Source organism: Streptomyces harbinensis (assembly GCF_900116145.1).
GTDB lineage: Bacteria > Actinomycetota > Actinomycetes > Streptomycetales > Streptomycetaceae > Streptomyces > Streptomyces carpaticus.
Genome location: NZ_FPAB01000004.1, coordinates 395,904 through 445,624 on the forward strand (window position 1 = coordinate 395,904; position 49,721 = coordinate 445,624).

A 49,721-nucleotide genomic window follows, 5' to 3' on the forward strand; every position below is an offset into this window, starting at 1 on the left:
CCACAGCGCGGCGTCGCCGCGGCGCAGCAGGGCGCCGGTGGCGAGGGCGGCCAGCAGGTGGCCGGCGAGCATCAGGGGGCCGCTGGGCGCGCTGTGGGCGGCCTGGGCCGCGGCCTCGGCGGCGGGTGCGGCGGGGGTGAGGCCGGCGTTGTGGGCGATCTCGGCGGCTTCGGCCTCGGTGAGGGTGGCGGCGTAGTCGTTGCACAGCAGCCGGGCGGCGAGGGCGAGCGCGCCGCCGGGGCCGTCGCCGTGCCCGCCGTGCGGCGGGAGGCCGAACTGGCCGAGGGAGAAGAGGTGGTGCAGGGCGAGCTGTCCGGCGGCCAGGGCGGCGGTCAGCGCGGGCAGGGAGCGGCGTTCGCGGCCGGCGAGCGGGACGCACACGGCGCAGACGGCGGCCCAGGCGGCGAGGAGGGTCCAGGCGGGGAGCGGGGGGCCGCCGGCGCCGAGGTGCCCGGCGGCGGCCAGGGCGGTGCAGGCCGCGGCGAAGACAGCGGCCCGCAGCAGACGCAGATCGGCTCCCGCACACATGGCGGGCCCATCATCTCACCGGGTGTCCGCGCGGAGACGGGCGGGATCGGGGATCGTACGCATGTGCCTGCATTCACCCTCATCGGGCTGTCGTTATATCGACGTAAGCGTCCGGGTACATCCGCTGAATGGGGGGTGTTGGTTCCTTCGCACGCTTACGGGTGGCGCTGACCGGCAATGCCTAGGGGTGTCCACGGCGTACCGCGGCCAGGAGGCTGGAGCATGAGCATCTGGTGGTCACTCCAACTGCGGCGGGAGGCGTCCAGCGTCCCGCTCGCCCGCCGGCTGCTGCTGGGCGCCATGGAGACGGCGGGGGTGGATGCCGACATCGCGCACGAACTGTGCGTGGCGCTCACCGAGGCGTGTGCCAACGCCGTCCAGCACGGCGGCGGGGAGGCGGCCGTGTACCGGGTGACGGCGTCGATCGACGGGGACGTGTGCCGGATCGAGGTCGTCGACTCCGGGCCCGGTTTCCCGGCCGATCCTCCCGGTCCGCGCCGGGAGAGCCACGCGCTGGAGCCGGGCGGGCGGGGGCTCCAGCTGATCGAGGCGCTGTCGGACGCGGCCAGGTTCGGCAACCACCCGGGTGGCGGTGGTGCCGTGGTGAGTTTCGACAAGATCCTGAAGTGGCGGGAGGACGCGGCGCTGCTGAAGGCGTCGTGAGGCCGGCGCCGGGGGCGTCCCGGTGACCCGGAATGTTTTCCCGACCGGCGTGCAACATCCCGGCCGGCCCACCGCATCGAAATGAGTGAAGGGCGAGAGGCGGGAAGGACCGCGGCTCGCCGAGTCACTCGCACCGGCCGGGGGCCGGTTCTGATGGGGGTTGAGGGATATGAGCACGACGGTGAAGCGCGGCTGGCGGCGCCGGGCGGCCCTGACGGCGGCGATCGCCACCGTGGCCGCGGCGACGACCATGGGGGCGGCATCCGCGAGCGCGGCGTCCGGGCAGGGCGGCGCTCCGGGCACCGAGCAGGAGATCGTGGCGGCGCTGACCGGCCTGCTGCCGGAGGGCACCGAGATCACCGACGCGTACGGCCAGGGGTATCTCGACAGCGAATACCCGTTCGCCGCCGTGGAGGCCGGGGACAGCACCGGCGGCACCACCACCATCGATGTGAGCGTCAGCCGCTCCGCCGGCGACTGGACGGAGTGGGCCGGCTGCCCGGACAACGGTGACGGCACGGGCGAGGACGGCTTCGTCGCGGACTGCACCGAGACCGAGCTGTCCGACGGGCGGCTGCTGTCGGTCAACACCTGGGAGTACGAGACCGACGGCTCGGGCGAGGGCGAGGACGGCGAGCCGTTCCACGCCATCGGCTGGGACGTGTGGCTGGAGGGCCCGGGCAGCGCCGAGTTCGAGAGCGAGACCGGCCGCAGCGTGTACCTGTCGCAGTACAAGGAGCTGACCGGGAGCGCGGGGGCGGACGCCTATGTGCCGGTCCTCGACGAGCAGCAGCTGACGGAAGCCGTGCAGGCGCCGGTGTGGCAGGAGTTGCTGGCCGCGCTGGACGCCGAGTACGGGGAGCCGGCCGAGGAGGAGTGGGAGGAGGACTCCGCGCAGATCCCGGCCGCCGAGCTGCGGGACGCGTTCCGCGCGCTGGCACCCGAGGGCATCGAGGTCACCGATGTCGACCACGGGGCCGACGAGGTCAACTCCGCCGAGCTGCTGACGGACGACGGCAAGGGCGCGGCGCTGCTCTCCATCTCGGCCTGGGGCCCGTGGGACGCCTCCGGTGAGGAGGGCTTCGAGGACGTCGAGGACATCGAGAGCTTCGACGACGGGGAGAGCGGCGTCGAGTGCGCCGACTCCGTCCTGGAGGACGGCGCCGAGCTGAGCGTGTGCTCGGCCGCGCCGACCGACGAGGACCCGGTCGGCCTGTGGTGGGCCACCGTCTACTACCCCGACGGCTCGGGCATCGACATCACCCAGACCAACCTCGCCGACTGGGAGAACGCGCCGGTGCGGGCCGACGCTCCGCTGACCGCCGACCAGCTGGCCGAGATCGCCACCGACGGGGTCTGGGCCGACCTGATCGCCCAGTACACCGTCTGACCCGTCCGTTGCCCGGGGTGGCGGTGACGGCGATCACCGCCACTCCCGGAAAAAGGCTGTAACGTCCGGTGGCTGCTCGCGCGTCGACCTAGTGAGCGCGGGGAGCGGCCCCCGGGGATCGAGGGGGACAGATGAAGCAGCGCGATCTGGACGCGTACCGGGACTTCGCCATGCGGCGCAGCGGTGCCCTGTACCGGTCGGCGTGTCTGCTGACGAGCGGCGACACCCACCTCGCCGAGGATCTCGTCCAGGAGACGCTCGGGCGGATGTACACCGCCTGGAAACGCAAGCGCTGCATCGACAACCCCGCGGCCTACGCGCAGACGGTTCTGGTGCGCTGCTTCCTCACGTACAAGCGCCGCCGCAGCAGCGGGGAGAGCCCGGCGGTCAGCATTCCCGACCAGCCGGCCCCCTCGGCGGACTCCACGCTCCGCATCACTCTCCTCCAGGCGCTCGCCCAGCTGCCGCCGCTGGACCGCACGGTGCTGGTGCTCCGGTTCTGGGAGGACCTGAGCGTGGAGCAGACCGCCGCCATGATGCGCACCAGTTCCAGCGCGGTGCGCACCCGATCGAGCAGGGCCCTGACCAAGCTCCGAGGCGTGCTCGGCGCGTCCGGTCTCGCTGAACTGACCGCTCGGTAAGGCCGAAGGAGATCAGAGCATGAGAAACGACGACCACACCACACCCTTCGAGCAGGAACTCGGCGCCCTGCTGCGGCAGACCGGTGGCGGCTTCGAGCCCGACCCGGCGCGGCTGACCGAGGCCGGGCTGCGCCGCGGCCGGGCCCGGGTCTTCCGGCGGCGGGCCGGCGTCATGGGGGGCGCCGCCGCGGTGGCGCTGCTCTCGGTGGGCGCGGTGCAGCTCACGGGCGGCGGCTCCGGCACGCCGGTGGCCGACGGTGTCCCGCAGAGCCGCGAGGACATGGTGGAGACGCTGTCCGGGATGCTCCCGGGCGGGATCGAGATCCTGGCGGGCGAGGCCACGAGCCCGCTCGGCGCGGAGGAGCCGGGGATCTACCTCCAGCTCGGGGACTCGACCCCCGGGGACGCCACCCTCGGCGTGATGATCCACCGCTGGGCGATGGAGGGCTCGGAGGACAGCCTGGGCTGCATGGTGCCCGACAGCGACGGCTACCACTGCGCGGAGGAGGAGCTGCCGGACGGCGCGGTGCTCACCCGGACCCGGGAGGACTTGCTGGGCGAGGACGAGGAGCTGGAGAGCCGGCACTGGATGGCGATGCTGGAGGTGCCCGACGGGAACGCGGACGCGTCCTGGTCCCGCACGGTCACCGTGGGCTTCGAGAAGGAGATGACGGATCTCGACGATCCGGACGGCTACCAGCCGCTGATCGACCAGGACCAGCTGGCCGAGATCGCCACGGCGCCGGTCTGGCAGGAGGTCTTCGACCTCCTGGACGAGACCTACGGCACGCCCGACATCGACACCGGTCCCGAGCTGATCGATGTGGCACCGGACGTGCTGCGGGACCTGTTCCGTTCGCTGGCGCCCGGGCGGCTGGACATCACCGAGGACGTGCAGCAGTCCAGTGGGCCGGGCGAGATCTATCTGGTGGTCGACGACGGTCAGGGGCCGGGCTATGTCTCGGTGATGCTGTGGGAGCCGTACGACATCTACGGGCCGTACGAGCCGGGTTGGGAGGACCCGGTCGAGGAGTGGGAAGAGGACGAGTACTGCGGCTCCGAACCGCTGGCGGACGGGGCGCGGCTGGACTATTGCGACCTCGGCCCCTCGGCGGACGATCCGCTCGGGGTGTGGACCGTGAGCCTCTATCTGCCCGACGGGGCCTCGATGGACATCACCGTGTCCAACACGGCCGGCATCGACGACCCGGACGCGCCGACCCGGTCCGACAGCCCGCTGACCATGGACGAGTTGCGGGAGCTGGCCTCCGCTCCGGAATGGCGTGACCTTTTCCGGTGAGACGGGGCAGGTGTGGTGCATGATGTTGAGGCCGAAATGACCACGGACGGAAGGCATCGCACGTGAACCGCACATCCCGGCGACTGGCCGCCGCGCTGCTGTGCCTGGGCCTGATCACGGCCTGTGGCTCCGAATCCGGGGACGAGGAATCGACCGGTTCCCAGGACCAGGAGCAGCCCAGCGGCCAGCCGCAGCAGGACCAGGAGGAGACCGACCCGGGCCAGGACAGCCCCTCGGGGCTGGCCGGCCCGGCCGGGGCGGAGGTCTCCGAGGCCACCAGCGCCGTGCTGCACACCAGTGAGGGCGATATCGCGCTCACCCTGTTCCCGGAGGAGGCGCCGCTGACGGTGACCAACTTCGTGGGGCTGGCGGACGGTTCGCTGCCCTGGGAGGGGCAGCAGGACGGTGAGCCGCTGTACCGGGACGTCATCTTCCACCGGGTGATCGACGGCTTCATGATCCAGGGCGGTGACCCGATGGGCACCGGCATGGGCGGCCCCGGCTACCAGTTCGAGGATGAGGTCGATTCCGGCCGCACCTTCGACCAGCCGTATCTGCTCGCGATGGCCAACGCGGGTGCGGGCACCAATGGTTCGCAGTTCTTCATCACGGTGGCCCCGACCGAGCACCTGAACCAGAAGCACACCATCTTCGGTGAGGTCGCGGACGAGGAGTCCAAGGCCGTGGTGGACGCGATCGCGGCCACCGAGACCGATCCCATGGACAACCGGCCGGTGGAGGACATCGTCATCGAGTCGGTCACCATCGGCGACTGACCGGCCCGCACCGCGCACTTTCCCCGGCCGGGGCCACCGGCGGCACGCTCAGCGTGTGCCGCCGGTGACCCCGGCCGTTTTCCTGCCGTCCTTCTCCGCGGGGTGCTGGACGCCGTCAAGGCGCTGACCGACCGGGCCGTGGCCGAGGGCCACGGCGGGGACGGGTTCGCCCGCGTGCTGGAACTGCTCAGGCGGTAGCCCCCGACGCACGGAAGGCCCCGGCCCGCTCTCGCGGACCGGGGCCTTCCCCGTTCTTCCGGGCGCCGTTACGCCACCGGTTCCGGCCGCATCAGCCGGACCAGCAGATCGTCCAGGCTGATCAGCCCGGCGAGCCGGCCGTCGCCGTCCCGGACCACCGCGAGGGAGGCCCGCCGCTGCCGCAGCTGCTCCACCGCGTGGCTGACGGTGTCCTCCGGTGCCAGCTCCGGCACCGGCCGAGCCAGCTCACCGGCGGTCACCCGCCGGCCGTCCGCCCGCGCCACGATGGCGTCCCGGGCGTGCACCGAGCCGAGCACCCGCTCCCCGTCCCGTACCAGCAGCCGGGTGTGGTCGCTGGCCCGGGCGGCGTCCAGGATCGCCTCGACGCCGGCCCCGGCCGGTACCTCGGCGATCTTGTCGGCCGGCACCAGGATGGCGCCCACCGGCGACATCGGCTCGGTGAGCGAACGGGTGATCAGCCCCGAGTCCGCCTCACTGATCAGGCCGAGCCGCTGCGACTCGCCCACCAGGTGGGCCAGCTGATCGCGGTCGTGGATCGAGGTCAGCTCCTCGCGCGGGGTCACCCGGCACAGCCGGACCAGACCGTTGGCGATCTTGTTCATGGCCCAGATGACCGGCCGGACCGCCGCCACCACGGCGCGGAACGGGGGCGCCAGCAGCATCGCCGAGCGCTCCGGGTGGGAGATCGCCCAAGACTTGGGCGCCATCTCACCGACCACCATGTGCAGGAACACCACCACGATCATCGCGAACAGGAACGCGATGCCGTAGGAGAGCCCGCTGGGCAGCCCCAGCTTCTCCAGCAGCGGATCGACCTCGTGGGAGATCGCCGGCTTGGAGATGGAGCCCAGGCCCAGGGTGCACGCGGTGATGCCCAGCTGCGCGCCGGCCAGCATGAGCGAGAGCTCACGCGTTCCGGCCAGCGCCGCCTTGGCGCCGCGCCTTCCTTCGGTGACCGCCTGCTCCAGACGGTGCCGCTTCGCCGCGACCAGCGCGAACTCGGCGGCCACGAAGAAGCCACTGCCGATCAGCAGCAGCACCGTGATCAGGCTGGCCATGCCCATGCTCATGAGCGCTGCTCCACCCGTTCACGCGGCGCGCCCACCGGGACGTCACCGGCCGTACCGGGCGCGGGCGGCTCGACGCGCTCCAGCCGGATCCTGCCGGGCACCCTGCGGTCCAGGGTGAGCACCTCGATCACGGCCGCGGTGCCGTCCGCCAGGCCGACCTCGATCCGGTCGCCGACGGCGGGGAAGCGCCCGCAGCGGTTGATGATCAGACCGGCCACGGTCTCGAAGTCCTCTTCCTCCGGCAGCGGGATCCCGGTGGCCTCGGCCGCCTCGTCGACGCGGCGCCCCGCGTCCACCAGCCAGCTCGTGCCGTCCGCGATCGCCGGCAGCTCGATCTCGTCGGTCTCGTCGGCGATCTCGCCGACCAGTTCCTCGGCGATGTCCTCCAGCGTGACGATGCCGGCCAGACCGCCGTACTCGTCCAGCACCACGGCGAACTCCTCGCCCGCCGCCTGCATCTGCTCCACCGCGCCGGGCAGCGGCAGGGTGTCCGGCAGCAGCAGCGCCGGACGGGCCAGCGGGCCCGACGGGGCGCCGGCCAGCTCCTCGGGGGTGGTCCGCAGCAGTTCGCGGACCCCGAGCACCCCGGTGATGTCGTCGATGCGCTCGCCGACCACCAGGTAGTGGGAGTGTCCCTGCTCGCCGATCAGCGCGACGACGGATGCCACCGGATCGGTCGCGCGTACATAGCTCACGTCCACCCGGGGAACCATCACCTCCGCGAGGGTGCGATCCGAGAACTCCAGAGCGTGATCCAGCAGCTGCGCGGTGTCGTGCGTCAGCTGTCCGTGTTCGTGGGATTCGTCGATCAGGCGGCCCAGCTCCTCCAGGGTCGCTCCGTGGTGCAGCTCCTCCACCGGCTCGATGCCCACCTTGCGCAGCAGCTTGTTGGCCGCCGAGTCGAAGACGTGGATCAGCGGGCCCGCCACCTTCAGATAGAGCAGGGTGGAGGCGCCCAGTGATTTGGCGAGGCGCTCGGGCACGGCGAGGGCGAGATTCTTGGGGCCCAGCTCACCCAGGACCATCTGGATGACCGTGGCCAGCAGGAACGCCGTCACCAGCGCGATACCGGTCGCGGCGGCCTCGGGCACACCGATGCCGCTCAGCAGCGGATCGAGCAGGGTGGCGAAGGCCGGTTCGGCCAGGAAGCCCACGATCAGGCCCGTCACGGTGATGCCCAGCTGGGCGCCGGAGAGCATGAACGACAGCCGTTCCTGGACTTTCAGCGCGCGTGCGGCGCGCTTGTCGCCCGCGGCGGCCTCACTCTGGAGAGCGAGCCGGTCTGCGGCCACATAGGCGAATTCCTGGGCGACGAAATATCCGGTACCCGCGGTCAGCACGATGACTGCCAGCAGGCCCAGCAGTGCGGCACTCAACTGACACCACCTCGCCGTGTGCCGCTGTCCGTTCTATGCGGGCGAGGTGGTCGGGGACTATGCCCAGGAGGGTCCGACGAATTGGCGGACAAGTTATCTCCTTTCGTGGTGGGTGTCACCGTTCAGCATGATTGTGAACGGTCTGGCAGCTTGTTCAACGGGACGCGAGGTGTCCGTGTTCCCAGGGCTGTACCCGGAAACGTCCCCGTGACACCTCGCGTCCCAGGCGGAACGTTCAGGCGTCACAGCCGGTCGTCCGACCATGACGATCAGGTGGTCAGGCGGTCAGCCGCGCCATCCACGCCTCGACCTCGCCCGCCTCGCGCGGCAGGCCGGCCGACAGATTGCGGTTGCCGTCCTCGGTGACGAGCAGATCGTCCTCGATCCGCACCCCGATGCCCCGGTACTCCGCCGGCACCGTGAGGTCGTCGCTCTGGAAGTACAGCCCCGGCTCCACGGTCAGCACCATGCCCGGCTCCAGGGTGCCCTCGACGTACGCCTCCCGGCGCGCGACGGCGCAGTCGTGCACGTCGAGCCCGAGCATGTGGCCGGTGCCGTGCAGCGTCCAGCGGCGCTGGAGGCCCAGCTCCAGGACCCGGTCGACCGGGCCCTCCAGCAGGCCCCAGTTCACCAGGTGCCGGGCCAGGACGCGCTGGGCCGCCTCGTGGAAGTCGCGGTACTTGGCGCCCGGCTTCACGGCGGCGATGCCGGCCTCCTGGGCCTCGTACACCGCGTCGTAAATCCTGCGCTGGAGCTCGGTGAAGCGCCCGTCGATGGGCAGGGTGCGGGTGACGTCCGCGGTGTACAGGGTGCGGGTCTCCACCCCGGCGTCCAGCAGCAGCAGCTCGCCGGGGCGCACCGGGCCGTCGTTGCGCACCCAGTGCAGGGTTGTGGCGTGCGGCCCCGCCGCGCAGATCGACCCGTACCCGACGTCGTTGCCCTCGACGCGGGCGCGCAGGAAGAAGGTGCCCTCGATGTACCGCTCGGAGGTGGCGACCGCCTTGTCCAGCACCCGCACGACGTCCTCGAAGCCGCGCGCGGTGGCCTCGCAGGCGTAGGTCAGCTCGGCGATCTCGAAGTCGTCCTTGATCAGCCGCTGCTCGGACAGGAAGCTCTTCAGCTCGGCGTCGCGCTCGGCGGTGACCTTGTCGGTGAGGGCGGTCTCGATGGTGGCGTCGTGGCCGCGCACCACCCGGACCGGCCCGGTGGCCTCCTTGAGCAGCCCGGCGACGGTGCGGACGTCGGCCACCGGCAGCCCGTACAGCTGCTCGGCCTCGGTGAGGCTGTTGCGGCGGCCGACCCACAGCTCACCCTGCCCGCTGAGCCAGAACTCGCCGTTCTCGCGGTCGGAGCGGGGCAGCAGATAGAGGGTGGCGTCGTGCCCGGGGCCGTCCTCGCCGGCTTCGGTGGGCTCCAGGACCAGCACGCCGTCCTCGGTCTGGTTTCCGGTGAGGTAGACGTACTCGGTGGCGGCGCGGAAGGGGTACTCCGTGTCGTTGGAGCGGGTCTTCAGGCGTCCGGCGGGGATGACCAGCCGCTCGCCGGGGAAGCGGGCGGAGAGCGCGGCGCGCCGGGCGGCGGTGCGGCCGGCCTGGGGGATGGGTTCCAGGTCGCGCTGCTCGGTGTCGGCCCAGCCGGTCTTCATGTTCTCGGCCAGCTCGTCGGAGACCGTCTTGTTCACGTTGTTCTTGCGCTGCTTGATGGTCTCGGCGGGCTTCTTCCCGTCCGTGGGCCTGGCTTCCTCGGCCACCCTGCTGCCTCCTCGCATGCCGGCACCGGCCCCGGTGGGGACCGGGTTCCATCGTATGTGCGAGTGGGGGATGCGGGACAGAGCCGTTCAGGGCCAGACATAGAGGGCGCGGGCCCGGGCGCCACGCTGCGTGGCTCAGTGGAAGCGGGCGGCGAGCAGAACGGTCTCCTCCCGGCCGTCGTACGGGCCGCCGGCCTCGGCGGCGGCCCCGGCGGGCAGGGCGCGCAGGATGTGGTCGATGAGGGCCTGCGGGTCGGCGCGCACCCGGGGGGTGGCGGCGCGGGCGGCGCTCTGGAGCCGGGCGAAGGCGCGGTCCCGGGGTTCGCCGGTGCGGTGCAGCAGCCCGGCGCTGTAGAGCAGGACCGTTTCTCCCTGGGCGAGGTCGATCTCGACGCTGGGCGCCTCCCAGCAGGCGAGCATGCCGAGCGGGGCGGAGAGGGTGGTGTCGGCGAACTCGGTGCGGTGTTCCCCGACGACCAGGGGCGGCGGGTGTCCGGCGGAGGCGAGGACGAGTTTGCCGGCGGCGGGCTCGGCGAAGCCGTAGAGGGCGGTGGCGCTGCGGGCGGGCTCGGTGAGCCGCAGCAGCAGTTCGAGGTCGGAGAGGACGGCGACGGGGTCCTCGCCCTCCATGACGGCGTAGGCGCGCAGTCCGGCCCGCAGCCGTCCCACGGCGGCCACGGTGGCGGCGCCGGTGTCGCCGGCGGCGGCGGTGCTGCCGATGGCGAGGCCGAGGGCGCCGTCGGGCAGGGCGAGGGCGTCGTAGAAGTCGCCGCCGCCGCCGGCGGACTGCGGCCGGTGGTGCGCGGCGAGGGTGACGCCGGGGAGGTACGGCAGCCGGCCGGGCAGCAGGCCCTCGCGCAGGGTGGCCAGCTCGGCGCGGGCGGTGGCGAGGGCGGCGTGGTGGGCGAGGTGCTGGGCGGCGTGCCGCAGATAGCGGGTGAGCAGTTCGCGCTGGCGCTGGTCGGGTTCGGCGGCCTCGTCGTACAGCCAGAGGGCCGCGGCGAGCAGCCGGTGCGCGGAGCCGGTGCCGGTGCTCGTGCCGGGTTCGGCGGTGAGCAGGGCGGCGTGGCCGGCGGCGCAGCCGAGCAGGCGGGCGACGTCGCGGAGCCGGGGGTCGAGTGTGTCGTCGGCGGCGAGGTCGGGGTGGGTCAGTTCCGTGGCGGCGCCGTCACCGGCGCCGTCCAGGAGCCGGGTGTGCGGGGCGGCGGCGGGCGGCACGGTCTCCAGCTGGCCGAGGTCGGCGGGGGTGAGGCCGTACCCGGTGAGCCGGTCCGGGGCGGTGGGTCCTTCCCGGTCCCCGGGCGCCGGGGGGCGCAGCGCGATCAGGCCGCGGCGGGCGCCGATGAGGTGCGCGCCGGCGCGCAGGGTTTCGTGCAGGGCGTCACGGAGTGTGCTGGTGCGGGCGAGTCGCTCGGTGAGGTCGTGGAGGGCGGTGAGGTCGCTGATCCAGGAGGCGAGCCGCTCGGGTGCCGCGCCGGGTGGGGCGGGTGAGTCACCGGGGGGTGGAGTTTGCGGTACGGGGGTGATCGTTGGGTGGATTCCGGCCACATTGGAGGGGACGGATGTGCTCATGGGCGCTCTCTTCCGTCGCGGAGTGATCGCCGTGATCTCATCGCAAACCCCCCAGTGGTGTGTGGCGACCGGGAACGACGCACGGCTGCCGGCGTGCGGGGCCTGGTGTCCGGTGTGTTCGTGGGTCGGGAATGATGATGCCCGTGTGACTGTGGTGTTCTCTGATCGACAGGCCGGGTCCAGAAGACTTTGGCGTAAAAGGGCCGCCGGTGCGCGTGGCGCGCGATCGACTGGGGAGAGCCGGCGGCGATCGAGCCGGACGGGCTGGGTAGGTACGGGGTAGAGCTCCGGGCCAGTCATGGCCGGAACGGTTGTTTGGGTTCTGGCGTCCTCACCAATGCGCACGACGCTACATACGGTGATCTGAGTTCCACGTGAGTGATTGGCCGGAAGACCTCTTCCGGCCCTCAATCAGCCGCGAAGGAAGGGACGAGCGCTCATGCGCGAGATCCTCGGAATGCGACGCACGAACGGCAGGGGCGGAAGCGGGGGCGACGGCGGGAGCGGCGGCGACGGCACCGGTGGCGGCGCGGGGCGCGGCTCCGGGCGGGCACTGCGGGACGCGGCGCTGGGCTACGCCCGGCACTGCGGCTGGCCGGTGCTGCCCGGGGTGGAGGCGGGGCCGGACGGCCGCTGCGGCTGCGGGAAGCCCGGCTGCGTGGTGCCCGGCGCGCACCCGCTGGACCCCGAACTGCTGGCGGCCTCCAGTGACCGGCGGATGGTGGGCTGGTGGTGGATACGGCGCCCGGCGGCGCCGATCATCCTGGCCACCGGGACGGACGGGGCCCCGTGCGCCGTGAGCCTGCCCGCCGCGGCGGCGCCCTGGGCGCACGCCGAACTGGCGAACAGGGGGGTGCGGACCGGTCCGGTGGTGATCACCCCGTCCCGCGCCCACTGGCTGGTGGCGCCGTACGACCCGGCGGAGCTGGGTGAGCTGCTGTACGCGCGGGACCTGGTGCCCGGCTCGCTGCGCTTCCACTCGGCGGGGGGCTATGTGCCGCTGCCGCCCTCGCCGCTGGCCGCCGGGCGGGCGGCCTGGCTGCGCGGTCCGTGGCCGGGACGGGACGGGCGGATCCGGCTGCCGCGCACCGCGGCGCTGCTCGACGTACTGGTGGAGGCGGCGATCCGTACCCCGGGCGGCGGCTCGCGGCTGGCCTCCTAGCCGGCTCGGCCGGGGCGCCTGGCCGCCCGGTGGGGCCCGGGCCCGGGCAGCGAAGAACCCGGTCGCTGGCGACGGGGGATGCACCAGCGACCGGGCTCACTTCAGACGGTAACAACTCCTGTGGGATTCGCAAATCCCGGCCCGGCCCGGCGTCGGCGGATCCCGCCATCTGCCCGGGGGCCTGTGACCGGAATCACTCCGTCCGGACGACCCGTCAGTTCAGGGTGATCTGACGGTTGGTGAGACCGCTGCGCGCCTTGCGCTCGTCGGCCGTCAGCGGGGTGGTGGCGGCCAGCGCCTCGGCCAGCCGCTCGGCGAACGCGGCGGCCGGCTTCTCGCACTCCTCGGCGCCGAACGCGCTGGGCAGGTCCCACACCGGCACGGTCAGCCCGTGCGCCCGGAAGGAGCCGACCAGACGGGTGTCCTCGCCGAGGGTGGCGGCCCCGGCGGCGTGCAGCCGGGCGAGCGCGTCCAGCAGCTGGTCCTCGGGGTGCGGCATGACCCAGCGCAGGTGGTTCTTGTCCGGGGTACGGCACCAGTAGGCGGCGTCGACGCCGGTCAGCCGGGTGGTGGGGACGGCGGCGGCGTTGGCGCGCTCCAGGGAGGCGGCGACCTCGCCGGTGGCCGACTCGGCGTCGTCCAGCCAGAACTCGAAGCCGCTGTGCACCTCGGGCACGAACGGGGCTGCCGGGTCCAGGAGGTCCTGGAGCCGGGGCCCGCCGGGCGCGGTGCGGGCGGCGGCGACCGGGCTGCCGGGGGTGGTGGTCAGCGCGCGGGTGAGGACGTCGGCGAGGTCGCGGGAGAGGTCGCCGGTGGCGGTGTCGTTCTGCAGGCCCAGCAGCACGGTGCCGTCGTCGCGGCGCAGCGCGGGCCAGGCCATGGGCAGCACGGTGGCCAGGGTGAGCGCGGGGACGTCGGCGGGCAGGCCCTCGTGCAGGGTCAGCGGCACGGTGGCGGCGGGCACCAGCTCGCGCAGCGCGACCCAGTCGCACTCGCCGGGCAGCCCCTCGAAGGGCCGGCGCACCAGCTCGGTGGCGGCCTGGGCGGCGGCGCGGCCGTGGCAGGCCTTGTAGCGGCGTCCTGAGCCGCACGGGCACGGCTCCCGCGCGCCGACGACGGGGATCTCGCCCTCGGTGAGCTGCGGCGTGGCCGCGGCGCTGGGCTGGGTACGGGGGCGGCGCTTCTTGGCCATGCGGGCGGGTCTCCTGCGTGTGTCGCGTACTCCTACGGCTTCGCCGCGAGCTTAGTGGCTCACACAGGGTGTCCCTCAGCGTGGATCGAGCACCGCCCAGACGGTGACCGCGCCGGAGGGATCGGCGTCGTGCACGCCCCAGGCGCGGGCGAGCGTGGTGATGATGGTGAGCCCGCGTCCGCCACGGGCCGTGACCGAGGGTGAGCCGGCGCGCGGCCGGGTCGGGCCGCCACCGTCCGTCACCGAGATGGTGATCTCGCCGTCGGCGTCCTGCGCCCAGGAGGCGCGGACGTGGTGTCCGTCACCCAATGGCCGGGCATGTCGATATGAATTACTGAGCAGTTCGGAAAGGATCAATACGGCATCGTCGATGACCGTTTCCGTCGCACCATTTTCCAGCAATTCCCATCGCATCCGCCGTCTCGCGGTCCCCACGCCACCTGGGCCGTGGGGTACCGACATGGACGACGACGTCGGTACCTGCTGTGTGACCACCAACGCCACCCCCGAGACCTCCTTTGCCCCACGCCATGGAGGGGATGCCCTCGGTTCGGAAAGCGGAAACCGGCCGTGACACATCCGTTGACGTACTCGTAATGATCGGATACGAAGCGAATGCGCCGGTGCACTCCCCGTCAGGCTCTGGTCAGCCCATCCGGGTCAACTGTTCACGCACCGTGAGCGGCCGGTTGGTGATGATGGCGTCCACCCCGAGCCGGGCGCACAGCTCCACATCGGCCGGATCGTCCACCGTCCACACATGGACCCGGTGCCCGGCCCGGTGCGCGCGCTCCACGTACCCCGGGTCGCGGCGCAGGATGCGGATGCCGGGGCCGGCGATCGCGGCGGCGGCCGGCAGCCGGCCGGAGCGGTTGCGCGGCAGCAGGAAGTGCATCAGGAAGACGGTGGGCAGCTCCGGCGCGGCCCTGCGCACCCGCTGGAGCGAGCGGGCGGAGAAGCTCATCACCCGGACCTCGCCCGGCAGCGGATACCGCGCCAGTACCTCCAGCAGCCGCTCCTCCACCCGGCCCGCCCAGCGGGTGGGGTGCTTGGTCTCGATCGCCAGGCCGATCGGCCGTCCGGCGTCCGCGACCAGGCGCAGCAGCCGCTCCAGGGTGAGCACGGTGGTGCGCTCGGGATCGGCGGCGTCGGGGGTCTCGGCGATGCCGGAGGGCGTCATCCAGGAACCGAAGTCCAGCTCGTTCAGCTGGGCCAGCTCCATGGCGGACACGGCGCCGCGCCCGTTGGAGACCCGGTTGACCCGCCGGTCGTGCACACACACCAGATGGCCGTCCGCGGTCAGCCGGACATCGCACTCCAGCGCGTCCGCGCCGTCCTCGATGGCCTTGCGGTAGGCGGCCAGGGTGTGCTCGGGGGCGTCCTCGGAGGAGCCCCGGTGCGCGATCACCTGGATCCGGTGGGGTGCGGGTTCCATCGGCTCATCCTGTCATGCACCGGGTTTACGCGGCGCTGACGGACACTGGGGAAGACTGCTCGCACTGCCCCGCAGCACCCCTGCCCGTCCGCGCACCCGAGGAGAACGCTGTGAGCACCGAGAAGGAGGGCCAGGGCCGGCCGCAGGAGCGGCCCGTGCCCGCACCGCCGGCGGTCGCCCCCGACGAGCCCGCGCACCCGGCCGCGTCGGCGCCCCCCGTCCCGCCGGGGGCACCCGTGGCCGGGGCACCGGCCCCCGGGGTACCCGCGCCCCCGACGGCTCCGCTTCCCGCTCTGCCGGGGGCGCCGGCCTCCGCCGGTCCGGCGGGGCCGCCGCCCGCCGACCCGCCCACCGGGACCTTCGGCGGCCCGGTGGGCCCGCCGGCCGCGCCGCCGGACGCCCCGTGGGCCGCCTTCCCGACCGCCGGGCCGCCGAAGAAGCGGCGCGGCGGGCTGATCGCGGCGGTGCTCGCCGCCACCTTGCTGGCGGGCGGCGTGGGCGGCGGTGTCGGCTATCTGGTCGCCGACCGCGACGGCACCGTCACCAGTGCCACGGCCTCCGGCGCCGGTGAGGGCACGGTCGCCCGCGCGCCGGAGTCGGTGGCCGGGATAGCGGAGGCGGCGCTGCCCAGTGTGGTGACGATCGAGGCCCAGTCCACCACCGAGGGCGGCACCGGCACCGGCTTCGTCTACGACGAGGACGGCCACATCCTCACCAACAACCACGTGGTGGCCTCGGCCGCCGACGGCGGCACCCTGACGGTCACCTTCTCGGACGGCGCGAGCTACCAGGCGGAGGTCGTGGGCCGGGCCGAGGGGTACGACGTGGCGGTGCTGCGGCTGCTGGACGCCGGGGACCGTGACCTGCAGCCGCTGCCGGTGGGCGACTCGGACGCGGTGGCGGTGGGCGACGCGACGATCGCGATCGGCGCGCCGTTCGGCCTCTCCGGCACGGTCACCACCGGCATCGTGAGCGCGAAGAACCGCCCGGTGGCCTCCTCGGACGGCCAGGGCGGCAACGCCTCCTACATGAGCGCGCTGCAGACGGACGCCTCGATCAACCCGGGCAACTCCGGCGGTCCGCTGCTGAACGGCGACGGCGAGGTCATCGGGGTCAACTCGGCGATCCAGTCGACGCCCGGCAGTGGGATGGGCCAGAGCCAGGCGGGCAGTATCGGTCTCGGTTTCGCCATTCCGATCAACCAGGCGCAGCGGGTGGCCCAGGATCTGATCGACAGCGGTCAGCCGGTGTACGCGATCATCGGCGCCTCGGTGGAGATGCGCGGCGACACCCCGGGCGCCCGGATCTCGGAGAACGCGCCGGCCGGCGAGGAAGCGGTCACCCCGGGCGGCCCGGCGGCCGGCGCGGGGCTGCGGGCGGGCGATGTGATCACCCGGTTCGGTGACCGGGTCATCGACAGCGGTCCGACGCTGATCAGCGAGATCTGGACGTACAAGCCGGGCGACACCGTCGAGGTGACGTACCAGCGCGACGGCCGGGAGCACACCGCCGAGATCGTCCTGGACCAGCGGGTGGGCGACGCGTAACACCACCCCATCCACCGCGAGCCGTTACCCTTACTCCTGCCGTCCTGACGGGCGGCGAGGGAGACTTGCCCGAGCGGCCTAAGGGAACGGTCTTGAAAACCGTCGTGGCAGCGATGTCACCGTGGGTTCAAATCCCACAGTCTCCGCCAGGGGTGCCCGCGGGACCGGAAGTACCGTTCCGGCCCAGCGGGTGCCCCTGAGGCGTGCCCAGGAGTGATCGTTTTGGGTAACCGGAACGCTTCAGTCCGTAAGTTTTCCGGCCTTTATGATGCACGATGGGGTCCCGTTGTTCGTTGACTCCGGTAGATGGTGCCCAAGGCACTTGCGCCGCCGACGACTTGAGAGGACCCGAGGGTTCTGTGATCCCGCACCACGCTTCCGCCGCCACCGGCGCCCAGGAGGGGAACCGATGACCGAAGGATCTCGTGCCCCGCTGGCGGGGGTGGTGCCGCTGCCTGCCGACTTCCGGGCGTTCCATCAGCTGTACCGCCCGGCCTACGTCCGCTGGGCCGAACTGTTCCTCGGAGCCCGCGCCGACGCCGAGGAGGTCGTGGACGACCTCTTCGAGCGGCTGGCCGCCGACTGGGGCGAGGTACTGCGGCTGGACAGCCCCGCCCAGCATGCCTGGACCATCCTGCGCGCCAGGACCCGGGAGGCCGCCCTCGCCCGCGGCCGGCGCCCGGTGCTCACCGACACCGTCGCCTTCGAGACCCGGGCCCTGCGGAACGCCGTGGACCCGGTCGGTGAACTGGAGGAGAGCCTGGGCCTCTACCGGGCCATCCAGGAGCTGCCCGAGCGGCAGCATGATGTGATCGTCCTGTTGTACTGCATCGGGTACGACGTCCAGGAGACGGCCGATGTCCTGGGCATCAGCGTGCCCGGCGTCCGCTCCACCGCCCGGTACGCGCGGCGGCGGCTGAAGGAGGCGCTCGGGCTGGAGCGGGAAGGGGACAGTGGTGACCTCGCCGAGCTCGCCGATTGACCGGATGCTGGCCAAGGCCGCGGTGGTCGCCCGGCCGTACTCCGAGGCCGAGCTGGACGCCGCCGAACTGCGGCTCGCGGCCCGCGTCACCCACCGCGTGCTGTTCGGCGCCCTCCACTTCGACGACGAGGTGCGCTCGGTGCGGGGCGAGGCCCTGCCGCCGCGCCGTACCCGGATCGACGCCGAGGCGGCCGGCCATCTCGAAATCCTGTGCCGCACCGTCATCGAACGGGACGGCGCGCTCCAGCACATGTCGGCCTTTCTCGGCCGGCGCATTCCGCACCCGGACGGCGCGCGCGTACTCGGCTGCGTGCTCCAGCTGGCCGGCCGGGAGGACAGCGCGCGCTTCTGGTGGCAATTCGCGGCCGGCGCCGGGGACGGGGCCGCCGCCTATTGCCTCTATCTGCACCACCTCACCCTCGGCGAGGTCTGGGAGGCGCAATTGTGGCGCGGCCAGGCCACCGAGGTGAGCGGCGAGGGCGGCGAGAACGGGGAGGGCGGTGAAGGCGGCGGCGCCACCACCGACCTGGTGCTGCGCGTGCTCGGCCTGCTGCGCGGCGACTGCCGCTATCTGACGGCCACCGCGAGCGCCGTGCTGCGCTACGTACCGGAGGCCGTGCATTTCGTCGACGAGATCGAACTGCCGCTGCCTGCGATCGATTTCGCTCAGAGAATCGAAGAATTGACCACCTCCGCCTGAGATCTTCAGCCGTACGAGGCTGCCGGAGACGTTTATCGGGAAGCCTTCATTCGTGCGAGCGAATGCGGCGGTGAAACGTGAATGCCCGGATCCGGGGTGGGCAACTCTGATGGCGCGACGTCGTGCTCAAACACCACTTCGGTTCACTGGAGGAATTCCATGGCAAGCATCCGCACCGCTCGTGTCATCGCCGCCGCCGCCTCCGTCCCGCTGGCGGTCGGTCTCCTCGGTGGGACCGCTCACGCGCTGATCGGCGACGCCGAGGCGCAGGCGGGCATTGCCTCGGACGCCACCGCCGTCAGCGCCCTGGGCAGCGGTGTCCTCGGCGTCAACACCGGGAACAGCGGCACCATCCAGCAGGGTGCCACCGGGACCGGGGCGACCAACCAGAGCAACGCCGCCCAGGTGAAGGACGCCGCCTTCGTGGCGATCGACCAGGACACCACCAACTTCCAGGTCGTCTTCAGCCCCCTGTGGTGAACCGTCGGGCCCACTGAGCCGCCCCCGGGCCACGGCCCGCAGGGGTGCGACATCGGAGGGTGACCGGGCAGGGGCAGACCGTGCGACCGCGCCGCGAGGCGCGGTCGCACGGTCATGTCCGCCCGGCCCCGGATCATCAGGTGGATCCCTGACGATCCCTGAGGAGCCACCGCCCGCTCCTCCACCCCTGGGTGGTGTCGCCGGAGCCACCTCTACTCCCTGGGGCGGATGCTTCATCGCGACCTGTGGCCGATCCGGGGAAGGGGTCCGGCCGCCTACGTTGGTTTCCATGACCACGCCCAGGACGGCCCGGCCGGGGACGCCACTGACCTTCACCTCCTACGTGCGGACACGCGGCCCGGTACTGCTGCGTACCGCCCGCTCGCTGACCGCCAACCCCAGTGACGCCGAGGACCTCCTCCAGACCGCGCTCACCAAGACCTACGTGGCGTGGGACAACATCGAGGACCACCGGGCGCTGGACGGCTACGTCCGCCGCGCGCTGGTCAACACCCGCACCTCGCAGTGGCGCAAGCGCCGCGTCGACGAGTACGCCGTCGACGAGCTGCCCGAGCCCGACCCGCTGCCCGAGCCCGACCCGGCCGAGCAGCAGGCGATACGCGAGGCCATGTGGCAGGCCGTGCGCAAGCTCCCCGAGCGGCAGCGCGCCATGGTCGTCCTGCGGTACTACGAAGACCTCAGCGAGGCCGCCACCGCCGAACTCCTCGGCGTCTCCGTCGGCACCGTCAAGAGCGCCGTCTCCCGCGCCCTGGCCAAGCTCCGCGAGGACACCGACCTGGTGGCCGTCACCCGCCCCCAGGTCCTCGCCGCCTGACCGGCGCACCCCCTGCACGCCCTCCTGACAGATCCCGCCGGGACTGTCAGACTGCCGAGGCATCATGGTGTTACCCAGAGTGACCTCGGGAGGCTCCGGTGTTCAGCACGATGCAGGACGTACCGCTCACCGTCGCGCGCATGCTGCGGCACGGAAGCACCATCCACGCCACATCGACGGTCACGACCTGGACCGGCGACCCCGCCGCACCGCACCGCCGCACCTTCGCCGAGATCGGCCGCCGCTCCGCCCAGCTCGCCCACGCGCTGCGCGACGAACTCGGGGTGACCCCGAGAAGCGTCGTCGGAACCCTGATGTGGAACAACGCCGAGCACGTCGAGGCGTACTGCGCCCTCCCCGCCATGGGCGCCGTCCTGCACACCCTCAACCTGCGGCTCCCCGCCCACCAGCTGCGGTACGTCATCCAGCACGCCGACGACCGGGTGATCATCGTCAACGGCTCGGTGCTGCCGCTCCTCGCCCCCCTGCTGCCCGGCCTCGACCGCGTCGAGCACATCGTCGTCTCCGGCCCGGGCGACCTCTCCCTGCTGGCGGGCGCCCGGGCCCGCGTCCACGCCTACGAGGAACTGATCGCCGGCCGCCCCACCACGTACGACTGGCCCCAGCTGGACGAACGCGACCCCGCCGCCCTGTGCTACACCTCCGGCACCACCGGCGACCCCAAGGGCACCGTCTACTCCCACCGCTCCATCCACCTGCACGCCATGCAGGTCAACATGGCCGAGTCCATGGCCTTCACCGCCGGCGACACCTCCCTGGCCCTGGTGCCGATGTTCCACGTGCTCAGCTGGGGCATGCCGCACGCCGCGCTGCTGTCCGGGTTCAACCTGCTGCTGCCCGACCGGTTCCTCCAGCCCGGCCACATCGCCGACATGATCGCCACCGAACGCCCCTGCCACGCCGCCGCCGTCCCCACCCTCTTCCAGGGCCTCCTGCACGAGCTGGCCGAACGCCCCCGCGACGTCTCCGCCCTCACCACCGTCACCATCGGCGGCTCCGCCTGCCCCGAACCCCTGATGCGCGCCCTCGACGAGCGGCACGGCATCCGGGTCGCGCACGCCTGGGGCATGACCGAGACCTCACCGCTCGGCACCACCTCCCAGCCGCCCCCCGGCCTCACCCCCGAGGAGGAGTGGCCCTACCGGCTCAGCCAGGGCCGCTTCCCGGCCGGCGTGGAGGCCCGGCTCATCGGCCCGGACGGCACCGAGATGCCCTGGGACGGCTCATCCGCCGGCGAACTGGAGGTCCGCGGCCCCTGGATCGCCGGCGGCTACTGGGCGGGCGCGGGCAGCACCGAGCCCGAACGGCCCGCCGACCGGTTCAGCCCCGACGGCTGGCTGCGCACCGGCGACGTCGGCACCATCACCCCCGACGGCTATCTGCGGCTGACCGACCGCGCCAAGGACGTCATCAAGTCCGGCGGCGAGTGGATCTCCTCGGTCGAGCTGGAAGGGCTGCTCATGGGCCACCCCTCGGTCCGGGAAGCGGCCGTCGTCGCCGTCCCCGACGAGCGCTGGGGCGAACGTCCGCTGGCCTGCGTCGTCCCGGCGGACGGCGAGGCCGACTACGCCGCGCTGCGCGACCACCTCGGCGAGAAGCTCGCCCGCTGGCAGCTCCCCGAGCACTGGACCACCATCGAGGAGGTGCCCAGGACCAGCGTCGGCAAGTACGACAAGAAGGTGCTGCGGGCCCGGTACGCGGAAGGCGGCCTCACGGTCACCACCCTCGTACCGGACCCCCGTCAGTGAGCGCCGATCTTCGTCAGCAGATCCACGATCTTCCCCTGCACCTCGGGATGCGTGGAACGCTCCGCCAGGAACAGCACCGTCTCGCCCGACGCCAGCTGCGGCAGCTGCGCCGGATCCATCTCGGCCGCCGTGTAGACCACGAAGGGGGTACGGCTCAGCAGCCCGTTGATGCGCAGCCAGTCGATGATCCCGGCCCGGCGCCGGCGCACCTGGTTCAGATCCATCACCACCAGGTTCGGCCGGATCTGGGCCGCCACCTCCATCGCCTCCGCGTCGGAGACGGCGTGCGCCGCCTGCATGCCGCGCCGCTCCAGCGACATGGCCAGCGCCTGCGCGATGGCCGGCTGCTCCTCCACCAGCAGGACGCGCGGCGGATGCTGCTCGCTGTCGCGCGGCGCCAGCGCCTTGAGCAGCACCGCCGGGTCGGCGCCGTACGCCGCCTCCCGGCTCGCCTGGCCCAGGCCCGCCGTCACCAGCACCGGCACCTCGGCGGCCACCGCCGCCTGGCGCAGTGACTGGAGCGCGGTCCGGGTGATCGGCCCGGTGAGCGGGTCGACGAACAACGCGGCCGGGTAGGCGGCGATCTGGGCGTCGACCTCCTCACGGGAGTGCACCAGCACCGGCCGGTAGCCGCGCTCGGTCAGCGCCTGCTGCGTCGAGACGTCCGGCTCCGGCCACACCAGCAGCCGACGCGGATTGTCCAGCGGCTCCGGCGGCAGCTCGTCGTCCGCCGGGGCCGACACCCGCGGGGCCGCCCCCGGGCGGCCCTCGGTGACCTCCACCGCGCCGCCCGGGCCGTCCAGCGGCTCCGGGCCCTCGGCGGCACCGGCCGCCGGGGCGCTGATGGCGAACTCCCGGCCACCGCCCGTCACGTTCTGCGCCGCCTGCCGCGCGGCACCCACCGCCCGCGCCTCCGGCACCGGCCCGGCGACCGGACCCGGCGGCACGGCGTCGGTGGCCTCGTCCGGCGGCGCGGCCAGCTTGCGGCGGCGGCCCGGCTGCGTACCGCCGGTGCCGGTGCCCTGCGCCGGGGTGTGGACGGGCACGCCCTGGCCGAGCGTCTGCACACTCACGGCGGACCGGGCGTCGGGCTTGCCCGCCCGGTCGCTGCCGGGCATCGGCAGCGCGCGCGGCTGGCGCACCGGCAGCGCGTTCTGCGGCGCGCTGCCGTCCAGGATGGGGCTGGCCGCCACCACCGAGTGCTCGACGGGCTGCGGCTCCGGCTCGGCCTCGGGAGCCGGAGCCGGCGCCGGGCCCTGCGGCTGGGCGGGCAGCGCCGGCTGCGCCTCCCCCGGGTTGGCCCGGCGGCGCCGCCCGGTCGGCGCCTCGGCCCCGGGCGCGGTCGCCTGCTGCGGGATCTCCGGCTCCGGCCCGGCGACCGGTTCCGCCGGGGGCGCCGGGGCCAGCGCGCGGCGCCGCCGGCCGCCCGACCCCTCGGACTCCTCCACCACCGGCTCGGCGGCGGGCGTCGTGGACGGACCCGGCGGCAGCTCCAGCGCCTCGCCCTGCCGCCGCCGGCGCCCGCTCGGCGCCTCGGTCCCGGCCGGCTCCGGCGCGTCCTTGCTCTTGCCCTGCGTCCCGCGCGCCGGCTGCGCCGGCACCGGCATCACCGTGGTGTCGCCACCGGCGTCCCGGCCCGCGCCCACCCCGGTGCCCACCGCCTGCGGCGCGGACGCCCCGTCGCCGCCCGACACCGGAACCTCCAGCACATACGCGCTGCCACCGGCCCCCGGCACCTCATGGGTCTGCAACACCCCGCCGTGCTGGCGCACGATGCCGCGCACGATCGGCTCGTGCACCGCGCCGCCGCCCGCGTGCGGGCCGCGCACCTCGATCCGTACGACATCCCCGCGCTGCGCCGCCGCCACCACGATGGTGGCCTCCCCGCCGCCCGCGCCGGACTGCCCGGTGGCGTCCACCCCGGCCACATCGGCGATCAGATGCGCCAGCGCCTGCGCCAGCCGCTCCGGGTCCACCTCGGCGTCGATCGGCGGCGCGTGCACGGCGAACTGCGCCCGGCCCGGCCCGATCAGCTCGGTCGCGCCCTCCACACCGGCCGCCACGACCTCGTCCAGCGACACCTTCTCCAGCGCCAGCTTCTCGCGGCCCTCGTCCAGCCGCTGGTAGCTGAGCACGTTGTCCACCAGCGTGGTCATCCGGGCGTACCCGGCGGCCAGATGGTGCAGCAACTGGTTGGCCTCCGGCCACAGCTGCCCGGCCGGATCGGCGGCCAGTGTGGTGAGTTCGGTGCGCAGCTGCTCCAGCGGGCCGCGCAGACTCTCGCTCAGCACCGACCGCAACTGCACATGGCGGGCGACGAGCGCGTCGTACGGGCGCCGGTCGGTGAAGGTCAGGACCGCGCCGACCAGCTGCTGCCCGTCCCGTACCGGCGCGGTGGTCAGATCCACCGGCACGGCGCGGCCGTCCTTGGTCCACAGCACCCGGCCGCGCACCCGGTGCTTGCGCCCGGAGTGCAGCGTGTCGTGCAGCGGGGTCTCCTCGTACGGCAGCGGCGAACCGTCCGCGCGGGAGTGCTGGATCAGCGGGTGCAGCTCCTGGCCGCCGAGCTGGCTGGCCCGGTGGCCGAGGATCTGCGCGGCGGCCGGGTTGACGAGCACGATCCGCCCGGCCGTGTCGACGCCGATCACGCCCTCGGAGGCCGCGCGCAGGATCATCTCCGTCTGCCGCTGCTGGCGGACGAGTTCGGCCTCGGTGTCCAGCGTGCCGGACAGATCCCGGACCACCAGCACCAGAAGTTCCTCGCCGGAGTAGTCGTCGGCGAAGGCGGCCTCCACGGCGGAAGCGTAGTGGGCGTGCCGGTTGTTGAGCCCGGCGCTGGTCACCTCGACCGGCAACTCGACGCCGTCCGTGCGCCGCGCGACCATGCGGGTCGGCTTCGTGCGGGCGGTGGGGTCCTCCTCGGGGCGGCGCATGGAACCGGGGATACGGCGCGGATCGAAATCCGGGACGATATCGAGCAGTCCGCGTCCGATGAGAGGTGCGCCGGGGACCTCAAGGGTCTCCATCGCGATGGCGTTGGCGTTGACGACGGTGCCGTTGCCGTTCACGAGCAACAGCGCGTCGGGCAGCGCGTCGAGTATGGCGGCGAGGCGAGCAGCGCCTCTCGCTGGCCTGCTGCTCACGACGTCGTTCCTCCCTAGCCCGTGCCGGTCGTTTCAGGGGGGAGTCTACGGCCAGCGGTCCCCGGCGCGGTGGTCCGTTCGTGGAAGCGCTGTTCAGGAGTGGTCGCCGGCCGCGGGCAGCGCCGGGACGAGCGCGTCCCAGCGGGCGATCTGGCAGCCGTCCGTCCGGTTGAAGTCGGCCGAAACCGTCTCCCCCCGCCACACCCCCTCCACCCGCGCGGTGGCCGGCCCGCCGTACACGCGGGTGCACAGCGTCCCCTCGGCGAGCGGCGCGAACGGCGCGTCCGCCGCCTCCAGGGCGGCACAGGCGCCGGCGGCCTCGGGGTGGTCCCCGCCGGCCGGTCCGCAGCTGAGCCGGTACACACCGTCGGCTTCCCCGAGGTCGCGCACGGTGATGGTCAGCTCGTGCGCCGGCTGCGGCACGGGCGGCGCCCCGGCGGCGAGCGCGGCGAGAACGAGGGCGGCAAGGGAACTGCTGGGCATGGGCGTACGCCTCCAGGGGCTGGACTCCGGCACGGACGGATTCCCGCCCGCCCCCTGCTAACGCCCGCGCGCCCGGTTCGTTGCGGAACCGATTGGCTGAGCGCGCCGCGGCTGTGGCATCATGTGCCACGCACAGTGTGCGAGGAGGCTTCGCCTAGTCTGGTCTATGGCGCCGCACTGCTAATGCGGTTTGGGGTAACCCCCCATCCCGGGTTCAAATCCCGGAGCCTCCGCCACCGCCCCGGTCCCCGACCGGGGCTTTTGGCGTATCGGCCCAGGTCAGCACCCCCGCGGAAGCGGATTTCCCCCTCGGCCGCAGGTCATGTAATGTTGTCCCCGCAAGCCGGTCCACACGGACCGCAGGCGCTCGTAGCTTAACGGATAGAGCATCTGACTACGGATCAGAAGGTTGCAGGTTCGAATCCTGCCGAGCGCACAGCAAAGCCCCCGCGGATCACCCGCCGGGGGCTTTTTCGTGCGTACGGCACCATTCTGGTGTGCCGGATGATTTCCAGCCGGCGTGGGAGCCGGCGGGGCCCGGGTGGGCCGAGTGCCGGTTGACCGGTGGTGGCGGTCCGTGGCGATGGCCGTGAGTTACGGGACCGACGCGTTGGCCGATCTCGTGGGTGGGGCGATCGATCCGTACGGGCCGTGGCGTACGAGCCGGTTCTTCTTCGATGCCGAGCCGCAGGAGTTCCGCTGGGTGCTGCGGGGCGGTGTCGGTGGGGGTGGATAGCCTCGGGCCGGGCTCGGGACCGGGAGGAGTGGGCGCTGTGGAGTTGGCAGGTCAGGAGGAGTACCGGGTGCGGGCCGGGGAGTTGGCTCGGGCTTATGAGGGGGTGCGGTTCGAGGACGTGCACCGGGACGTCGTGGCCTTTCTGCCGGGGGCCGGGGCGCGGGTGCTGGATGTGGGGGCGGGGAGCGGGCGGGATGCCGCCGCGCTGGCCGGGCGGGGGTATCGCGTGGTCGCTGTGGAGCCCACCGATGCGTTGCGGGAGGTGGCGCGGCGGCTGCATCCGGAGCCGGGGATCGAGTGGATGGACAGTGCGCTGCCCGAGGTGGGTGGGGTGAGCGGGCCGTTCGCGCTGGTGCTGTTGTCGGCGGTGTGGATGCATCTCGACCCGGCGGAGCGGGGTGTGGGGATGGCGCGGCTGGCGGAGTTGGTGGAGCCAGCGGGCCGGGTCGTCATCACGCTGCGGCACGGGCCGCCGCCCGCCGGGCGGCGGATGTTCGAGGTGTCCGGTGACGAGACGGTGGCGCTGGCCGCGGGGCACGGGCTGGTCCCGGTGCACCGGGGCTCGCATCCGGACCGGATGGGGCGGGCCGAGGTCTCCTGGACCGTCTTGGTGTTCGAGCGGTGAGCGCCTTCCTGGAGCTGGAGCGGTCGGCCCGGGCCTGCTTCCGGATGGCGGTGCTCATGGGGGCCAACACGCGCACGTACAAGTTCGCGCTCGCCGAGTCGTTGCTGCGGTTCGGCGGTGCGGGGCGGGAGGAGGTGCCTCTGGAGGAGTTCGTCGAGCCGTACGCCCTGCTGCTGGCTAAGCGGGAACGGGGCGGGGCCGCCCAGGCGCCGGCGGCCGGTGCGGTCGGGGACACCGACTTCCTCGCCGTGCTGCGCCGCGAGGCGGCGGCGTCGCTGGCGCTCGGGCATCCGACGGACGAACTGCGGGAAGCCGCGGTGCGGTCCGTGCTGGGGGTGGCCGGCGCTGTTCGTGGCTGTGCTCGGGGCCTATGGGTGAGAGGTCACAGCAGGGCCTCGGCCAGGGTGTGCCATTGGGGGAGGGGGATCTCGGTGTCGTCCCGGGTGACCACGTTCAGGGCGACGTGGTCGGCGCCCGCCTCGTGGAAGGTGGCGACCTTGGTGCGGACGGCGTCCGGGGTGCCGAGGGCGAAGACCTCGTCCAGCAGGGCGTCCGAGCCGCCGTTCTCGAAGTCGGGGTCGGTGAAGCCGAGGCGCTTGAGGTTGTTGGTGTAGTTGGGGAGGGCCAGGTAGCGGGCGAGGTAGGCGCGGGCGGTCTCGCGGGCGCGGGTGTCGTCCTCGTCCAGGACCACCTTCAGGTCGGGGGCGAGCAGCGCCTGGTCGCCGAGGGCTTCGCGGGCCCGGGCCGTGTGGGCCGCCGTGACCAGGTACGGGTGGGCGCCGGCGGACTCGGTGCGGGCGAGCTCCAGCATGCGCGGGCCGAGGGCGGCCAGGACGCGGCGGTCCTTGGGGACCGGCGGGGTGGCCTCGTCGAGGGCGGCGAGGAAGGCGCGCATCGCGGAGTACGGCTTCTCGTAGCGTTCGGTGAGGATCTGGTGGCTGACGCCGAGGCCCAGCAGGAGGCGGTCGTCGAAGGCGGCGCTGACGCGGCGGTAGGCCTGGGCGACGTCGGCGGGCTCGTCGTTCCAGATGCTGAGGATGCCGGTGGCCACGACGATGCGGGAGGTGGCCTCCAGCAGCGGGACAGTCTCCCGGACGCGGGGGCTGCCGCCGAGCCAGATCGCGCCGTAGCCGAGCCGGTCGAGTTCGGTGGCGGCCTCGGTGACCTGGGCGCGGCGCTCGGGGTCCTCCGCGCGGAGTACGGGGGTCCAGATGCCGATCCTGCCGATGGTGTCCTTCAGCTGCGTCATGGGCATCAGACTGCCATCTCCGTTCTCAGACGATGGTGATTTCGTTGCCTTCGGTCGTCACGTCCAGCGGGGTGAGGGGCTTGGTGGCCGGGCCGGAGAGGGGTTCGCCGGTGGCGGCGTCGAAGACCGAGTTGTGCAGCGGGCAGCGCAGCTGGGTGCCCTCGGGGGAGACCTTGCCGCCGTAGTGGGTGCAGACCGATGAGAAGGCGACCAGGTCGCTCTCGCCGGACCGGTAGAGCAGGGCGTCGTCGCCGGAGGTGGTCTTCACGGCGACCGCCTCCCCGACCGGGACGTCGTCCAGGGTCAGCTCGCTCGGAGTGCTCTCCGTGCTGCCGCCACCGCCGCACGCGGCGAGGCACAGGGCGCCGGCCGTGGCCGCCGCGCCGGTGAGGACGGCGCGGCGGCCGGGGGACGTGAGGGGTCGGTCAGTGGCTCTCATGTCCCGGTGAACGAACGGCGCGGGCTCAGGGTGCCGTCCACTTCTGGGCGGGGTTGCCGGAGCAGTTCGCGATCTGGAGCTGGTTGCCGTTGGCCGGGTCGGCCCAGGGGACGTCCAGGCACTTGTCGGCGGCGATGTTCACGATGTCGCGGGCGCCGCTGATCGCCCAGCGCTGGGTGGCGTTGCCGGTGCAGTCCCACAGGTGGACCTTGGTGCCGTCCCCGGTCCGGCTGTCGACCAGGCTGAGGCATTTGCCGAGCGCCCGCAGGGTGCCGTCGGAGTGGACGGTCCAGCGCTGGGCCGAGGTGCCGTTGCAGTCGTAGAGGACGACGGGGGTGCCGTTGGCGGTGTTGCCGCCGGAGACGTCCACGCACTTGCCGGCCAGGCCGGTGATCGGGCCGGTGCGGCCGTCGCCGCCCCCGCCGTCCCCGCCGTCCCCGCCGTCGTACGAGGTCACCGTCACGTAGTCGACGACCAGCTGCTGCGGGAAGACGGTGGTGCCGTCGGGGTAGCCGGGCCATTCGCCGCCGACCGCGAGGTTGAGGATGATGAAGAACGGCTTGTCGAAGACCCACTGCCGGCCGCCGAGGTCCGCCGGGGTGCGGGTCTGGTAGACGACGCCGTCCACCGACCAGCTGATGCGGTTGGGGGACCAGTCGACGGCGAAGGTGTGGAAGTCGTCGGCGAAGTGGCGCCCGCCGGGCAGGGTGTAGCCGGCGCCGATGCCGCCGCCGCCGGAGTAGCCGGGGCCGTGCAGGGTGCCGTGGACGGTGCCGGGTTCGAAGCCGACGTTCTCCATGATGTCGATCTCGCCGCTGGCCGGCCAGCCGACCTGGCCGATGTCGGAGCCGAGCATCCAGAACGCGGGCCACATGCCCTGGCCGCGCGGCACCTTGATGCGGGCCTCGACCTTGCCGTAGGTGGTGGTGAACTTTCCGGCCGTGTTCATCCGGGCCGAGGTGTACTGGCAGGTCCCGTACCAGCACTGGTAGTTGGCCGGGTTCTCCTTGCGCGCGGTGATCACCAGGTTGCCGTTGCCGTCCAGGGCGGCGTTGTTGTTGCCCGGCGTGTAGTACTGGTGCTCGCGGTTGTTGCCGCTGTTGTCGCCGGTCTCCAGCTGCCACCTGGAGCTGTCGACGGCCGAGCCCGCGGGGCCGTTGAAGTCGTCGTGGAACAGGACCTGGGCCGCGGACGGCCCGGGATCGGGTTCGGCGGTCGCGGACATGGTGGTCAGCGCCGTCCAGCCCAGAGCGAGGGTCAGACCGGCTGCCAGCAGGCGGCGGGTGGGGGTACGCAGTGCGTGTCTCCGCTTCATGACACCATTTCAGCGGTGCCATGTGGGCATGACAAGGTGTTGGTATAGACCAGCCTTAGGGCGAGGTTAAGCCATCCTCAAGGGGCCGGACTGTGTTCCGAGCGCAGGCGTTCGCTAGGGTCACCGGACATGGCTCACAACCCCCAAGCACCCCAGAACCCGCAGCAGGATCCGGCGGGCAGCACTCAGATGTTCCGCGCCTTCGTGGACGAGGAGCCGCCGCAGCGGCGCGCTCAGCAGTCCGCCTCGGCCGGCCCGCGCATCGGGCTGATCGTCGGCGTCGTGGTGGGCGTCCTCGCGCTCGTCGGCGCGGCCTGGATCGCCTTCGGCTGATCCGTGTTCACCGGCCCGGACCGGCGATCTCCCGCCGGTCCGGGACGTCACTCCTCCGCTGTCAGACCGTCCCGCAGCTGGGCGAGCGTGCGGGTCAGCAGCCGGGAGACGTGCATCTGCGAGATGCCGACCTCCTCGCCGATCTGCGACTGGGTCATGTTGGCGAAGAACCGCAGCATGATGATGCGCCGTTCACGCGCCGGCAGCTTGGCCAGCAGCGGCTTCAGCGACTCGCGGTACTCCACGCCCTCCAGCGCGCCGTCCTCGTAGCCGAGCCGATCCGCCAACGAGCCCTCGCCGCCGTCCTCTTCGGGCGCGGGGGAGTCCAGCGAGCTGGCCGTGTAGGCGTTGCCGACGGCCAGGCCGTCCACGACCTCTTCCTCCGAGACGCCCAGGCAGGCGGCCAGTTCGGCGACGGTGGGCGAACGGTCCAGGCGCTGGGCGAGTTCGTCGCTGGCCTTGGTGAGGGCGAGCCGCAGCTCCTGGAGCCGGCGCGGGACCCGGACCGACCACGAGGTGTCGCGGAAGAAGCGCTTGATCTCCCCGACGACGGTGGGCATCGCGAACGTCGGGAATTCCACGCCGCGTTCGCAGTCGAAGCGGTCGATCGCCTTGATCAGGCCGATGGTGCCGACCTGGACGATGTCCTCCATCGGCTCGTTGCGGCTGCGGAACCGCGCCGCCGCGTACCGCACCAGCGGCAGGTTCAGCTCGATGAGGGTGTCGCGCACGTAGCCGCGCTCGGGGCTGTCCTTCTCCAGGCCGGCGAGGCGCTGGAACAGCGAGCGGGAGAGCGTGCGGGTGTCGAGGTTGTCGGTCGGCGGTACGGCGGGGAGCGGTTCGGGTTCCTGCGGCGTGCCGGCTGTGGTGAGCACCTTGGAGCTGCCCAGTTCTACGGACATGCCACCCCCTTGGAGGTCGTGGACGGTTCACGGCGGCGCACTCGGTACGAGAAGTGGCGTCACCCTCGTGGATACCGGAGCTGCCGCCACGGCAAACGCGGTTCTAGCAGAATGTCACAAGTCATCAACACGATGTAGCGTCATGTCGATAAAACGGCACAGCGAACCCCGGAGTTCCTGGACTTGGGTCCCTCGTTCGCGTTACGCGTCGATCGGATTTGCGGAGCGCAGACGGGCGAAGCTCCTGGTGAGCAGCCGCGAGACGTGCATCTGCGAGACGCCCAGCTCCGCGCTGATCTGCGACTGGGTCAGATTGCGGTAGTAGCGCAGCAGCAGGATGCGCTGCTCGCGCTCCGGCAGCTGCACCAGCAGATGCCGTACCAGCGCCCGGTGTTCGACCCCGGCCAGCTCCGGGTCCTCGTACCCGATCCGCTCCACCAGACCGGCCGACCCCTCGTCGCGCTCCTGCGCCGCCTCCAGCGAGGAGACCCGGTACGCGCTGCCCGCCTCCAGCGAGGCCAGGACGTCCTCCTCCGGGACCTGGAGCCGCTCGGCGATCTCCGCGGGGTTCGGGTCCCGGCCCAGCGCCACCGTCAGCTCCTCGGTGGCGCCGCGCACTTGGGCCCACATCTCGTGCAGCCGGCGCGGTACGTGGACGGAGCGCACGCTGTCCCGGAAGTACCGCCGGATCTCGCCCACGATGGTGGGCATCGCGAAGGTGGGGAACTGCACACCGCGCCCGAGGTCGAAGCGGTCGATCGCGTGGATCAGGCCGATGGTGCCGACCTGGACGATGTCCTCCATCGGCTCGTTGCGGTTGTGGAAGCGCAGCGCCGCGTACCGCACCAGCGGCACATTGGCCTCGATCAGGGCTCCACGGACCCGGGCGTGCTCGGCGGTGCCGGCCTCCAGCCGGTCGAGCTGCTCGAACAGTGCCTGCGTCAGCGCCCGAGCCTGGGCGCCCCGGGTCTGCGTCACCGCCACCTGCCGACCACCCTTTCACGTTTCAATCAACGGCAAAAGCGGTCATAGCATCACAAGACATGTCCACGTGTGCAAGTACCGGATTACCACGTGTTGATCGCCGGGAAGGGCCGGACGGGCCGGGAGCGCGGCCCGGCGGGAGGGTACGGCGCCGCTCGTCCCGCCCGGATACGGCGCGGGCCCGACCCCCGCGGAGGGGATCGGGCCCGGTACACAGACGCGGTAGCGGAGGGATTTGAACCCTCGGTGGAGTTGCCCCCACACTCGCTTTCGAGGCGAGCTCCTTCGGCCGCTCGGACACGCTACCGTCGCGAAGCTTAGCATCCGTCGCCGCGCCCGAAGAATTCGGTGAGCAGGGCGGCCGACTCCCCGGGCAGCACCGCGTCGATCACCTCGGGACGGTGGTTGAGCCGCCGGTCGCGCAGCACGTCCCACAGCGAGCCGGCCGCCCCCGTCTTCGCCTCCCGGGCGCCGTACACCACCCGCTCGGCGCGGGAGAGCACGATCGCCCCCGCGCACATCGTGCACGGCTCCAGGGTGACCACCAGGGTGCAGCCGGCCAGCCGCCAGTCGCCGAGCCGCCCGGCGGCCTCCCGCAGCGCCAGCACCTCGGCGTGCGCGGTGGGGTCGCCGGTCGTCTCGCGTGCGTTGTGGCCCCGCCCGAGGACGGCGCCGTCCGGCCCGCCGGGGCCGAGCAGCAGCGCCCCGACGGGTACGTCACCGGCCTCGCCCGCCGTGCCGGCCAGTTCCAGGGCCTGGCGCATCGCGGGGATCCAGGGGTCGCGCAACGGGTCCGGGTCACCCATCGCGCGCGGTCACCTGACGGCCTCCAGCACATCCGCGGCGCCCAGCGTCTCGGCGATCTCGCTGAGCGCGTCGTCGGCGGAGAGGGTGAGGACGGCGGCGGCGTCGATGCCGAAATCCGCGAGCAGTCCCGCGTCGCCCACCGGGCCGCGCGGCACCGCGTCGGGATCGAGTGCCCCGTCGTCGTCGCTGTCGTTGTCGTCCGTGTCCCGGTCGCCCGCGACATCGTCGTCGGTCAGGTCGTCCAGGTCGTCCAGGGCCAGCATGCCGTCGTCCGCGGACCGACGGCCCAGCAGTTCGTCCGTCAGCAGGATCTCGCCGTACGCGCTGCGCATGGCGCGTGCGGCGTCCGAGACGAAGACGCGTGGATCGTCCTCGCCGTCGATCCGGACGACGCCGAACCAGACGCCCTCCTGCTCGATGCAGACCAGGACGGTGTCGTCGGGAGCCGCCTCCCGGGCCAGATCGGCCAACTCGTCCAGGCTCTCCACATCGTCGAACTCGGTATCACTCGCTTCCCAACCATCATCGGTCCGCGCGAGCAGTGCGGTGAAGTACACCGTGACTCTCCCCACTCGGTTTGGCTCTGCCACTCAGCATCGTGGCAGAAAAGGGGTGCCCTGTCGGGTAACCCGGCAGTTCACCTGCGCGATATTCCGCATCCGCCCGGCAGTGGGAGTGTCCGGGGCATTCGGTACTGTCGCCTTCATGCGGACCCATGTCGTCGACCACCCGCTGGTGGCGCACAAGCTGACCACGCTGCGCGACGAGCGCACCGACTCCCCCACCTTCCGGCGGCTGGCTGACGAGCTGGTCACCCTGCTGGCGTACGAAGCGACTCGTGACGTCCGCACCGAACTCGTGGACATCACCACCCCCGTGGCCGCGACGACGGGGGTGCGTCTGTCGCACCCCAAGCCGCTCGTCGTGCCGATCATACGGGCGGGTCTCGGGATGCTCGACGGCATGGTGCGGTTGCTGCCGACCGCCGAGGTGGGCTTCCTGGGGATGATCAGGGACGAGGAGACGCTCCAGGCGGCGACGTACGCCTCGCGGATGCCCGAGGACCTCTCCGGGCGTCAGGTGTACGTGCTGGACCCGATGCTGGCGACCGGCGGCACGCTGGTGGCGGCGATCCGGGACCTGATCGAGCGCGGCGCGGACGATGTGACCGCGATCTGTCTGCTGGCCGCGCCCGAGGGCGTGGAGCTGATGGAGCGCGAGCTGGCCGGCGCGCCGGTCACCGTGGTGACGGCGGCGCTGGACGAGCGGCTGAACGAGCTGGGCTACATCGTGCCGGGCCTGGGCGACGCGGGCGACCGGCTGTACGGCACGGCCGGCTGAGGGCGGTCCGGCCGGTCCCGCCGGACCGGCGGTAAGGCCACGGCCGTACGCCACGCCGGTCGCCCGGACAGCCGGTGTCCGCCGGTCCCGCACCTCGGGGCGCGCCGGTCAGCACTCCTGGCCGGCGGCCTCCGTCTCGCGGTCGGGCTTCTGGAGGGCTTCGAGGGCGCGGGCCGCGTCCTGCGGGGCGGTGAGCTGCTGGAAGCCCTCGCCGATGACCAGGTCGACCTCCGGGGTGTCCCGGGCGTCGGCGGCGTCGGCCTCCGCCTGCTCGGCGCCGGCGAGCTGGGCGCCCACCACCGCCAGCGCGCCGTTCTCCTGGGCCTCGCCCGCGCCGAGGAGCAGCCCGGGGGCCTCGACCTTGCCGTCCAGCTCCTCGGGCGCGTTGTCCACGGTGCCGATGACGAAGCCGCGCTCGGCGAGCGCGTCGGCGGTCTGCTGGGCGAGGCCGGTTCTGGTGGTGGCGTTGTAGACGTTCACCGTGATCGTTCTGGGCTCGGGCAGCTCGGCCAGCGGTCCCGAGGCGCCCTCCGCCTCGGTCTCCGGGCGCTCGGTGGCGCACTCGCGGGCGCCGGACGCGGCGGCCCGCTGGGGTCCTTCGCCCTCGGCCTCGGCGGAGAAGACCCGGATGAGCTGGAGCGTGCCGGTGCCGACCAGCCCGAGCACCGCGACGGTGGACAGGGCCAGGGCCACCGTGCGGCGGCGACGGCGCGGGGGGCGCATCCGGGGGTAGCGGTCGCCCGTGACGCGGTATTTCTTTCCGCCCATGCCGGGAGGCGTCAGCATGCTCATGGACGCAGCGTAGTCACCCGTGGGCCCATGGACCTATTAATGATCAGCTGATCTGCTCAACCGGCCCCGAACGGCCGACCGCCGCCCCCGTCAGTCGAGCTCCAGGACCCGGGCGTGCAGGACCTGGCGCTGCTGGAGGGCGGCGCGGACCGCTCGGTGCAGGCCGTCCTCCAGATAGAGGTCGCCCTGCCACTTCACGACGTGGGCGAACAGGTCGCCGTAGAAGGTGGAGTCCTCCGCGAGCAGCGTCTCCAGGTCCAGCTGGCCCTTGGTGGTGATCAGCTGGTCGAGACGCACCGGGCGCGGCGCGACGTCTGCCCACTGCCGGGTGTTCTCCCGGCCGTGGTCAGGGTAGGGTCGGCCGGTTCCGATGCGCTTGAAGATCACACGCAGAGCCTACCGGGCGGGGCCCGGGCTTCGCAGCCGCACGGAATTTTCCGGCCGTCAGCGCGGGGTGGTCAGGGCGTCGGGGAGCCACGCGGAGTGGCCGACGGCCCGCGCGATCACCCGCAGATTGGCCTCCAGGGCCGCCCGGTCGAGGTTGCCGAGGTCGTCGCAGGCGGCGTGGTAGCACGGGTCGTACGGGGCACCGGCCGTGCCGCCCCAGCGGGCGGCCTGGTCCTCCGTCTTCAGGCCCTCGGCGCCGGTGTGGCTGCCGCCGGCCGCGATGCCGGCCTCCAGGAAGGGCGCGTAGTCGCTGCGGCCGTTGAACGGGATCGGCTCGGCGGTGATGCCCTGCTCGGCGAGGTATTCCGTCAGATGACCGGTGACGGCGGCGGAGCCGTCCGCCGCGCCGGTGCCGTCGTGCACGAAGAAGCCGGCGTTGGGCGAGGCGATCATGTCGAAGTTCAGGTAGACCGAGATGGCCGCCCGCTCGTCCTCGGTGAGCCCGTCCACGTAGTGCCGGGAGCCGAGCAGCCCGGATTCCTCCGCCGACCACAGGGCGAAGCGGACGGTGGCGCCGCCGCCCCGGTAGTGGTCGGCCAGCCGCAGGGCGGTCTCCAGGACGCCGGCCGAGCCGGAGCCGTTGTCGTTGATGCCGGGTCCGTCGGCCACCGAGTCCAGATGGGCGCCGGCCATGACCACCCGGTCCGGGTCGCCGCCCCGGGTCTCGGCCAGTACGTTGACGGTCTCGCGGTCCTCGGCGCGCTGGGCGAGGTCGAGGCGGACGGGCCGGTCGAGGTCGCCGGCGGCGAGCGCGAGGCCGTCGGCGCGGGAGATGCCGCCGACCGGGAGGACGCCGGCGTCCGGGTCGCCGAGCGTGCCGCCGAAGGGGCCGCCGTCCGGGGCGCTGTCGTAGACGACGGCCGCCACCGCGCCGGCCGCGGCGGCCTGCTCGGCCTTGGCGGCGAAGGTGCAGTCGCCGCGTTCGACGAGGGCGATCCGGCCCCGGTGGGTGTCGCCGGGGTAGTCCTCCGGGGTGCAGCCGAGCCCGCCGGCCACCGCGAGCGGGGCGGTGAGCCCGTCGTCGGGGGTGTTGGCGGTGTACGTCATGGCCCGGATCGGGATGTCGCGGCCGTCGTCGGTGGTGAGGCGTTCGGCGGTGGTCTCCCGGTAGGAGAAGCCGAAGCGCTGGTAGTCGACCCGGTAGCCGGCCGCCGTCAGCAGTTCGCCGGCGTAGCGGGCTGAGCGTTCGTGGCCGGGGCTGCCGGCCGCGCGGTGGCCGCCGGAGGCGTCGGCGATCCGCTGGAAGGCGGTCAGGTGGCGCAGGGCCCCGTCGGCGGTGGTGTCCTCGGCGAGGACGCGGGCGAGCCGCTCGGCGCGGTCGGCCCGGGCGTCGGGAGGTGCGGCGCCCACGAGGAGCAGCAGGGGGAGGGCGGTCAGCGGGGCGATGATCGTACGGATTCGAGTGCGCACGGAGCGTCACCGTAGGGAATGGGGCGCGGTGTGTCACGGAGGCCGCCGGTGCGTCTCCCGTAGTCGAGATCACATTGACCTCTTAGATGTACACGACACATAGTTGCCCCCATGGGTGGTGTGATCACGGGCTTCGCGATCATCGCCAGCATCATCGGTACCGGCTATCTGCTCGGGTGGCGGGGATCGCTCGGCGAGAACGGGCGAGAGGTCCTCACCAAGCTCGCCTTCTACGTGGCGACCCCGGCGCTGCTGTTCACCACCCTCTCCGACGCCGATCTGAGCGTGATCTTCTCCACTCCGCTGCTGGTCACCGCCGTCTCCACCGGCGCGGTCGCGGCCGTCTTCGTGGCGGTGGGCGCGGTACGGCGCTGGGGGGTGGGGCGGACCACCGTGGGCGCGCTGTGCTCCAGCTATGTGAACGCCGGCAACCTCGGCATCCCGATCGCCGTGTACGTCCTGGACGACGCCACGCTGGTCGCGCCGGTGCTGCTCTTCCAGCAGCTCATCGTCATGCCGGTGGCGCTGACCGTGCTCGATCTGTCCACCCGCGGCGGGGCCGCGACCCCGTGGTGGCAGCGGGTGCTGACCCCGTTCCGCAATCCGGTGGTGATCAGCGCGCTGGCCGGGGTGGCGGTGGCGGCCTCCGGCTGGACCGTGCCCGAGCCGCTGCTGGAGCCGGCGGTGCTGATCGGCAACATGGCGGTGCCCGCCGTGCTGCTGGCGTTCGGGATCTCGCTGCGCGGGAGCAGCCTGCCGGGGCAGGGGGACGACCGCTGGCCGATGTGGCTGTCGGTGGGGCTCAAGTCCGCCGGGATGCCGCTGGTGGCCTGGGCGGTGGCCACCTGGGTGTTCGGTCTGGGGGCCACCGACGTGTTCCACGTGGTGGTGACCTCGGCGCTGCCGGCCGCCCAGAACCTCTTCACCTACGCCTCCCGCTACCAGGTGGGGGTGCGGCTGGCCCGCGAGTCGATCCTGCTCTCCACGGTGCTGGCGATCCCGGTGCTGGTGGTGGTGGCCGCCCTGCTCGGCTGATGCGGACTTCGGCGCCGGCCTGTTGATTTCCGAGCGGAGATGCCGGGGCCGCTGCCCACGGCCGGTCTCTTCGCGGACGCGGTCCGAGGCCGGGGCGGACGGCTCCACCGTTCATGCCGCCGATTCACCCGATCCCTCCTCCTGGCGCCCGATCGGCCGCGCCCTGGAGGGGTGACCAGGCACCCGGCGCGGCCACCACCCCGCTGCGGCTGCGGGCCGAGCTCACCGCACCGCTGCGCGGTGGGACGGCGGCGCGCTGAGCGCGGCGCCGGCCCCGCCCCCGTAGCACTGCGGGCAGTGCTCCCGCCGCACCGCGCGCAGCGCCCGCTCGTCGTACTGGTAGATCTCGCCCACCGAACCGTCGCAGCCCCGCGTGGGGCACGGGGCGTTGGCCCGCAGCACGGACGGGCGCGGGGCGGCGGCCGGCAGCCAGCCGCAGGACAGACAGGGGTGCAGAAAGATCTCGCCGCGCACATCCAGCGCGGTCACCGCCTGCGGGGCATCGCAGTCGGGGCAGGGGTAGGCCATGCACGGGACGGTATCCCGCCGATGGCCCTGCCCCTGCCCCGAGTTGCCGGCCGCACCCCTTCCGGGGCACGGCCGGAACGCGTATACGATCCGGCGTCCGGTCAGCCGGAGATGGTCCACTTCTGCGCCGGGTTGCCCGAGCAGTCCGCGATCTGCACCTGGGTGCCGCTGCTGGTGTCCGCCCAGGGGATGTCCAGGCAGCGGTCCGCCGAGATGTTCACGATGTCGTTGTTCGGCGAGATCGCCCACCGCTGGGTGGCGTTCCCCGTGCAGTCCCACATGTGCAGCAGCGTGCCGTCACCGGTCTTGGCGCCCACCAGGCTCAGGCAGTTGCCCATCGCCCGCAGCGTGCCGTCCGACCAGAAGGTCCACTTCTGCGCGTTGGTGCCGTTGCAGTCGAACACGATGGCCGGTGTGCCGTTGGCGGTCCGCGAGTTGGACACGTCCAGGCACTTGCCGTCCAGACCGGCGATCCGCACATCGGCGCGCACCTTGTACGGGGCCGGCGGGTCGTCGTTCTTCGTGTCGGCCGGAGGATCGTTCTTCTTCTCCTCCTTCTTCGCCGGCTCCTCCTCCTGCCGCTCCGGCTCGTTCGCGGCCGGCGGCGGATCGGCGGCCGGCGGCGGAGCGGCCGGCGGAGCCGCGGGCTTCTCCTCCTCCTGCTTCTCCTCCTCTTCCTCCTGCTCCTCTTCCTCCTCCTCGGCCGGCTCCTCCTCCGGCTCCTCAGCGGGATCCTCGTCCACCACGACGGGAGGCAGCTGCGGCTGGATGTTCGCCACCGGGGCGGCGTCGCCACCGTCGAAGACGTTGGCGCTCAGCAACGGCACCGCCAGGATCGTCGCGGCGGCCAGCACGGCGCCGGAGCCCAGCGAGGTCCACACCCGGCGGCCGGGCACCAGACCGCGCGGCGGACGGGAGGGGGAGCGGGCGAAGGTTTCCGCGAAACGGGCCTCGGGCCCGGGTGGTTGGGGCATGTCTTCTCCTGTCAGAGGGGAAGGTCTTCTTCGCGCAGCGTCATCAGCGCGTGCGCTTCGGGTGTGGTCATCTCGGAGACGCGCATCGCCTGGCGCTCCGTCATCTGCTGGAACAGCTGGCGCGCGGTACGGCCGTTGCCGAACCGGTCATCGCGCGGAATGGCCTCCACATAGGCGGCCAGCCGCTCACGGGCGCCGTCGCTCAGCTCGTAACTGTGCTGCTGGGCGTGGTGCTCCACAATGCTCACCAGTTCCTGCGTGGAGTAGTCGGCGAACAGCAGGGTGCGGGTGAACCGGGAGGACAGACCGGGGTTGGAGCCGATGAACCGGTCCATGTCCTGCGGGTACCCGGCGGCGATCACCACCACCTCGTCCCGGTGATCCTCCATCAGCTTCACCAGGGTCGCGATCGCCTCCCCGCCGAAGTCGTTGGCCACGCCCGCCGGAACCAGGGCGTACGCCTCGTCGATGAAGAGTACGCCGCCGCGCGCCCGCTGGAACGCCTCGGTGGTCTTCGGGCCGGTGTGCCCCACATACTCGCCCACCAGGGCGCTGCGGTCCACCTCCACCAGATGACCCCGGGAGAGCAGGCCCAGCGCCTTCAGCAGCCGGCCGTACAGCCGGGCCACCGTCGTCTTGCCGGTGCCCGGGTTGCCGGCGAACACCAGATGGCGGGAGAGCGGCGGAGCGGGCAGCCCCGCCTCCTCGCGCATCCGCACCATCTGCATGAGTTTCACCATGCCGCCGACGTCGCCCTTGACGCCCTCCAGGCCGACGAGCTCGTTCAGCTCCTCCAGCAGCTCCTCCAGGGTCTCCGGCTCGGGCTCCGGCTCGCCCGCCTCCGACAGGCCCCCCTCCGCGCCGTCCGCCGTGACCGGCCCGGTGCCGCCGGTGCCGTCCTGCGGCACCCCCGGCCGGCCCCCGGAGCCGCTGCCGCTGCCGCCCGTACCGCCGCCGCTCCGGCCGCCACCGGTCCCGCCGCCCGCCGGGCCGCTGCCGCCGGGACCGCTGCCGCCCGGGCCGCCGGTCAGCACCGCCGAAGCCACCCGGACCGACACACACTCCTCGAACACCGGCTGCGCGCCGTTCGCCGTCCCCACGTCCTGGTCGCAGTCGAAGACCCGGCAGCCCCGGAACACCGGCTCGGCGTGCGCCCCGATGTGCAGCGCCGGGAACGTACTCCCCGACACATCGCAGTGCTCGAACACACCGCGCGCCTTCTCCCCGATCAGAATGCCGTTCTTCCCGGCCCGCTCGATCCGCACCCCGCGCACCGTCGGCTCGGTGCCCTGCCACACCACCAGCCCGCTGCCGCCCGCGCCGTACACCCCGCCGCCGTCCATCCGCAGCCGGGCCCCGGAGTCCACCGTCACCCCGGCGCTGCCCACCCCGGTGACCGAGGTGGCCACCAGCGCCACCGTCGCGTCCGTGCCGATCTCCACGCCGCCTTTGCTCTGGCCGCTGATCGCGCACTCGCGCAGCTCGCTCTCGCCGGAGGACCGCAGCCGCACCCCGGTCTCCCCGCCCACCACCCGGCTGCCGCGCAGCGTCAGCCGGGCCGCGTCCGTCACCTGCGCGCCGCACAGCCCCGGCCCCGTCAGCGTGCAGCCGGACAGCTCGGCGGCGGCCGAGTCGGTGACCGCCAGGGCGTGTTCCCGGCTGTCGGTGACGGTGGTGCCGAGCACCGTAGCCGTGGAGCGGTCCGCGAAGTGCAGCGCCGAGAACCCGGTACGGGACAGCCGGCAGTCGACCGCCTCGGCCGCCGCGTCGCCCAGCGTCAGCAGCCCGTTGGCGGCCGGCTCCACGATCCGGCAGCCGGTCGCCGTCAGCCGCGTCGTCCCGCCCGCCGCCAGCGCGCTGCCGCCGACCCCGGTGATCCGGCAGTCCGTCAGCTCCGCCCGCGCCTCGTGGTCCAGTTGCACCCCGGACATCGACACCGCGTCGATCCGGCAGTCCTCCACCCGGGCCCGCGCGGTGTCCTGCACCAGCACCCCGTGCCGTCCCGCCCCGGCCAGCCGCGCGTCGCGCACCAGCAGCCGGGAGTTGCCCCGGGCGCGCAGCGCGGAACCGGACACGTCGCTGACCCGCAGCCGCTCCGCGAGCAGTACCGCGGCGCCCGAGAGGACCACGCCGATGCCCTCCACCGAGTCGATGACGGTGTCCTCGGCCCGGGCCCGCGCGTCACCGTCCAGGTGCAGCGCGGTGTGGTGCGCGCCGTGCAGCCGGGTCTGGCGCAGCACCAGTACCCCGCCGGTGACCGGATCGTCCAGCTGGGCCCGCAGATCGTCGTCCACGGTGAGCGGCAGCCGCTCCCGGTCCGGATCGGCGGGGGCGCCGGGGGAACCCAGCACCTCGACCCGGCCGTGGCTGAGCGCGCAGTCGTCCAGGGTCAGCCCCGAGGCGTCCTCCACCCGCACCAGCGGCTGGGCCGGGTCCTGGCCGCGCAGCGCCAGGCCGCGCACCAGGCAGTCGGCGGCGGCCACCGTCACCGCCGGGCCCTGCGGCGGGCGCACGACCACCGACCCGGCGCCGGCCGCCGGCTGGAGGGTGACGCGGCGCTCCAGGCGCAGCGACTCCGGGTACTCGCCGGGCGCGATGGAGATCACCGCGCCCGCCTCGGCGGCGGCCAGGGCGCGCGCGATGGTGCGGTGGGCGCCGCGGCCCTTGGAAGCGACCAGGATCTTCATCGGTATCAGTTCGTTTCCTCGGCGTTGTCGGTGCCTTCGGTGCTCTCCGGATTCTCCCCGTCACCGGAGGAGGCGGTGTACCAGGGGCGGTCGAACTCCTCACGGAGGAAGCCGCCCATGAAGCCGATGCTGAAGCCCTTGTCGCCGATCTTGCCCAGGAAGGGGATGCCGAAGATGTCGAGGGCGCCCTGGCGGTGGTACCAGCGGCCGCTCAGGTTGTGAATCAGCGCGGTACGGCCCGCACCGATGCTCACACCGCCGATGACGCCGCCGAGCGCGGCGCCCGCGCCCTCCAGGAAGGCGTCCAGACCCTCCAGCTTCACCACATTGCCGTTCGCGTCCTTGACACCGAAGATCGCGGCCGAGGCGGCACCGGAGATGAAGCCGCCGATGATGCCGGAGGCGATGGCCACGCTGAAGTCGTAGCTGCCGGAGCGCCAGCGGGTGATCTTCTCGATACCGGCGTACTCGCTGCCCATGTTGTCGTCGTTGGGGCGCCGGGTGAACGGGTTGCCCGCGTCCACCTGGCTGTTGCCCACCTTCGTCCAGCCGCCCCGGTTGTCCGAGAAGTGGCCCAGCGAGAAGGTGCCCTTGACGCCAGCGGCGATGGTGGCGCCGAAGGCGGCCTTGGCCACGTCCAGCCAGGTGAACTCGGTGTCGGTGGCCGCCGAGATGATGCCGGTGATGGTCAGCGTGGCCAGGAAGTCGATGATCCACTCCTGGGCCATGTCCACCGCGAGCGACCGGGCGCCCTTGCTCATGAACGAGGCGTACTGCGACTCGCCCGCGCCGACCTGGGGCCGGGTCCACTGCTGGTCGTTGACCTCGCGGTACATCCGGCTGAAGCCGCGGTACTCGGTCGCCAGGCCGAGGTAGTTGGTGTCGCGGCCGATGAGCTGCGCCGGCGGCATGGAGGTCATCGGAGCCGGCGGCGCGGGCGCGGGGGCCGTCCGGCCGGTCACCAGCGCGCCCGCCCAGTCGCCGAGCCGGTGCAGGGCGTCCTGGCTGGTGAGCGAGGCCCGGCCGAACGGGTCGTAGCTGTAGACGTAGCCGGACATGGTGCGCTCGTTGATGACGAACTGGACGCCGCCGGGCTCGGCATAGCGGCGCCACTGCTTCGTCCACTCGTGGCTCTCCAGGAAGGTGCCGTCGTCCAGCTTGATGCGGCGGCGGATCTCGATGCCGTTGTCGAACTCCTTCCACACCCGCAGGTCCTGGTTGAGTCCGCCCACCGTGCCGGCGGCCGGCGGCTCCGCGTGGTACTCCCGGACCCGCGGCGGGCCGTCGTTGCTCCAGGCGCTGGTGCTGCCGTTGTTCGGCTGCTTGGGCATCTCCTGGATCTTGAAGACGGTGCCGTCCCGGGTGAAGGTGTCCTCCCAGCGGAAGCCGTTCTGCCAGTCCGCGTGCTTGGCGCCGTCCGCGTCGATCCACATCCGGGTGCGGTCGCCGACCTCACCGAAGGACTGGATGTTGCCGTGCCGGTCGATCTTGTTCCAGTGCCAGGTGATGGAGCCGTCGGGGTTCGTCTGCCGCCAGGCGTCGAGGGTCGTGCCGTCGGCCAGCATCCGGTGCTCGCGCAGCAGCGGGCCCGTCTCGCCCTTGATCACCCGGCCGTCGGCGCCGCGGACGGAGGCGAAGTCCTGGAACGACTCGCGGTCCCAGTACAGCTTGTTGCCCATCTTGCCGTTGAAGGCCATCGTGCGGATGCCGGAGGCGACCTCGGCCCCGGTCGCGTCGAACGCCTGCCAGGTGAGGTTCTTGCTGTCGGGCGCGCCCTTGGAGATGACGGTGATCTGCCCGCCGGTTCCGCTGGTGAACGTGTCCGAGCGGCCGATGACGTTGCCGTGGATGTCGTAGTGCGTCCAGTCGTTGGACCGGGAGTCGACGGTGAGCCGGAAGGTCCGGTCTCCGCTGCCGACCGTCACGCCTTCGCCGGTGCGGACCGCCGGCGAGGGCCGGAACTCCATCAGCGAGCCGTCCTTGAACCCGATCCGGGCCACACCGGTGTCGCCGTCTCCCCGTACGTACGGGTTGACGCCGTCGGTGGCCTGGTCGGGCCGGAACCGGTCCTGGAAGAGCATGTTCTCGGCGTTGGTGTCCGGCCGGGCGGCCAGGTCCGGCCGGAGGGGCGGCTGCGGTGCCGGGGCGCCCGCCGCGGCGCCGGGGGCGGGGGCCGGCGCGGGCCCCGGCCGGGTGTTGGTGACGGTGAAGGCGTCGGTGTCGAAGGTGCGGAAGCCCTGGAGCTTGTCCGCGCCCTCGGACCAGGGGAGGTCCTTGCCCTGCATGACGGTGCCGGGCGGCATCTTCACGTCGCCGACGCTCAGTTCGTTGCCGCTGCCGAGCTTGCGCACCTCGCGGACCATGTCGCCGGACAGGTTGATGGACTGGATGGTGCCGTTGCCGCTGGTGGCCGAGATGCCCTTGGTGGTGGGGGCGCCGCCCGCGGTGGGGCTCTCCTTCCAGACGGCGATCTGGAACCTGTTGTCGCTGCGCAGGTAGCTGAAGTTGTCCAGCGAGGTGTGGAAGTAGGTGTCGGGGGAGAGCACGTTGCGGAACCACACCGGCGGGCGCTGCTCGGCCAGCCGCTGGCTCTCCAGCCAGTTGCCGTTCTCCAGCTGCTTGCCGATCCCGGTCTCCTTGCCGGCCGGGGAGTGCGAGACCCAGCTGCCTTCCTTGAAGGAGCCGTCCGCGTTGACGGTGAGCTGCTGGTAGCGGCGTACGTCGTGCGGGGTGGGCTGGAAGCGGCCGAACTTCTCGTGCACGGTGACGGTGTTGCCGGTGCGCGGGTTGATCGCGACATCCGTCCAGCCCCGGCCGTGGCCCCAGTCGCGGGTGCCTTCGGCCAGGTGCTTGAAGTCGGCGTCGTAGCGGTGCCAGGTGCCCTTGGTGAGGGCCTGCCCGGCCGGTACGGCGTCCATCTCGGTGAGGACGTGGCCGCCGTCCGGGTTGGCCCGGAAGTGCCGCACCCGGTGGCTGACGGCGCTGAGCTTGCCGGTGTCGGCGACATCGAACCAGCTGCGTGTGGACTCGCCCCAGTGGCGGGTGCCGTGCTGGGCGATCGTGCCGCCCGGGGTGATCTCCGACCAGCGCGGGCGCTGGCTCATCCGCCCGAAGTCGCCGCCGCTGGAGGAGGTGTGCACGTCCAGGGTGTTGCCGTTGTGCAGCGGGCGGCGCATGAACACCTCGGCGCCGCCGTGGTGGGTGAGGCGGACGACGCCGTTGCCGTGACCCTTCATGTCGACCGCGCCGCCGTCGTACAGGTCGGTGTACCGGTTCGGGGTCGGAGCGATGACCGCGCCGGTGTCGCCGGTCCTGATCCGCGTCCAGGTGCCCTTGGTGGCGCCGTCCGTGTAGGTGACCTTGAGGTGCTGGCCCCGGATGAGCTCGCCGTCCCGGAAGACGTTGATCCGCTGCTCGACGAGCTTGCCGCTGCCGTCGTACACCTTGTACTCGCCGGCGCTGAGGCCCTGGTCGTCGCCGCGGGTGACGCGGAAGTTGGCGCCGTCGGCGGTGACGGTGGCGCGGGGGTTGCCGACCGTGGCGAAATTCCCGTCGAGCAGGGTGTTGTTGTCCACCCGCAGGAACGCGCCGTCCACGTCGTCGGAGAGCCGGATGGTGTCGAAGGTGGTGCCGTCGGCGTCGGTGACCCGGAACCGGGTGACGTTCGTTTCGCCCACGGGCACCTCGACGCTCTGCGCGGTCCTGGTGACCCGGCCGTCGGCGCCGTGCAGGGTGATGGTGGTGCCGTCGGCGTTCCGGAAGCGGAAGCCGCCGCCGTCGAGCGAGGTGATGCGGACGTCGTCCACCTTGGCGAGCGTGGTGTTGTCCAACACGTCCAGGGCGGTCACCGTCTGGCCGTTGGTGGTGACGCTGAACGTCCGCACACTGTGGTTGGAGGTGCCCAGCCGCACGGCCTCGAATTCGAAGCTGCCGTCCTTCCTGAACGCCGTGATGCGCGTGTCGCCCGTCGTGTGGAAACCGTTGTCGCCGTGGCGGCCGAGGCCCAGGGCGGTCTGCGGGTTGCCGGCCGCGTCCAGCGGGTGGGCGCCGGGGGCGATGCGGCCGTCACCGACCGGGATGTGCGCGTACACGGTGGCGTTGTTGCCGTCGGTGAGGCCGACCACGTTGTGGGTGTGCTCGCGGCCGGGGCCCACGACGATGCCCTGGTTGCCGTTCTGGATCCGGAAGGCGCCGCCCGGCTGGGCGACGACGTCCACGCCGGCCAAGGGGTTGCCGCTCGGGTCGAGCAGCGCCGGGTGGGTACCGGTGCGCAGGAACGTGCCGTTGAGCGGGGTGCCGCTGAGCGCGGCGGCGCTGAAATCGTGCCGCCCGTTCGCGCCGTGGAAGGTGAGTTCGTTGGTGCCGCGCAGGACGAATCCGTCGTTGCCGTGCCGGACCACGGCGAGGTCGGTGAGGTCGGTGCCACCGGCGTTGACGGGGTGGGATCCCGGTGTGAGGCGCCTTCCGTCGACCGGGAGGTGGACGTGGCCGACGGTGGTGCCGTCCGGGCCGGTGAGGGTGGTGACGTTGTGGGTGTGGTCGCGGCCCGGGCCCAGGATGAGGTGGTGGTCGCCGTGCTGGATCCGCAGGGCGCCGCCGGGCTGCGGGGTCGGGGTGGCGACGAGGCCGCCGTTCGCGTCGAACAGCGCCGGGTGGGTACCGGTGCGCAGGAACGTGCCGTTGAGCGGGGTGCCGGTGAGGGCGGCGGCGCTGAAATCGAGGCGGCCGTTCGCGTGGTGGAAGGTGAGTTCGTCGGTGCCGCGCAGGACGAGCGCGTCGTCGGTGTGCTGGACCACGGTGAGGCGGGCGAGGTCGGTGCCGCCGGCGTTGACGGGGTGGACACCCGGCGTGAGGTGGGTTCCGCCGACCGGGAGGTGGAGGTAGCCCACGGTGGTGGTGCCCGCGCCCGCGCCGGTGCCCGGGCGGGTGAGGGTGGTGACGTTGTGGGTGTGGTCGCGGCCCGGGCCCAGGACGAGGTGCTGGTCGCCGTGCTGGATCCGCACGGCGCCGCCGGGCTGCGGGGTCGCGGTGCCGATGGGCTCGCCGTTCGCGTTGAACAGCCCGGGGTTGTCGCCGCCCCGCAGGAAGTTCCCGTCCAGCGGGGTGTCACGGAGGGCCGGGGCGCTGAAGGAGTGGTTGCCGTTGCCGGTGTGGAAGGTGAGCGAATCGTCGGTGCGCAGCACGAACCCGGTGTCGCCGTGCCGGACCAGGTCGGTGGTGCCGATGGGGTTGCCGGCCGCGTCCAGCGGGTGCGCGCCGGGGCCCGCGTACGGGGGGCTGGTCGGCTGGTGCACGACACCGACGGGGTTGCCGTCCGCGCCGGTGAGGGTGATGACGTTGTGCGTGTGGTCGCCGTTGGGGCCGATGACGATGTCCCGGCCGCCGAACTGGACGCGGGTGCCGCCGCCGGTCAACTCGATGGGGGCCGTGGGGGTGGGCGCGACGGTCCCGTCCGGCCGGATCAGGCTGATGGTTCCGTCCGCGGTGGTCCGCAGGGTCTGGATGCCCTGCAGAGCGCCGGCGGCCAGGGCCAGGTCGCGGTGGCCGAAGGCGCCGTTCGCGTCGTAGAAGACGGTGACGCGTCCGCCGTCGGTCGGGTTGATCTGCAGGCCGCCGCCGTTCGCCTCCACGATGGTGTTGGGCCGGGGGCTGTCGGCACTCCGGAAACCGCCGTTCTCCGCGCGCTCGACGGAGACGCGGACGTCGTTGAAGTCGCCGTGGGTGAGGGTGATGTCCTGGCGGTGGCCGCGGAAGGTCACGGTGCCGTCCGCGGCGAGGTTGAAGCTGTAGTTCTCACTCCGCCGGGCGTCGACCGTGATGTCCACGTCGAAGGTGCTCCGGTCCCCGTTCGGGGTGACCCGGACGCGGTCCGTTCCACCGGGTGCGGGTACGACGTCGTTGATCGCGCCGTCCGGGCCGAACCGCAGCTCCACCTGCCGGCCGCCCAGGCCCGGCAGGTCGATGGCGCGTGGCGCGGGCCCGCCGGGGGCGACGCTGCCGACCGCGGTACCCGACGTGCTCGCGGCGGGGGCCGGGGGCAGGGGGGTCAGGCCCACGGAGCCGGTTCCGCCGCGACCCTCCATGAGTCCTTCGAGGAAGCTGATGGTGCCGGGCTGGACGGTCAGGTCGTGGGTGACCGGGTCGAAGTCCCATTGCTGCGTCCTGCCGTTGCTCAGTACCCGTTCGACACGGATGACGCCATCCTCCAGACGGGCGTCGAGATGGGGGATGTTGCCCGTGTTCTCCGTGATGGTGACCTGGAAGTGCCGGTTGGACTCGGTGGGGGGCTCGACCCGGACGGCGACGCCGTCCAGTCCCGGGATGTCCCGGTAGGTGTGGGCCAGGGGGTTGGCGGCCGGAGTCGTCACCATGCCCACCAGGAGCGGTGGGGGCGGCCCGAACAGACCCAGGGTGCGCAGGTTCTGGAGATCCATCGGGCTCAGCGGGATCGGGTGCGCGCCACCGGCCTTCAGTTCCAGCGACTCGATGCCGGGCTGCTTGGCGGGCGGCGCGGGCTGGGTCAGGTCGACGCGGCCGATCTCGTGCGCGGCGGGGGTCCCGCTGTGCTTCGCGTTGACCTGCGGGGTGTTCACGTGGCCACCGCCGGGTGCGGGGGTGTGCGGTGTGCCGCCGAGGCCGACGGGGGAGGTGCCCGGGGTGACGGCGGGGGTGACGGCGCCGGTGGCCGGGGTGGCGACGGGGGGCGGGGTCACCTGGCCGGTCGCGGGGGCGACCTGGGCGGCGGGCGGCGCGACCTGCGCGGACGGCGGGGTGAGGGTGGCGCCGACCCCGGGGTTGACCTGGCCGGTCGTGGTGATCTCGGGGGTGTCGATCCGCCCGGCGCCGTGGCCGCCGCTCAGGTTGATGCCGAGGTCGGGGACGCTGACGTGTCCGACGGCGGGCGTGCTGCCGGTGTTCGGTACGGCGCTCACCTGGCTGTTGACCGTGGGGAGGTCGGCGAGGCGGGTGTTGATGTTCGGGACGTTCAGCTGGAGCGAGTCGAACGTGCCGCCGACGTTCTGGAGCGTGGGCGGGGTGACGCCGTGGCCGACGCCGGTGGTGCCGCCGGCCGCGAGGTTGCCGGCACCGGGGGCGGTGACGCCGTTGACACCCGGGGTGGTGACGGCGCCGGGCGTGGTGACGTTGTTCACGCCGGGGGTGGTGACCGGGGGGATGCTGTTGCCGACGCCGGGGACGGTGACGTTGCCGACGCCCGGGGTGGTGATGGCGCCGACGTTGCCGACGTTCGGGGTGGTGACGCCGTTGACGCCCGGCACCGTGACGGCGCCGACGGACGGCGGGGTGACGGTGGCGCCGGCGGGCGGGACGACGTGGCTGATCGCGTTGATCTCAGGGGTGTTGACGTGCCCGAGACCCTGGCCGGAGTTGAGGTTGATGCCGAGTTCGGGGACGCTCACGCTGCCGGGGGCCGGGGTACCGCTGGTGCCGGGCACGGCGTTCAGCTGCGCGTTGATCGAGGGAAGATCGACGATCCTGGCGTCGATGTTCGGCATGTTCAGCTGGAGCGAGCTGAACTTGGCACCGACGTTGTTCAGGGTCGGCGGGGTGATGGCCTGACCGATGCCGCCGGTGTTGATGTTGCCCTGGCCGCCGAGCCCCGGCGCGTCGACCGCGCCCACGCCCGGCACGTTGATGTTGGTGAAGCTGCCGAGGCCGGGCGAGGAGATCGAGGGGCTGATGGCCCCGACGCCGGGGGCGTTGACGACGGGCATGTTCGCGCCGACGCCCGGGACGGTGACACCGCCGACGCCCGGGGTGTTCACGCCCGGCATGGAGGTGGTGATGCCCGGGAGGTTGAACCCGCCGACGCCCGGGGTGTTGAGCGCCGGCATGCTGACGCCGACGCCCGGGACGTTCACGCCGCCGACGCCGGGGGCGTTGACGACGGGCATGTTGGTGCCCAGACCCGGGACGGTGACCCCGCCGACGCCGGGCGTGGTCACGGCGCCGACACCCGGGGCGTTGACGGTCGGCATGTTCGTCCCGATGCCGGGGACGGTGACGGCGCCGACGCCGGGGGCGTTGACGGCGGGCATGTTCGTGCCGACGCCGGGGACGGTGACGGCGCCGACGCCGGGGGCGT

Annotated in this window: 40 protein-coding genes, 4 tRNA genes and 1 pseudogene (1 of these 45 only partly in view); 20 read left to right on the forward strand and 25 right to left on the reverse strand. The window is 72.7% G+C overall.

Features of this window, described 5'->3' with window-relative positions:
- A protein-coding gene (locus tag BM385_RS26760; protein WP_019432255.1) for a hypothetical protein crosses the window boundary here: on the reverse strand, positions 1 to 528 show its 5' portion. Its footprint begins 225 nt before the window's first position; 528 of the gene's 753 nt are visible here — the first part of the coding sequence; the start codon lies at positions 526 to 528; its stop codon lies off the left edge, out of view.
- Between the two features lie 222 nt (positions 529 to 750).
- Here BM385_RS26760 and BM385_RS13245 point away from each other — a divergent pair, with 222 nt between their 5' ends.
- The 6 genes from BM385_RS13245 to BM385_RS28375 all read left to right on the forward strand — a co-directional run bounded on the left by BM385_RS13245 (position 751) and on the right by BM385_RS28375 (position 5,496).
- Positions 751 to 1,191 (forward strand): ATP-binding protein, encoded by a 441-nt coding sequence (locus tag BM385_RS13245; RefSeq protein ID WP_019432256.1) that lies wholly within the window; start codon positions 751 to 753, stop codon positions 1,189 to 1,191.
- 169 nt (positions 1,192 to 1,360) lie between these two features.
- Complete coding sequence (locus BM385_RS13250) at positions 1,361 to 2,581, forward strand: hypothetical protein (RefSeq protein ID WP_019432257.1); 1,221 nt, start codon at positions 1,361 to 1,363, stop codon at positions 2,579 to 2,581.
- Between the two features lie 131 nt (positions 2,582 to 2,712).
- Positions 2,713 to 3,222, forward strand: coding sequence for a SigE family RNA polymerase sigma factor (locus BM385_RS13255; protein ID WP_019432258.1), 510 nt, complete (start codon positions 2,713 to 2,715; stop codon positions 3,220 to 3,222).
- A 19-nt stretch (positions 3,223 to 3,241) separates the two neighbouring features.
- The gene (locus BM385_RS26765; RefSeq protein WP_093843153.1) at positions 3,242 to 4,522 is read left to right on the forward strand and encodes a hypothetical protein; all 1,281 of its coding nucleotides are present in this window, start codon (positions 3,242 to 3,244) and stop codon (positions 4,520 to 4,522) included.
- A 239-nt stretch (positions 4,523 to 4,761) separates the two neighbouring features.
- Complete coding sequence (locus BM385_RS13265) at positions 4,762 to 5,298, forward strand: peptidylprolyl isomerase (protein ID WP_175542993.1); 537 nt, start codon at positions 4,762 to 4,764, stop codon at positions 5,296 to 5,298.
- Positions 5,299 to 5,400: 102 nt separating this feature from the next.
- Positions 5,401 to 5,496, forward strand: a complete 96-nt coding sequence (locus tag BM385_RS28375; RefSeq protein ID WP_019432261.1) for an imine reductase family protein — start codon at positions 5,401 to 5,403, stop codon at positions 5,494 to 5,496.
- A 68-nt stretch (positions 5,497 to 5,564) separates the two neighbouring features.
- Here the strand turns inward: BM385_RS28375 and BM385_RS13270 are convergent, their stop codons facing one another.
- From BM385_RS13270 to BM385_RS13285, 4 genes are all read right to left on the reverse strand, one after another.
- Positions 5,565 to 6,587: a hemolysin family protein gene (locus BM385_RS13270; RefSeq protein ID WP_019432262.1), complete on the reverse strand. Its 1,023-nt coding sequence runs from the start codon at positions 6,585 to 6,587 to the stop codon at positions 5,565 to 5,567.
- Complete coding sequence (locus BM385_RS13275) at positions 6,584 to 7,963, reverse strand: hemolysin family protein (protein WP_019432263.1); 1,380 nt, start codon at positions 7,961 to 7,963, stop codon at positions 6,584 to 6,586. The genes BM385_RS13270 and BM385_RS13275 overlap by 4 nt, the downstream gene beginning before the upstream one ends.
- 277 nt (positions 7,964 to 8,240) lie before the next feature.
- Entirely contained in the window at positions 8,241 to 9,731 is a 1,491-nt protein-coding gene (locus BM385_RS13280; protein WP_093843155.1) for an aminopeptidase P family protein, read from the reverse strand.
- A 117-nt stretch (positions 9,732 to 9,848) separates the two neighbouring features.
- Positions 9,849 to 11,285, reverse strand: a complete 1,437-nt coding sequence (locus BM385_RS13285; protein ID WP_254791546.1) for a PP2C family protein-serine/threonine phosphatase — start codon at positions 11,283 to 11,285, stop codon at positions 9,849 to 9,851.
- 439 nt (positions 11,286 to 11,724) lie between these two features.
- On the opposite strand from BM385_RS13285, the gene BM385_RS13290 reads away from it, so the two are divergent.
- Entirely contained in the window at positions 11,725 to 12,447 is a 723-nt protein-coding gene (locus tag BM385_RS13290) for a bifunctional DNA primase/polymerase (RefSeq protein WP_093843157.1), read from the forward strand.
- Positions 12,448 to 12,661: 214 nt separating this feature from the next.
- On the opposite strand, the gene BM385_RS13295 is transcribed toward BM385_RS13290, so the two are convergent.
- The 3 genes and pseudogenes from BM385_RS13295 to BM385_RS13305 all read right to left on the reverse strand — a co-directional run bounded on the left by BM385_RS13295 (position 12,662) and on the right by BM385_RS13305 (position 15,074).
- Positions 12,662 to 13,639 (reverse strand): DUF5926 family protein, encoded by a 978-nt coding sequence (locus BM385_RS13295; RefSeq protein ID WP_093843158.1) that lies wholly within the window; start codon positions 13,637 to 13,639, stop codon positions 12,662 to 12,664.
- An 87-nt stretch (positions 13,640 to 13,726) separates the two neighbouring features.
- A pseudogene (locus BM385_RS13300) lies at positions 13,727 to 14,218 on the reverse strand (ATP-binding protein); the annotation flags it as partial.
- Between the two features lie 67 nt (positions 14,219 to 14,285).
- On the reverse strand, positions 14,286 to 15,074 hold the full coding sequence (locus BM385_RS13305) for a glycerophosphodiester phosphodiesterase (RefSeq protein WP_019432269.1): 789 nt from the start codon (positions 15,072 to 15,074) through the stop codon (positions 14,286 to 14,288).
- A 110-nt stretch (positions 15,075 to 15,184) separates the two neighbouring features.
- Between BM385_RS13305 and BM385_RS13310 the strand changes: the two genes are divergently transcribed.
- The 7 genes from BM385_RS13310 to BM385_RS13340 all read left to right on the forward strand — a co-directional run bounded on the left by BM385_RS13310 (position 15,185) and on the right by BM385_RS13340 (position 21,387).
- The gene (locus BM385_RS13310; RefSeq protein WP_093843159.1) at positions 15,185 to 16,621 is read left to right on the forward strand and encodes a S1C family serine protease; all 1,437 of its coding nucleotides are present in this window, start codon (positions 15,185 to 15,187) and stop codon (positions 16,619 to 16,621) included.
- Positions 16,622 to 16,680: 59 nt separating this feature from the next.
- Positions 16,681 to 16,770, forward strand: a tRNA-Ser gene (locus BM385_RS13315).
- A gap of 260 nt (positions 16,771 to 17,030) precedes the next feature.
- A complete protein-coding gene (locus BM385_RS13320) occupies positions 17,031 to 17,603 on the forward strand; it encodes a sigma-70 family RNA polymerase sigma factor (RefSeq protein WP_254791548.1) in 573 nt (190 codons plus the stop codon).
- Positions 17,578 to 18,303 (forward strand): hypothetical protein, encoded by a 726-nt coding sequence (locus BM385_RS13325; protein WP_237751223.1) that lies wholly within the window; start codon positions 17,578 to 17,580, stop codon positions 18,301 to 18,303. The genes BM385_RS13320 and BM385_RS13325 overlap by 26 nt, the downstream gene beginning before the upstream one ends.
- 159 nt (positions 18,304 to 18,462) lie before the next feature.
- The gene (locus BM385_RS13330) at positions 18,463 to 18,783 is read left to right on the forward strand and encodes a hypothetical protein (RefSeq protein ID WP_093843161.1); all 321 of its coding nucleotides are present in this window, start codon (positions 18,463 to 18,465) and stop codon (positions 18,781 to 18,783) included.
- 289 nt (positions 18,784 to 19,072) lie between these two features.
- Complete coding sequence (locus BM385_RS13335) at positions 19,073 to 19,618, forward strand: SigE family RNA polymerase sigma factor (protein ID WP_019432274.1); 546 nt, start codon at positions 19,073 to 19,075, stop codon at positions 19,616 to 19,618.
- 98 nt (positions 19,619 to 19,716) lie between these two features.
- Positions 19,717 to 21,387, forward strand: a complete 1,671-nt coding sequence (locus BM385_RS13340; protein WP_093843162.1) for a long-chain fatty acid--CoA ligase — start codon at positions 19,717 to 19,719, stop codon at positions 21,385 to 21,387.
- Here BM385_RS13340 and BM385_RS13345 read toward each other — a convergent pair.
- Both BM385_RS13345 and BM385_RS13350 read right to left on the reverse strand, forming a co-directional pair.
- On the reverse strand, positions 21,381 to 24,530 hold the full coding sequence (locus tag BM385_RS13345; RefSeq protein WP_107407817.1) for a response regulator: 3,150 nt from the start codon (positions 24,528 to 24,530) through the stop codon (positions 21,381 to 21,383). The two genes, BM385_RS13340 and BM385_RS13345, sit on opposite strands and share 7 nt — an antisense overlap.
- A gap of 93 nt (positions 24,531 to 24,623) precedes the next feature.
- Positions 24,624 to 25,013, reverse strand: a complete 390-nt coding sequence (locus BM385_RS13350) for an SSI family serine proteinase inhibitor (RefSeq protein WP_093843163.1) — start codon at positions 25,011 to 25,013, stop codon at positions 24,624 to 24,626.
- 143 nt (positions 25,014 to 25,156) lie between these two features.
- Here BM385_RS13350 and BM385_RS13355 point away from each other — a divergent pair.
- The 3 genes from BM385_RS13355 to BM385_RS13365 all read left to right on the forward strand — a co-directional run bounded on the left by BM385_RS13355 (position 25,157) and on the right by BM385_RS13365 (position 26,374).
- Positions 25,157 to 25,249, forward strand: a tRNA-Ser gene (locus BM385_RS13355).
- Positions 25,250 to 25,376: 127 nt separating this feature from the next.
- Positions 25,377 to 25,449 (forward strand) — tRNA-Arg (locus BM385_RS13360).
- 337 nt (positions 25,450 to 25,786) lie between these two features.
- On the forward strand, positions 25,787 to 26,374 hold the full coding sequence (locus BM385_RS13365; protein ID WP_019432279.1) for a class I SAM-dependent methyltransferase: 588 nt from the start codon (positions 25,787 to 25,789) through the stop codon (positions 26,372 to 26,374).
- Between the two features lie 382 nt (positions 26,375 to 26,756).
- On the opposite strand, the gene BM385_RS13370 is transcribed toward BM385_RS13365, so the two are convergent.
- The 3 genes from BM385_RS13370 to BM385_RS13380 are packed head-to-tail and all read right to left on the reverse strand — an operon-like array spanning position 26,757 to position 29,377.
- On the reverse strand, positions 26,757 to 27,629 hold the full coding sequence (locus tag BM385_RS13370; protein WP_093843164.1) for an LLM class F420-dependent oxidoreductase: 873 nt from the start codon (positions 27,627 to 27,629) through the stop codon (positions 26,757 to 26,759).
- Positions 27,630 to 27,648: 19 nt separating this feature from the next.
- On the reverse strand, positions 27,649 to 28,062 hold the full coding sequence (locus BM385_RS13375; protein ID WP_093843165.1) for a Rieske (2Fe-2S) protein: 414 nt from the start codon (positions 28,060 to 28,062) through the stop codon (positions 27,649 to 27,651).
- 25 nt (positions 28,063 to 28,087) lie between these two features.
- Positions 28,088 to 29,377 (reverse strand): family 16 glycosylhydrolase, encoded by a 1,290-nt coding sequence (locus BM385_RS13380; RefSeq protein WP_175542976.1) that lies wholly within the window; start codon positions 29,375 to 29,377, stop codon positions 28,088 to 28,090.
- A 129-nt stretch (positions 29,378 to 29,506) separates the two neighbouring features.
- Here BM385_RS13380 and BM385_RS13385 point away from each other — a divergent pair, with 129 nt between their 5' ends.
- Positions 29,507 to 29,710, forward strand: a complete 204-nt coding sequence (locus BM385_RS13385; protein ID WP_026047166.1) for a hypothetical protein — start codon at positions 29,507 to 29,509, stop codon at positions 29,708 to 29,710.
- 47 nt (positions 29,711 to 29,757) lie between these two features.
- On the opposite strand, the gene BM385_RS13390 is transcribed toward BM385_RS13385, so the two are convergent.
- The 5 genes from BM385_RS13390 to BM385_RS13410 form a co-directional block, all read right to left on the reverse strand.
- Positions 29,758 to 30,612: an RNA polymerase sigma factor SigF gene (locus BM385_RS13390; RefSeq protein ID WP_019432285.1), complete on the reverse strand. Its 855-nt coding sequence runs from the start codon at positions 30,610 to 30,612 to the stop codon at positions 29,758 to 29,760.
- Between the two features lie 201 nt (positions 30,613 to 30,813).
- A complete protein-coding gene (locus BM385_RS13395; RefSeq protein ID WP_019432286.1) occupies positions 30,814 to 31,596 on the reverse strand; it encodes an RNA polymerase sigma factor SigF in 783 nt (260 codons plus the stop codon).
- A gap of 220 nt (positions 31,597 to 31,816) precedes the next feature.
- A tRNA-Ser gene (locus BM385_RS13400) sits at positions 31,817 to 31,903 on the reverse strand.
- Between the two features lie 10 nt (positions 31,904 to 31,913).
- Entirely contained in the window at positions 31,914 to 32,402 is a 489-nt protein-coding gene (gene tadA / locus BM385_RS13405; RefSeq protein WP_019432287.1) for a tRNA adenosine(34) deaminase TadA, read from the reverse strand.
- Between the two features lie 9 nt (positions 32,403 to 32,411).
- Positions 32,412 to 32,960, reverse strand: coding sequence for a tRNA adenosine deaminase-associated protein (locus BM385_RS13410; protein WP_019432288.1), 549 nt, complete (start codon positions 32,958 to 32,960; stop codon positions 32,412 to 32,414).
- 148 nt (positions 32,961 to 33,108) lie between these two features.
- Here BM385_RS13410 and upp point away from each other — a divergent pair, with 148 nt between their 5' ends.
- Positions 33,109 to 33,744, forward strand: a complete 636-nt coding sequence (gene upp / locus BM385_RS13415) for a uracil phosphoribosyltransferase (RefSeq protein WP_019432289.1) — start codon at positions 33,109 to 33,111, stop codon at positions 33,742 to 33,744.
- A 108-nt stretch (positions 33,745 to 33,852) separates the two neighbouring features.
- Here upp and BM385_RS13420 read toward each other — a convergent pair whose 3' ends face one another.
- The 3 genes from BM385_RS13420 to BM385_RS13430 form a co-directional block, all read right to left on the reverse strand.
- Positions 33,853 to 34,536, reverse strand: a complete 684-nt coding sequence (locus BM385_RS13420; RefSeq protein WP_093843166.1) for a LytR C-terminal domain-containing protein — start codon at positions 34,534 to 34,536, stop codon at positions 33,853 to 33,855.
- Positions 34,537 to 34,626: 90 nt separating this feature from the next.
- Positions 34,627 to 34,923: a type II toxin-antitoxin system VapB family antitoxin gene (locus tag BM385_RS13425; protein ID WP_019432291.1), complete on the reverse strand. Its 297-nt coding sequence runs from the start codon at positions 34,921 to 34,923 to the stop codon at positions 34,627 to 34,629.
- A 57-nt stretch (positions 34,924 to 34,980) separates the two neighbouring features.
- A complete protein-coding gene (locus BM385_RS13430; RefSeq protein ID WP_019432292.1) occupies positions 34,981 to 36,393 on the reverse strand; it encodes a M20/M25/M40 family metallo-hydrolase in 1,413 nt (470 codons plus the stop codon).
- A 111-nt stretch (positions 36,394 to 36,504) separates the two neighbouring features.
- On the opposite strand from BM385_RS13430, the gene BM385_RS13435 reads away from it, so the two are divergent.
- Positions 36,505 to 37,428 carry an AEC family transporter gene (locus BM385_RS13435; protein WP_019432293.1) on the forward strand — a complete coding sequence of 308 codons (924 nt, stop codon included), beginning with the start codon at positions 36,505 to 36,507 and terminating at the stop codon, positions 37,426 to 37,428.
- 222 nt (positions 37,429 to 37,650) lie between these two features.
- Here BM385_RS13435 and BM385_RS13440 read toward each other — a convergent pair whose 3' ends face one another.
- From BM385_RS13440 to BM385_RS13455, 4 genes are all read right to left on the reverse strand, one after another.
- Entirely contained in the window at positions 37,651 to 37,956 is a 306-nt protein-coding gene (locus BM385_RS13440; RefSeq protein ID WP_019432295.1) for a hypothetical protein, read from the reverse strand.
- A 101-nt stretch (positions 37,957 to 38,057) separates the two neighbouring features.
- Complete coding sequence (locus tag BM385_RS27480; protein ID WP_019432296.1) at positions 38,058 to 38,930, reverse strand: ricin-type beta-trefoil lectin domain protein; 873 nt, start codon at positions 38,928 to 38,930, stop codon at positions 38,058 to 38,060.
- A gap of 11 nt (positions 38,931 to 38,941) precedes the next feature.
- Positions 38,942 to 41,617, reverse strand: a complete 2,676-nt coding sequence (locus BM385_RS13450) for a right-handed parallel beta-helix repeat-containing protein (protein ID WP_093843167.1) — start codon at positions 41,615 to 41,617, stop codon at positions 38,942 to 38,944.
- A gap of 5 nt (positions 41,618 to 41,622) precedes the next feature.
- Positions 41,623 to 49,674, reverse strand: a complete 8,052-nt coding sequence (locus tag BM385_RS13455; RefSeq protein ID WP_093843168.1) for a hypothetical protein — start codon at positions 49,672 to 49,674, stop codon at positions 41,623 to 41,625.
- Positions 49,675 to 49,721 lie beyond the last annotated feature (47 nt).

Excerpts from the sequence above, each read along its gene's own strand:
- BM385_RS13380 (WP_175542976.1), bottom strand. The coding sequence starts at position 29,377 with ATGAAGCGGAGACACGCACTGCGTACCCCCACCCGCCGCCTGCTGGCA.
- BM385_RS13385 (WP_026047166.1), top strand. The coding sequence starts at position 29,507 with ATGGCTCACAACCCCCAAGCACCCCAGAACCCGCAGCAGGATCCGGCG.
- BM385_RS13450 (WP_093843167.1), bottom strand. The coding sequence starts at position 41,617 with ATGAAGATCCTGGTCGCTTCCAAGGGCCGCGGCGCCCACCGCACCATC.
- tadA (WP_019432287.1), bottom strand. The coding sequence starts at position 32,402 with ATGGGTGACCCGGACCCGTTGCGCGACCCCTGGATCCCCGCGATGCGC.
- BM385_RS13335 (WP_019432274.1), top strand. The coding sequence starts at position 19,073 with ATGACCACGCCCAGGACGGCCCGGCCGGGGACGCCACTGACCTTCACC.
- BM385_RS13350 (WP_093843163.1), bottom strand. The coding sequence starts at position 25,013 with ATGCCCAGCAGTTCCCTTGCCGCCCTCGTTCTCGCCGCGCTCGCCGCC.
- BM385_RS13440 (WP_019432295.1), bottom strand. The coding sequence starts at position 37,956 with ATGGCCTACCCCTGCCCCGACTGCGATGCCCCGCAGGCGGTGACCGCG.
- BM385_RS13455 (WP_093843168.1), bottom strand. The coding sequence starts at position 49,674 with ATGCCCGCCGTCAACGCCCCCGGCGTCGGCGCCGTCACCGTCCCCGGC.
- BM385_RS26765 (WP_093843153.1), top strand. The coding sequence starts at position 3,242 with ATGAGAAACGACGACCACACCACACCCTTCGAGCAGGAACTCGGCGCC.
- BM385_RS13245 (WP_019432256.1), top strand. The coding sequence starts at position 751 with ATGAGCATCTGGTGGTCACTCCAACTGCGGCGGGAGGCGTCCAGCGTC.
- BM385_RS13375 (WP_093843165.1), bottom strand. The coding sequence starts at position 28,062 with ATGAGAGCCACTGACCGACCCCTCACGTCCCCCGGCCGCCGCGCCGTC.
- BM385_RS13305 (WP_019432269.1), bottom strand. The coding sequence starts at position 15,074 with ATGGAACCCGCACCCCACCGGATCCAGGTGATCGCGCACCGGGGCTCC.
- BM385_RS13330 (WP_093843161.1), top strand. The coding sequence starts at position 18,463 with ATGGCAAGCATCCGCACCGCTCGTGTCATCGCCGCCGCCGCCTCCGTC.
- BM385_RS13295 (WP_093843158.1), bottom strand. The coding sequence starts at position 13,639 with ATGGCCAAGAAGCGCCGCCCCCGTACCCAGCCCAGCGCCGCGGCCACG.
- BM385_RS13270 (WP_019432262.1), bottom strand. The coding sequence starts at position 6,587 with ATGAGCATGGGCATGGCCAGCCTGATCACGGTGCTGCTGCTGATCGGC.
- BM385_RS13250 (WP_019432257.1), top strand. The coding sequence starts at position 1,361 with ATGAGCACGACGGTGAAGCGCGGCTGGCGGCGCCGGGCGGCCCTGACG.
- BM385_RS13435 (WP_019432293.1), top strand. The coding sequence starts at position 36,505 with ATGGGTGGTGTGATCACGGGCTTCGCGATCATCGCCAGCATCATCGGT.
- BM385_RS13420 (WP_093843166.1), bottom strand. The coding sequence starts at position 34,536 with ATGAGCATGCTGACGCCTCCCGGCATGGGCGGAAAGAAATACCGCGTC.
- BM385_RS13290 (WP_093843157.1), top strand. The coding sequence starts at position 11,725 with ATGCGCGAGATCCTCGGAATGCGACGCACGAACGGCAGGGGCGGAAGC.
- BM385_RS13390 (WP_019432285.1), bottom strand. The coding sequence starts at position 30,612 with ATGTCCGTAGAACTGGGCAGCTCCAAGGTGCTCACCACAGCCGGCACG.
- BM385_RS27480 (WP_019432296.1), bottom strand. The coding sequence starts at position 38,930 with ATGCCCCAACCACCCGGGCCCGAGGCCCGTTTCGCGGAAACCTTCGCC.
- BM385_RS13320 (WP_254791548.1), top strand. The coding sequence starts at position 17,031 with ATGACCGAAGGATCTCGTGCCCCGCTGGCGGGGGTGGTGCCGCTGCCT.
- BM385_RS13280 (WP_093843155.1), bottom strand. The coding sequence starts at position 9,731 with ATGCGAGGAGGCAGCAGGGTGGCCGAGGAAGCCAGGCCCACGGACGGG.
- upp (WP_019432289.1), top strand. The coding sequence starts at position 33,109 with ATGCGGACCCATGTCGTCGACCACCCGCTGGTGGCGCACAAGCTGACC.
- BM385_RS13255 (WP_019432258.1), top strand. The coding sequence starts at position 2,713 with ATGAAGCAGCGCGATCTGGACGCGTACCGGGACTTCGCCATGCGGCGC.
- BM385_RS13370 (WP_093843164.1), bottom strand. The coding sequence starts at position 27,629 with ATGCCCATGACGCAGCTGAAGGACACCATCGGCAGGATCGGCATCTGG.
- BM385_RS13285 (WP_254791546.1), bottom strand. The coding sequence starts at position 11,285 with ATGAGCACATCCGTCCCCTCCAATGTGGCCGGAATCCACCCAACGATC.